Below are 57,671 nucleotides of genomic sequence, written 5' to 3' on the forward strand. Positions count from 1 at the left end.
GGCGGCTTCACGGCGACAGCGGAAGTGACCGTGAAGGCGGCAACGGTAGCGGTAACGGGCGTCACGCTGGACAAGTCGGAGTTCACGATGACGGTAGGCGATGCGCCGGTGGGCTTGACGGCAACGGTAGCGCCAACCGACGCGACGAACAAGGATGTAACTTGGAGCTCGGATAAAGCCCAAGTAGCGACAGTGGACGCAGCCGGCCAAGTTACGGCGGTCGCGCCGGGAACGGCGACGATTACCGTGACGACAGCGGACGGCGGCTTCACGGCGACAGCGGAAGTGACCGTGAAGGCGGCACCAAGCAGCGGCAGTGGCTACATTCCTCCGGTTACGCCTCCGGCTGCGGACAACTCGTACACGGTGACGGCCGATAAATTGGCCGACAACGGCAGCGGCGGCAAGTCCGCAACCGTACCGGCAGGCACGCAGGAAGTCAAGATTCCGGCGGATACCGCGAATGCGATCAAAGGCAGCAGCCTTGAGTTGACTTCCGGCGATCTCGCGCTGACCGTTCCGGGCGAAGTTCTTCAAGAGCTGCTCGGCAAATTGCCGGCGGACGATCAATCGAAGAGCACGATTTCGCTCCGCATGGTGCCGCTGACCAACGATGAAGCGGCCCAAGCGATCGCCAAGGGCGAAGCGGCCTCCGGCGCCGACTTGAAGCCGGTCGGAGACGTGTACGCGTTCCATCTGTCCGTTACGACGGCAGACGGCAAAACGACGGATCTCTCGACCTTCTCCGAGCCGATCACCATCAAGCTGAAGGTCGGCTCCGACGTCGACGTTAAGTTGGCCGGCGTGTATTACATTGCCGACGACGGAACGCTTGAATACATCGGCGGGCATTATGAAGGCGGCTATATGGTAGCTCAAATCTCCCATTTCAGCCAATACGCCGTCCTTGAGTTCTCCAAAGCGTTCGGCGACGTGCCCGCCAATTATTGGGCTGCCGACGTAATCAAGGAATTGACGGCGCAGCATATCGTAAGCGGCACGAGCGCAAACGCGTACGAACCGAAACGCAGCGTCACGCGCGCCGAGTTCGCATCGCTGCTGGTTCGGGCGCTGCACCTGACGGAGAAAGGCAGCGCCGCGTTCGCGGACGTGAAGTCCACGGACTGGTACGCCGACGACGTCTCGATCGCGGTGCAAGCCGGCATCGTTCAAGGCAAGAGCAGCACGCTGTTCGACGCGAACGCCCCGATCACGCGCGAGGAAATGGTCGTCATGCTGATGCGCGCTTATGCGCACATGAAGGGCGATGCGGCAATCGGCACCGAAGGGGCAACCTTCGGCGACGCCGCCAACATTTCCCCTTGGGCGGCCCAGTTCGTCAAATCGGCTGCGGCGCTCCATCTCGTGCAAGGACGCGGAGCGGGACTTTTCGATCCGAAAGGGATCACGACGCGCGCGGAAGCGGCTCAAATCGTCTACAACCTGATTCATTCATAGACATCCGGGAACAACCTGCAAACACAACAGGATGCCGCTTCATTGCGAAGCTGGCATCCCTGTTGTCTTTTAGAGGGAGGAGGCTCCAAAAAATGGTTCGCTATCAATCCGCAGCACGCTATACGGCTTGTTTTCTGGCCGCGTTGGTTCTGGCCATGCTTTCGTTCGCATGGCAAGCCGACGCGCATGCTTACAGCGCCGGGTACGCGACGCTTGATTTGACCAAGACCAGCACCGAACTGACCTACTCCTTGGATGAGCTGTCGGTCATCGAGCTGGTGGGCGGCGACGTCAACAAGAACGGCATGCTGGAACAGGAAGAGTTCGAAAAGGTGAAGGATCCGTTGATCGCATTGGTGCGGCAAAACATCGTCTTGAAGCTGGGGGGAACCGCGACGCCATGGACGAAGGTCGTCAGCAGCGTGCTCGACCGGCAGGGGGATGCGACGAAGGCGATTCTGAAAGTCTCGTATCCGCCCGTCGGAGCCAATCAAGCGGTCGCCATGACGGACCAATTGTATAAGCAGAGCAGCACATCGAACTACGTGGATTTGCTCACGATCAATTACGGCAATCAGAAGAGCACCGCGGCCTTGTCGGGCGACAACCGGTTGTGGGCGATGCAAATGACCGAGAGCGAATACGCCGCGCTGCCGCAGGATGCCAGCTCGCCGGCGTCCGGCAACGGCCAGGCGGAGAAGCCCGACGCGAACGGCCAAGCCAACGCCGCGACCCAATCAAGCACCGCGTCCCGGCCGCAATCGGGCGGCGACTCGCCGACCTCGGGCTGGATTTCGTTCCTCAAGCTCGGCATCAATCACATTCTTAGCGGCTATGACCATCTGCTGTTTCTGTTCTCGCTGCTCATCGCCAGACAAACCTTCAAGCAGTATGCCGCGATGATCACGGCGTTCACGGTCGCGCACAGCATCACGCTGACGTTGACCGTTCTCGGCATCATCGACGTGTCGCCGCGGATCGTCGAGCCGGCCATCGCGCTGAGCATCTGCTACGTCGCCATCGACAACATCGTGCGCGGGAAGGTCAGCTACCGCTGGGTGCTGACGTTCTTGTTCGGCCTCATTCACGGCATGGGCTTCGCCGATCTCCTGAAAGAAATGGACCTGCCGAAATCCGAATTGGCGGGCGATCTGATCAGCTTCAACCTCGGCATCGAAATCGTTCAAATTTCGCTCGTCGCCGTGCTTCTGCCGCTCTTGTACCTGCTGCATAAGTGGCAGTACGCAAGGCGCGCGGTCATGGCCGGCTCGGCGGCGGCGTTCGCGCTCGGCGGAATCTGGCTCGCGGAGCGCATCATGACTTAGCTGGCTGCGGCATTGCTTCGCAAAACGGAGCTTATGCTTTCGAAGCAGTTTGCTTCGCAAACTTTTAGGAGGATTCCTATGCAAAATACGGCTACGGCTTCCAGACCGCGGCGCGGGAGCGGCAATTGGATGGCCCTCTTCTCCATCGTGTTCATCATCGGCCTTTATCTGCTCTCGACGCATTCGCCCGGGACCATCCTTAGCAATCCGAAGCTGCAGATCGTCAAAATGATGTTCATCAGCGTGATCATCGAAGCGCTGCCGTTTATTCTGATCGGGGTCATCGTCTCCGCGCTGCTGGAAGTGTTCGTGTCCGAGCAGACGATCAAGCGGTTGATTCCGCGCAATCCCCTGCTCGGCATCGTGGCGGCCAGCTTCATCGGCATCATCTTCCCGATCTGCGAGTGCGGCATGGTGCCGGCGATCCGCCGTCTCATTCATAAAGGCGTGCCGCTGTACGCGGCAACGACGTTTCTCGTCGTGGGGCCGATCCTCAACCCGATCGTGTTCTGGTCCACGTTCACGGCCTTCCGCAACAAGCCGGAGATCGTCTGGTCCCGGATGGGACTCGCCTTCGCGGCGGCGATCGTCATCGGGCTCATCGTGCACCGCTTCGTCAAGACCGACCAATTGAAGTCCGCGGCAAGCCACGATCACGGACATGGACTCGGTCACGACCATGCTCATCACGACCATAACCATCTTCACGACGATCATAACCGTCATCACGGCCACGCTCATCATCACCCTAAACCTAACCGCGCCATGGGCAAGCTGGTGGACGTCATGAGCCATTCCATCGGCGAATTTTTCTCCATGGGCAAGTATTTGATGATCGGCGCGCTGCTGGTCGGCCTGCTTCAAGCGTTCGTCACTCGGGGCACCCTCGAGGCGCTCGGTCATGGCCCGGCGGGCTCGGGCGCGATCATGATGGGACTCGGCTTCCTGCTGTCGCTCTGCTCCACGTCGGATGCGTTCGTGGCGCAGTCGTTCACGACGACCTTCGCCCCGGGCGCGCTGGTCGCGTTCATGGTGCTCGGGCCGATGCTGAACCTGAAAGGGCTGCTGATGATGTCGGCGGTATTCAAAACGCGCTTCGTGCTGCTGTACGGCGCGCTCGTCGCCGTTATCGTGTATGCGGGCACGTGGGCGCTCGGGCAATTCATACTGTGAGGAAAGGGGGACGCATGATGACGACGAACCGGCTAGCGCCTTTGCTGCATCACGCCGTCCGTTTGACGATCTTGTTCGGACTGACGGCTTACATCGCGTATTTATCGCTCACCGGGCAGATTCTGCTCTTCATCGCGCCGCAGCTCGTGAAATACGTCGACCTGGCCGCGATATGCATGGCGCTGTTCATGATCGGCCAGCTGTATCTGCTCGTTCGGTCGTTCCGAGAGCCCGTCCCTTCCTGCGCCTGCGGCGCGGCGGACGGACATTCGCACGGCGACGATCACGGGCACAGCCATGAGCCGACGGGAGGTCCCGTCAAGAACGGGCTCGTATACGGGTTGTTCCTTCTCCCCGTTCTGCTGGGATTATTGATGCCGAACGAAGCGTTCGCGGGGTCGCTCGCGCATAACAAAGGCATGAATCTGGGCGTCTTCACGGGCGGCGGCATGCCGGCGGATCTGGCGCGGCTGGACGGCGGCGAGGATCCGGATCTGAAGACCCTATTCAGGTCGGACACGTACAACCGGGATTACGCCAAGCTCGGCATGCTGCTTTACAAACAGGACAAGATCGTCATGAGCGACGAGTGGTTCATCGAGAAGCTGCAGGCGATGAACACGTTCGTCGACAATTTTCAAGGCAAGACGCTGCAGATCACGGGCTTCGTTTACCGCGAGGACGGTTTGCCGGCCAATCAGCTGATCATCGGACGGATGGCGATGACGCACTGCATCGCGGATATCTCGCCTTACGGCATCATCGCGGAGGCGGACAACGCCGCAAGTTTCGCGAACGATACGTGGGTGACGATTACGGGGACGCTTTCGAAGACGACTTCTCATGAAATGCCCGTCATCAAGTTAATGATCCAAAGCACGGAACCGGCATCCGCGCCGAGCATCCCGTATATTTACCCGGACTGGGACTTCGCGAAGAAATTGAAATGACGGCTGGCCTGGCCGGAACGCCGGCGGCTGCGAACCACGATCGAATCAATGAAGGGCCAATCGAAGGGCCAATTAATACGCGCATCAGATCGCGCGCGAACGAACACGGAGGGTGGACGTCATGCTGTTCAATACGGGGAGTCTTCTGCTGGTAGGGGTAATCGAGCTCTATTTCATTTTCATCGGTTTTCAAAAAAGAAGCGTCTGGTCCAAGCGGACGGGCACGCGCATGGCTGCCGCGGTCGCGGTGCCGGGAAGCTTCGCCTTCGGCACGATTATGGCGCAGTCCTACGACCTGCCGCTGATTACGCTGCTGGCGTTCGCGGTGCTGTTCGGCGCGGCGGCCGGCGTCCTCGGCGGATCGCCCTACGGGCCGCGGGCAGCGACTAACGGCGGCTTGGCGGGGTCGATCGCCGGCATGCTCGGCACGGTGCTGGGCAGCCTCTTCTTCGGCTCCGGCCAGGTCGTGCTGGCTGCGGCGCTGACGTTCGTCGTCATCGCGTTTCTCGCCCTGCGGATCGCGGAGCGGGCGCCCGGCAGCGGCGCTTCGCCGCAAAAGGCCGCCAAGGGCAAGCCCAAGGCGGCGATAAAGGCTTCTTACCGAAGCGCGTACGTGCTCGCCGCGTGCGCCGTCGTCTGCTTCGCGGGCATCCTCTTGCTGCAGGACCGGCTGCACCTCGGCGCGATCGGCCTGCCGCAAACGCAAACGGCGGTCATGGACGACGAGAACGACCTGCAGGTCGCCACGATCGACGTGACCGGAGCCGGCTTTGCGCCCAAGGTGACCGAGTTTCAGGCGAATGCCATGATCAAAGTCATCTTCAACGTCAAGGCCAGCGCGGGAAACGGATTGAAGATCGTCTCCAAGGATCTGAACTTCAGCGCCGACGTCAAACCGGGCCAAAACATATTCCTGCTCAACAATCCCCAGCCCGGCGATTACGCGATCGAGGTCGGTTCCAAAGGCTATGCGGGCACCTTCACGGTCAAGCCGGCCGCCAAGCTATAAGGGAAGCGCGCCCCTTGCGGCCGTCCTTGCCGGCTGAACGCTCGGTGAACGTCATGGCAGGGGATACTCGTTCGGAATAGGCGCCAACGTGGCCGCATGAAAAAAGGAACAAGTCATGAAGTCGACGTGTTCCTTTTTGCATCGTTTGAAGTTGCTCGGTTAGTTTAAAGTTGCTCGGTTAGTTTAAAGTTGCTCGGTTACTTGAAGTTTCTCGGTTACGGGAGCCATTGCCGGCAGTCGTTCATACTTCGGAATGATTCTGGAGGATACGAAGGCAACGGCAGGCACGAGGAGCACGATTCCGATGCAGCCGCTCATGCCGAGGATAACTTCGATTCCGATCAGGTTCATGTTCAGCATTTGTGCAATGGAAGTGCGCAGCGCGTAGATGACGATGAGCGAGCTAAGCGCGCTGCCCGTGAACGCGAGTATCAACGTGGATGCCATCGTGCCCATCATATCCCGTCCCACGCTGAGACCGGCCAAGTACAATTCCTTCCTGCGTATGGTTGGTTTGGCGAGGTACACCTCATGAACGGCTGCGGCGACCGAGATGCTGACATCCATCATCGCGCCTAACGATGCAAGCAAAATACCCGCGAACAACAGATCTTTCAGCTGTAAACCCGTGTTATGCGAAATGGTCACGAGCGCTTCTCCGCTATCGATGTTGTACCCCGAGATATGCGCCATATTTCCGGCTACATAAGCGATAAGACCGGCTACCGTCACGCCGATCAGCGTACCGATGATCGCCGACCAGGTTTTAGAGCTCCACCCGTTCAGCAGAACAAGCGTGACGAAGGTTGCCAGAATGACGATCAACACGGCTGCCAAAATCGGTGAATACCCTCTATAAACCATCGGAATGAACAAATAAACGATGCAACCGAACGTGAAGATGATGCCGATCACGGACAGCAGCCCTTTTTTGCCTCCGACCGCCCATAACGCGGCAAAGAAGAGCAAGATTAGACCGAGGATGATAGGGGCCTTATGGTTGCTGTATACAAAAACCTCATATTCTTTCGTGGAAGCCGTATCCACGTTTACGACGGCCGTCGAGCCTGGTTTGAATATATTATGATTGAATAGGCTGACGTAGTTGACGATAGTGCGAACTTCGCCCTTATGCTCGCCGGTCAGGATCTTCACTTCTAATTGCTGCGTACCGGTTCGAAGATTGAGTTGATCGGGACTTTGTTCTAATTGCTCATCGACAATCTTCAATACTTTCGCCGTTTCGTATTTAGAATCCGCGACGCCCGATTGGAGGTATTTCACCTCAGGCGCCTTATGAAACATATAAATGGAAACGCAGATGGCTGCCAGTGCCAGGAGAGAGAGAGCCGTTCTTGTCGTTTTCGTTAATTTCATCGCTTACCTCCGAGTAGGTTCTGTATGCATGAACGGCCCAAATACCCCAAACACACTAATCAATCTATCTCATTGTCAAAAAATGCACAAGGAGGTTAATATATTGTTTTCGTAAGCGATTTGCCTCTAAATCGAAAGACTCAGAGCCCAAAAAAGGCGTTCTCGCACGGAGGGCATTGGTCGTAGGTCTTTGGTGATTGATGATAGATTAGACATAAATTTACAAAGGTAACACTAAATTCTGAAAGCGATTTAACAAATCAACCTTACACTTACAGGGTCGGGCTAATAGGCTCGCAAAATAGGTTAAGGGGAGTGTTGGTATCTCAATGTTTAGCAAAGGCAAGAAGAAGCAATTCACGAAGATAGGTTCGTTGATTCTATCTTCGGTGTTGGCAGTATCGATATTGCCAGCAAGCGCGCTTGGAGATGGAGGAGCCGTCGGCGAAGAAGCAGCAGTCGAAGTACAAGCCGCCTATACGTCCAAGGCCCTTTCGCTTTCTCCGGGGTCCGATGTGTCCCAATTGAACTTCGCTTGGTACTCTTCCGTTGATCCGGGTGCGGCCGTCGTTCAAATGGCGAAAACCGCAGATCTGGTTAACGGGACCGATTTCCCGGCTGCCGACAAGATTATGACCTTCACTGGAACGACTTCCGCGGCTGTCACCGGCTACAATTCCAACAAAGTAACGGCAACGGGTCTTGAGCCGAACACCCAATACGCGTACCGCTTCGGAGACGGCACGGACGGTAACTGGAGCGCGGCTTCCAATTACAAAACACCGAATCCGGACAGCTACACGTTCATGTACGTCGGCGATCCGCAAATCGGCGCGAGCGGCAACGCAACCACGGACGGCGCGGGCTGGAAAAGAACCATGCAACTTGCGAAACAAAACTTCCCGAACATCGACTTCGTCATGTCGGGCGGCGATCAGGTCGATACGGGAACATCCGAGGCGCAATACGATCTGTACCTGGCTCCCGATCAACTCAAGAATATTCCGGTCGCGACTACCGTCGGCAACCATGATACGAATATCAACTATCAGTACCACTATAACGTACCTAACCTGACGACCCTGGGCGGTCAAAAAGTCGGTACCGACATCGTGAACGGCGATTACTCGTATACGTATGGCGACGCGCTGTACATGGTGCTGAACTCCAACAGCTCCAGCACCGCGGATCACGCCGTATTCATGAGACAAGCCGTAGCCGATCACCCGGATACCAAATGGCGGTTCGTTACGCTGCATCATGACATCTACGGCGCCGGCTCGGCTCACTCGCAATCGGATTCGCTAGATAGAAGACTCTATCTGCAGCCGGTCATCGACGAGCTAGACATCGATCTGGTATTCACCGGTCATGACCACTCGTACGCGAGATCGTACCCGCTCTATAACAGCAATGTCCAAACGCAATTCAAGGACGGAGAAGGCAACGATATCAACCCGACCGGAACGTCCTACTTCACGGCGAACTCCGCGAGCGGCAGTAAATACTACGATCTGGCACCGGTAGCGGAATACTACTCCGAAGCTCGGATCCAGCACAGGAAGACGTCGTTCTCCACGGTTACCGTAACCCCGACGACCTTCACCTACGATACGTACGAGATTGAAACGGACGACAGCCTCACGAAGATCGACTCCTACAAAGTGCTGAAAAAACCGGAAGACGCGAAGGTTTACGCGAAAGCAGAAGATAAATCCAGCACGTACTACGCCATCAAGAACGCGAACGCCGTGAAAGACCTCGACGTAACGTTCAAGTTCGACAGCACGAAAGCGAAATTCAAAGCAGCGGCATTGGTAACGCCGGATACGGGCAGCTTCGTAGTCGACACCGCTACGGCCGGAGAAGTAAACATCAAGGCGACGCTGGCAACTCCGATCCACACCGTGGATTATGCGGATGTCATCAAGCTGACGTTCGAAGCGCCGACCGGCCAAAAATCCGCCGTAACCAACGTAGAGCTTACGAGATCCGATCTCACGACGTTGAACAAACACAAAGCAAAAGTTTCCACGATCGAAGCGAACAATGCTCCGATTACGGTTACGAATCAACCGAACGTCAAAGTGTACGCCAAAATGAGCACGATCATCGCGGAACTGTCCAAAAAAGCAGAATTCTATCTGGCGCTGAGCAACACGGACGACGTGAACGCGCTCGACGTGACGTTCAAGTACGACAGCACGAAATTTAAATTGCTGACGCCCGAGTTGATCGGCCAGGACGATAACATCCAAGCCTTCGAAGATAAGGATGGCACCGTACGATTCCTCGCGGGCTTTACGAAGCCGATAACGGCAGAGGGTTATACGGACGTCGTGAAGCTGACGCTCGAACCGAAGAACATATTCAACCGGTTCTTGCAAGCGGACATCGAACTCGAGAAGGTAACGACGGCTTCCAAGGGAATCAACACGGAAGTGCTGAACAACACGGAGGAAAAAGCGGCATCGATCCTGATTCGCACGTTTAAAGACGTCGTCGACGTGAACGAAGACACCAAAGCGGACGTTGGCGATATTTCCTTCGCTACCCAGTTCTACAGATTAACTTCTGCCGATTCGGGATGGGCAGGAGCGAAGCGCGCCGACGTTGTCGAAGACAACGTGATCGATACCGCGGACTTAACCTTGATCATGAACCACATTATAAATTAAGAAAAAGCAGGTAAAGGAGCGGGAGAAGACCTTGCGTCTTCTTCCGCTCCCAACTAACTTAGGGAGTTTAAACCAATGAAAATAAAATGGTTAGCCGCACTCATAGTCATCTGTTGCCTTAGCTTCCAGGTACCTGCTTATGCGTTAGCCGATCAACATATTCAATCCGTGGACTTCTCTCAATCCAGCATCAAGGTCGGCGGCAATGCCTTTTCCGTCGATATTCTCTTGGACAATAACGCCCCGTTCAGCAGCGCCGAATTCGGTCTTCGCTTAGACGGTGTAACGATTCAAACCGTCACCTTAAGCGGCACGACGTCCGGCAGCTCCAAAGTGGGTCCGAAAGAAAGCAATGGCGTGACGTACCTCGGCTTTTATGATCTTGCCAATAAATACAACGGGAAAATAAACGTCGCTACGATCACGTTCGCCTACACGGGCAGCGCCGCGGCGACGGTCACCCTTGCAGAAACGAAAGTAACGGCCATTACAACCGTCGGCTCTGTAAGCTCCGAAACGGCGCAGCCGAATAAAGTGCTGAACGTCACGCGCGATGAAAGCGGCGGCAACACGGGTCCGGGCAACACAACGGGAACCACGCCTCCTCCGGCTAACGACGGTTTGTACGTGCTGAGCAGCCAAGATGCGCTCGTCGCGGTGGAACAAGCCAAAACGGACAAGAACAATGTCAAGGTTATCACCCTCGATGCAACCGGAGTCAAGCCGGATGACAAAGGTGAAATCGCGATGCAATTCCCTTATTTCCTGCTCGCGACGTCCGAGAAGCGGTTGGTTACGGTGTTGACGCCGTACGGAACCTTCAATCTTCCGTCCAACGTGCTGCCGAAGGAACAAGCGGCCAATGCCAATACGTTGACGTTGGTCGTGAAGAAGCAGGACGTATCCCTCCTGTCCCCGGATGTTCAGGCGCAGCTCGGCAATCATCCGGTGTTCGATCTGCATTTCATGGTGGACGGGAAAGCGATTGCTTGGAACAATGACGAGGCTGCCGTAACGGTATCGATTCCTTACGCGCCGACCGCGGACGAAGCAAAGAACAGCGATAAATTGGTCGTGTTTTATATCGACGATCAAGGCAAGCTGCATGCGGTGGCCAACAGCGCGTATAACGCGCAAAGCGACAGCATTCAATTCGCAACCAACCATTTCAGCAATTACGGCATCGCTTTCGCCCAGAAGAGCTTTACTGACATTCAAACCTCGTGGGCGAAGAACGAGATCGAAGCGCTTGCCGTGCGCGACATCATTACCGGCATGACGGCAACGACGTTCGTTCCGGCGGCCAATATTACGAGAGCGGACTTCACCAAGCTGCTAGTCGGCGTGCTGGGTTTGAAAGCGCAGAAGCAAGGCGCGGATTTCAGCGACGTCAGTTCGACGGCGTATTACTATGAAGCCGTCATGACGGCGAAAGCGGCCGGCCTGGTCAACGGATCCAGCGACAACAAGTTCAACCCTAAATCGCAGATCACCAGACAGGAAATGATGGCCTTGATGGATCGCGCGTTCACGATTGCCGGCAAACCGCTTTCGGAGAAAGCCTCCCTCTCTGCTTTCGGCGACGCGAAGCAAGTGTCGGCATACGCAACGGACAGCACGGCGAAGCTCGTCGCCGCGGGCATCATCAGCGGCAGCAACGGCAAGATTAGACCGCTGGACAACTTGAAACGCGACGAAGCGGCCAAAGTCCTGTATGCCATCTTTACCCGCTTGAACCAGTAATCGGGGAACAATCGTTATGCTTGCGAGCTGGACAAGCTTTCGCTGAAATTAAAGAAAGGAACAAGTCACGGCATCGACTTGTTCCTTTTTTTGAGCTATTCGCCTTCACGCTGATTGATAGAAACGAAATGGAAGATGAACTTAATATTGGCATAATTAACGTATGGTATCGTGTGAACTGAAGCAGATTTCAGTTCATTAGGAGGCAGCGATGTTACGAAGATTGGGCAGGCTTATAGGCTGTACGGCAATTGTTTTCTGTTTTGCGATAGGTTTATTTCCCAAGGCTACGTCCGCTCATGACAATGTAAGCATAGCGTTTACGGATATTTCGATGGATGGCCATGCCATTAAAATGGTCTTGCAAATCAATATGTACGATATCCGGGTAGAGGCGACCCCGGAAGCGCCGGATGTAGGGGACCTGACACCGGAGGCTTACAATCGGTTTGTCACGGAGCTGCAGGATCCCGTAGAAAAATATTTGCTGGCGAATATACAGCTGTATGCGGACGATTTGCCGCTTAAAGGAAAAATGACGCGGCTGAGTCAGGTCGAGGTCAAGGATCAGAACCAGCCGTTCGCGGAAGCGGTGCTGGAGTTTCCGGTCGTGAATACGCCGCGGAAATTCGAAATGGCGTATAATCTGGTCTTTCAGCGCGATCCCTATCACGTCAATTACGTCAACGCGGCGCTCGGCGATTTAAAAGCGAACGCGGTGTTCGTCGCCGAACTGCATGAAATGAAAATCGGGGAAATGAGTTTGCCCTACACGTTGGGGCATTTTGCCTTGCTCGGTCTTAAGCAAATGTTGATTATGTTCGAAGCGATAATTTTAATCGCGCTGTTGATTATAGGTCGGACATCCTTCAAGCAGCTTGCGATCGCGCTATTCGTCTTCTTGGGCATGGTTGCCGTAACGTTGGCGTTGGCGAGCATGCGAGCAGTGGACCTGCCCAGCCAGTTCACTCATTTCATGGTTGCTTTAAGCGTTGTTGTCGTTTCATTGTATACCCTGCTCGGCAAGAAGAAAAATCTCTATCCCTGGATGGCGGGAGGGTTCGGTTTCTTCTACGGGGCCGGTTATGTGGAAGGTCTGGCCGGGTTGGAACCGGACGGAGGGAATAACGCATACCCCGTTCTGGCGTATATGACCGGAATCGGCGTCGCGTTGATTTTGGTAGCCGGCCTCTTATACCTCCTGCTTCAGTTCGCCTTGAAAGCGAAGAGCGCGATTCCGCGAATATCGAAAGTGATCGTGCCGGTTGCAATCCTTTGGCTGCTTGTAAAACTATTCTTCTAAGCTAAGGAGAGAAATCATGTTTCGTATCCAAGCTGCAATGCGAATTTCCGTCATGCTGTCCATTCTATCCCTGCTGTTCATTCCGCTCGGACAAGCGGACGCCCATGCCTACAGCGCCAGCTATACGACGTTGACGCTGACGAAAGCCAACGTCGGCATGACGTACACGCTTGACGAGCTTTCCGTCATCGAGCTGACGGAGGGCGACGCGAACAAGAACGGTACGCTGGAGCAGGAAGAGTTCGACGGGGTAAAAGACGAATTTTTGGCATTGTTAAAGAAAGATATTCAGTTGAAAATCGATAACGTGCCGCAGGAATGGTCCCAGATCGAAAGCTATGCGCTGAAACGCGAAGGAAACGCAACAAAACTGGTCCTCGCGATCGACTTCCCCCCCGTATTGGCTTCCCAATCGATCGAGTTAACGGATAATCTGTACTTAAGCGATAAAGTGACCGCGAATTACGTCGATTTAGTCAAAATCGATTACGGCAAACATAACAGTACATCCGCCTTGTCGGGAAAGTACCGCGTATGGTCGATGAAACTCGCCGATAAAGATTACGCGGCTCTCCGTCCGGACCTGCAATCGCAGGCGGATGCCGATAGCGCCGCATCCGGCGGTACGGAAAGTTCGGACGGAACGGAGCATGCTTCGGGCTGGTACTCTTTCTTTACGTTAGGCATGGGTCATATATTAGGCGGCTATGATCATCTATTATTTTTGTTCTCGCTGCTGATCGCGAGGCAAACGTTCGGGCAGTATGCCAAAATGATAACGGCGTTTACGATCGCGCACAGCATCACGCTGACGTTGACGGTGCTCGGCATGATCGATGTGCCTGCGTGGTTCGTGGAGCCCGCGATCGCGCTCAGCATCTGCTACGTGGCCGTTGAAAATATCGTACGGAAAAAAGTTAGCTACCGGTGGGTGCTAACCTTCTTGTTCGGATTGATCCATGGCATGGGCTTCGCCGATATTTTGAAAGAAATGGAGATTCCGAAGAGCGAGCTGGCAGTCGACTTGATCAGCTTCAATCTGGGCATCGAAACGATTCAAGTCGCGTTGGTTGCGCTGGTGCTGTTCCCGCTCTTCCTGCTGCATCGGTGGAAATTCTCCAGACGGGCGGTTATGGCCGGCTCCGCGATCGCCTTAATACTGGGAGCCTATTGGTTAATCGATCGCATCCTTGCAACGACGGTATAACGGGTGGCCGAAGCGAACGAAGAGACGCCGGAATGATCCTGGCGTCTTTTTCTATTTGCGAAGGGCTTCCGCATCATAGACACGGTCTATAGCGCCTGTGAAAACTATGTATTTCTTAACATAGGCGCTTTCGTATTATAGTGGAGCTAGCCAACGCGCGCGGGTACCGGCCGTTTCATTTTGGTTGTCATGATTCGTTCTAGTCCCGATTATTATAATAGTGATACGCTTTGGTCAGCAGATCGGCCAAGTGCCGGCTTTCTTCCAGGCCCAGATGATCGATCAATCCTCCGAGCGATTCCTTGAAAAGCGCATCGGCTTCCTTGGCGACCTCTTTTCCTTTGGACGTGAGCTCGATGCCGACGGAGCGCCTGTCGTCCGGATCGACGGAGCGCTCGATGAGCTTCTCTTCGATCAGCTTCTTGATCAATTGGGTGACCGTCGGCGTCGTGACTTGCAGCCTTCTGCTGATTTCCGATATTTTGGGCTTGGGATTGCCGCCGTTCTCGAAGTCCAAGATGCAGAAGAGGATGCGTATGTCGCTTCGCGTCAGTCCGCCGACCGGCTTTTGCCGCCATTCGGCTTTCAAGAAACGGAAGAAAGCATCCTGCAGCTGTTGGATCGTTTCGTGGTTGTCGTTCATACCTGCTCCTATCCATTCTGTTTTTTGCGAATCGCGGCCGAGCGCCGCAAGATCGGCTTCATCTTCTGCTTGAAATATACTACATGGATCATTATGATAAAAGTTAAGTTGGTAAACTAATTATTCTCATCTTGCTGGATATGAGGTGGAACGATGGTGAAGATTGGCATTATGGGAACGGGGTACGTCGGGCTTGTCCACGGCGCCGTTCTTGCCGGTAACGGCTTCCAGGTGACTTGCATGGACGTAGACGCCGATAAGATCAAGCGATTGACGGACGGAATTACTCCCCTCTACGAGCCGGGTCTGGATGAGCTGCTCGAACGCGGCATTCGGGAGGGGACGCTGTCGTTCACGACGAGCGCCAAAGAGGTCATTCAATCCAGCGACGTGATCTTCATCGCGGTAGGGACGCCTGCCAAGGACGACGGGAGCGCCAATCTTGCCTATGTCCACGAAGTCGCGCAGGCCATCGGCAAATACGCGAACGGCTATAAAGTGGTCGTCAGCAAATCCACGGTGCCGGTCGGCACCAACCGGACCATCGCGCGCTATCTGGACGGCGCGCTAAAATCGCGGCATGCGCCTTTCCGGCTCGACGTCGCGTCGAATCCCGAGTTTCTGCGGCAGGGCAAGGCGGTCGGCGATTCGCGTTCGCCGTCGCGGGTCGTCATCGGGACCGAGAGCGAACAGGCGAAGCGGATGCTTCAAGCGGTGTACGAGACGCATATCCGCGAGGACGTTCCCTTCCTCTATACGAATCTGGAGACGGCCGAGATGATCAAGTACGCATCCAATTCGTTCCTGGCCGTCAAGATATCATTCGTCAACGAGCTCGCGCTTCTGTCCGAGAAGGTCGGCGCGGACATCGGGGACATCGCGGCCGGCATGGGGCTCGACGAACGCATTTCCCCGCATTTCCTGCAGGCCGGTCCCGGCTACGGCGGGAGCTGTTTCCCCAAAGACACGCAGGCGCTGGTCGACATCGGCCGGCGGAACGGCGAAGAGCTGCATATCGTGCGCGCCGCCATGACCGCCAACGAGAAACAGAAGAGCCGCATGGTCGCCAAAATCGCCGAGCAGCTCTCGTTCGACGGCACGCTCAAGGGGAAAACGATCGCCGTCTGGGGGTTGTCTTTCAAACCCGAGACCGATGATATTCGCGATGCGCCCAGTTATGCTGTTATTAACGGCTTGTTAAGCCGCGGCGCCGCCGTGAAAGCCTACTGTCCGCAGGGCATGAAGCAGGCGCAGCGCCAATGGACCGAGTTGAACGGACTCGTGACCTACTGCGAGAGCGAGGCGGACTGCGCGCAGAACGCCGACGCCATCGTCTTGATGACGGAATGGGAACAGTTCAGGGAGATCAGCTGGGACATCCTGGCGAAAAGCATGCGCGGCAACGCCTTCTTCGATTTGCGCAACATGTTCGCGGAGCATCCGCGGGTGCGTCGGCTTTTCCGCTATTACCCGGTCGGCTCGAGCGAACTGGCGTATACCCTGGAGGAGGCAAAGTGAGTACTTATTGCGTAACCGGGGGAGCGGGTTTCATCGGCTCCCATCTGTGCGAACGTCTGCTGCGGCTGGGTCACCGCGTCGTCTGCGTCGACAACTTCAACGACGCGTACGACTACAAAATCAAGATTAAGAATATCCTGAATAGTAAAGGAATGGAATCGACTTTTCAATCTTTTAACAAAGAAACCGATCTGCTTCATCTGCAGCAGGCTGTCGACGGGGACGGCTACAGGCTCGTTGCTGCGGATATTCGGCATGCGGACGAGTTGGACGGCACGTTCGCGGGCGAGCGGATCGACGCGGTGATCCATCTGGCGGCAATGGCCGGCGTGCGGCCTTCCATCGCGGACCCGCTGCTCTACGAGGACGTCAACGTGCGCGGCACGCTCCACGTGCTGGAGGCGATGCGGAAGCACGGCGTGCGCAAATGGCTGTGCGCCTCGTCCTCGTCCGTGTACGGCAACAACGCGCAGGTTCCCTTCTCGGAGCGTGACATCGTCGACCGGAGCATATCGCCGTACGCGGCCACGAAGAAAGCCTGCGAGGTGCTGGGGCACACGTATTATCATTTGCATGCCATCGATACGATGATGCTGCGTTTCTTCACCGTTTACGGCGAGCGGCAGCGGCCGGACCTGGCGATCCATAAATTCGTGCGCATGCTTGACCGCGGCGAGGAACTGACGGTCTTCGGCGACGGTTCGTCGCGGCGCGACTACACCTATGTCGGGGACATTATCGACGGCATCGTCGGCGCGCTGCACTACGTCGAGGGGCATGAGAACGTCTATGAAATCGTGAATTTGGGCACGAACCGGACGATTTCGCTGCTTGAGCTGGTCCGCGGCGTAGAGCAGGCGCTCGGCAAGACGGCCCGGATCCGCCGGCTGCCGAATCAGCCCGGCGACGTGGCGCGGACGTACGCGGACATATCCAAGGCCAAGCGGCTGTTCGGCTATGACCCGCGGACCGATTTCGCCGATGGCTTGAATAAGTTCGTCACTTGGTATAGGGGGAATACAAATGGTCAAGCTCTCGATCGTCGCGCCGATCTATAACGAAGAAGAGAATATCCTGCTGCTGCACGAGGCGATTACGAACGCCGTCCAGAGCAAAGTGGACAGCTACGAGATCGTGCTGGTCAACGACGGCAGCAAGGACCGGAGCGCCGGCATCCTGAACGAGCTGGCGGCAGCGGATCCCGCGGTGAAGGTGATCCATTTCACGAAAAATTGCGGCCAAACCGCCGCGATTTTTGCCGGCATGAAGGAGTCCTCCGGCGAACTCGTCGCCTTGATCGACGCGGACCTGCAGACGGATCCGCGCGACATTTTCAAGCTGATGCCGTACATTCCGAACATGGATTTCGTGAACGGCAAGCGCGTCAGACGGAAGGATACGCTGGTGAAGAAGGTATCGTCCCGGATCGGCAACGGCGTCCGCAATTGGCTGACGGGGGACAAGATCTACGATACCGGCTGCCCGATGAAGCTCATGAAGCGCGAAGTGGCCGACAGTTATTATTTGTACGAAGGGATGCACCGCTTTCTGCCGACGCTCGCGAAGATCAACGGCTTCAAGGTCATCGAGATCGCGGTATCCCATCAAGAACGGCAGCATGGCGTGTCCAAATACGGCGTATTCAACCGCGCGTTCGTCGGTCTGATGGACGCGATCGTGATCGGTTGGCTGCGCAAACGGGTCATTCGCTACCAGATCCGGGGACAGTAAGATGTGGTGGCATTCGTTGATCGGCAACATCTCCGCCGGCAACATGGCGTGGATCGTGTTCGGGTTCATCGGTCAAATCATGTTCACGATGCGCTTCATCACGCAGTGGCTGGCCAGCGAGAAGGCGAAGCGTACCGTCGTGCCGCTTTCCTTCTGGGTGTACAGCATTCTCGGCAGCGTGGTGCTGTCGATCTACGCGATCTATCGCCGGGACCCGGTGTTCATCCTCGGCCAAGCGCCGAGCGTCTTCATCTACTTCCGGAACATCATGCTGGAGCGCAAAAACAATCTGGCGACCGCGGCGGGAGCGGGGGAGATCAAATCGATGGATTCCTAAGGCGATTGGTTTGCGTTCACTGTCGGAAGACAGGGAATGCAGCATTCGCCAGCTTCCTCGAATAGATTGGTTTGCGTTCACTGTCGGAAGACAGGGAATGCAGCATTCGCCAGCTTCATCGAGTAGATTGGTTTGCGTTCACTGTCGGAAGACAGGGAATGCAGCATTCGCCAGCTTCCTCGAGTAGATTGGTTTGCGTTTCCGTCGCGAGACGGGAATGCAGCATTCGCCAGCTTCCTCGAATAGGAAAGCGAAAGATGGTGAAAAGGGCGTGACCTGCGGTCGGGATGGGCCTGCAATCGCTGTTGTAGTCGGATATCTTGAATGGGAAGACAATTATAGGTTGATATCCGACTACAAAGGCGAACACTTCGTTTTTTCGGCTCCATCCCGACCTCCGGTCACTTCTTCACCCTATTCTTTGGGTGCATAATAAATCGCAAGAGATGCCTAATACGGCTCTTGTTTGTAGCACGAATGAAATGGCTTCGGATGAAATCAGCGGAGTTATTTTTTATTGCGTACAATCTATCCGTTATGAACCGCCTCCCCGGACGGCGCCTAGTTGGTTGGACACGCCCGACCAATCGAGGCGAAGTCCGGATGAAGGCGGTTTTCTCTATCCGGGCGGGAGGAATCGGAAGGGCGTCTAGCGAAATGGTAAACCAATGTGTTTATCATGCGGTACTTTGGAAGAGGAAGGGGATTGCTTACATGACGTTCGATTTGACGAATTATCCGTATCCTTCGCGCAGGACGGCGGCCGTTGCCCGGAAGGGCATGGTCGCGACTTCGCAGCCGCTCGCGTCGCAGGCGGGGCTTCGCGTGCTGCAGCAGGGGGGCAACGCGATCGACGCGGCGATCGCGGCCGCGGCGTGCTTGACCGTCGTGGAGCCGACGGCGAACGGGATCGGAGGCGATGCGTTCGCGATCGTCTGGCATGAAGGGCGCATGCACGGATTGAATGCCAGCGGCCGCTCTCCGATGGCGATGACGATGGAGGCCGTACGGGAGAGAGGCTTCGATTCCGCGATGCCGGCGAACGGCTGGCTTACCGTGACCGTGCCGGGCGCGCCGTCCGCCTGGTCGGCTCTGTCCGAGCGGTTCGGCCGGCTGCCGTTCGCGCGCTTGCTCGATTCGGCCGTGCAGTATGCGGACGAAGGCTACGCCGTGACGCCGGAGCTTGGGGCTACGTGGTCCAAGGCTTACCGGGCGTGGTCCGCCAAGGCGGAGGATCCGCTGCTCGCGGAGTGGTTCCGCGTGTTCGCGCCGGAGGGCCGGGCGCCGCGGCCCGGCGAGCTTTGGCGCTCGCCGGATCATGCGCGGACGCTGGCCGCGATCGCGCAATCGAAGGGCGAAGCGTTCTATCGCGGCGAGCTGGCGGAAGCGCTGGACCGCTTCGCGCGCGACACCGGCGGCTTGATCCGGAAGGAGGATCTGGCGGCGCACCGGCCCGAATGGGTGGATCCGATTTCCGTCCGCTACCGGGGGTACGACATCTGGGAGATGCCGCCGAACGGGCAAGGACTCGTCGCGCTCATGGCGCTGAACGTGCTGAACGAGATTCCCCTGACCCATAGGGAATCGATCGAGACCTGCCATGCCCAGATCGAAGCGCTGAAGCTGGCATTCGTCGACGGCCTGCAGTTCATTACGGATCCGGAGCGGATGCAGGCAAGCGTGAACGAGCTGCTCTCTCCCGCGTATGCCGCGCAGCGCAGGAAGCTGATCGGCGAACAGGCGCTGCTGCCCGTGCCGGGGCAGCTCCCGAGCGGCGGTACCGTGTACTTGGCGACGGCCGACGGGGAAGGCAACATGGTCTCGTTCATTCAAAGCAATTACAGCGGTTTCGGCTCCGGTCTGGTCGTCCCGGGCACGGGCATCGGCCTGCAGAACCGCGGCGCGTCGTTCTCCCTGGATCCGCGGCACGCGAACGCGGTCGAGCCGGGCAAACGGCCGTACCATACGATCATTCCCGGCTTCATCACGAAGAACGGCGAAGCGGTCGGCCCGTTCGGCGTCATGGGCGGCTTCATGCAGCCGCAAGGACATGTCCAGGCGATATCGAACCTGGTCGATTTCGGTCTGAACCCGCAGGCGGCGCTCGACGCGCCGAGATGGCAGTGGCTGGAGGGCAAGCAGCTTGCCGTGGAGACCGGGTTCCCCGACCACCTGGCCAGACAGCTGGAGCAGCGGGGGCATCAGCTTCAGCTGAGGCTGGACCGCAAATCGTTCGGCTGCGGGCAGATCATCTGGCGCGAGCCGAGCGGCGCGCTCATCGGCGGCACCGAGCCGCGAACCGACGGCTGCATCGCCGCCTGGTAAATCGGATCCGGATAGAAGAGCTCACGACCGGAACGTTCGTCGATCGACGAAGCCGCGTTCCGGACGGGGCTCTTTTTGCTTTCGTCCTAAACCGGCGCCGACCGGACCGCTGCAAGGAGCAGAGCTCCCTTCGCGGCAATCGCGGGCGCATCGACCGGCCCGCAGCGGCTGCGGGGAGCATATTTCCGAAGGATCGAACCGATTCTCCATCAACCGCGTTACGTGTAAAGAGGGGTTAAATTACGCAGCGAATGGGATGTGAGAGGGTAATGATCCACAAAAAGCTTGTCCGTACTTGTTTGGTCGCCGTTGCTCTGACCGGCGTATTGTCCGCGTGTTCCGGCAAAACGAATGACACCGAAGCGACATCGGGAAATGCCTCGGCGGGTGCGTCGAGCGCGCAAACGGTTAAAATCGACATGAACGAATTCAGCTTTTCGCTCGCCGAGGTCACGGTGAAGCATGGCGATACCGTGCATTTCGTGCTTTCGAACACGGGCACGGTACCGCATGATATGAACAGCGAGGAACTAAAGCTCGATCAAGACGTGGACCCCGGGAAAACCGCGGAATTCGACTGGACCGCCCCGGATAAGACCGGCACGTACAAAGTGATTTGCGATAAACCGAACCATATGGAGCAGGGCATGACCATGAATTTGATCGTGAACTAGTTCCTGCACGCATCGAGCATGCGGATCATGGGGGCATTCGGCTGCCGTGATGCGAAGCTTGCTAAGCGCGAAAACGGCCATTCAACGAAAAGAAGACATTCCCCCTTTCGCACCTTTGGGGTGAATGTCTTCTTTTTATTTTGGAGCTTCATAAGGGTTACATTCAAGTATGCGGCAAAGTCGTATGCGGGCCAGCGCCAAAGTCTGCCGCCCGCTGCCGCCGTCCCGCAACGATGATTGCCTGGCTGTTCCGCGCGTTCACGACGGGATCGTGCGAATCGTGCTTCCGAGGTAGAAGCCGCCCTTGAGCCGCACCTGCTCGAACGGCAGCAGCGGGTTGGCGATCCTGCGCAGCATCAGCTCCGCGGCCCGCTCGCCGACTTCGCGCACGAGCAGATACGGCCGCGACATCTCGGGAAAATACGGATTTTCCTCGTTCTCCATCCCGATCAGCGAGAAATGCTCCGGAATGTTCAGCTTCAGGAAGCCTGCCGCGATATAGATCCACTCCGCCATGTTCGGCACGGCGCTGATGACCGCGGTGAAGCGGCCCGAGCTCAGCTTGCCGCCGAGGTCCTCCAGCCATGCGGTTCTGTCCCCCGCCGGACCGGTGACATGCTCGCCGGGAGCGGTCAAGCCTTCCAATCCAAGCCGCTCCGCCGCATCCGTGAACGCCTTCCATCGGAGATGGAATCCCCGCAGCGGCGCGATGTCGACCGCGTACAGGATGCGCCGGTGGCCGTGGAGGTACAGCTCCTCCATCGAGCGCTGGACCGCATACTCCACGTCCCAGACGATGCTGTCCACCTCCGCCAGGTCCGGCGGATAATTGATCAGCACCTTGGGGACGGGCAGCCGCAGCAGGACGGCCTCCATCCATTCGGGAATCGCCGCGGTCAGGAACAAGCCGTCGGCGAAGAACAGGTCGTTCCTGTCCAGCCAGGCCTGGAATTCCGCGCCTTCGGACAAGCCGCCCGGAACGATCAGCGGGTACAGCGAATGGCCGAGCTCGTTCAAGCGAAGCCGGACGCCCTCCAGCTGCAGCCGGTGGAAATTCGTATCCCCGATAATGAGCATCGCGAACCGCCGGGATTTGCCGTACACCGCCGGAATCCGCTCTCCGAACAGGCCCGTCTCCTGCTCCTTCGTCCGGTAGCCCAGCGCGCGCGCCCGGTCGGCCACCGTCTTGCGGGTCGCCTCCGCCATGCCCGGCAGGCCGCGCAGCGCCTTGGACACCGTATGGATGGTCAAGCCGAGGTCGTCGGCGATCGTCTGCAGGGTCACCTGTTTTTTTCTGGGCATGTGCCGCATCCTCTCCGGTAAAAGCCGCGTTAAATTGAAATCAGGGCGATAAGTGAAACTAAAATGAAACTATATTTTAAGCGCTTTCTTTTCTAAAATGTAGTAGAAATTCAGGCTTGCGTCAACTTTCAAGCTGGAAGAATTACGGTCTACGACAAGACAGGGAGAGGATGATTTGATGAAACGGGTCAAGAAGCTCAAAACGGCGTTGGCGTTATTCTGCGCGGCGGTCCTGATGTTATCGGTCTTGCCGGGCGCATTCGCGTTCGCCGCGGAGGGAGATGCGGGCACGGAGACCGTTACGCCCCATTCCGGGACGTACATGCTGAGATCGGCGCTGAAGGGCGAGCAATCCTTATGGGCTTACGTGGAGCAAGAAGTGAGCGGCATCGCCGCGAACACGGACTATTCGTTCGGCATGTGGGTGAAGGGCCGCGGGATCGTCACGATGAAGGTGTCGTCGAACGGCTCCACGGTCACTTACAAGCGCCCCGTCGCGACGGATGATTGGACGTATGAAAGCGTCGATTTCAATTCGGGCGCGAAATCCGGCAAAATGGTGTTTTCCGTCGTGGACAGCGCGGCGACCGCGTTCCCGCAAAATCAAGTCGCGGGCACGATGTATATCGACGGCGCTTACTTTGGCGCGAAGGACTCCGGCGTCAACCTGCTGCAAAATTCGGGCTTCGAACAAAGCCTCGCCGGTTGGAACAGCAGCGTGAAGGACGTGTTCTCCGTCGTCGCGACCGACGAGACGACGCCCGGGGAGCCGACGGATCCGACCGATCCGCAGGACCCGAACGACGACGGCACGAATTACGATGCGACGGATCCGAGCAACGCGACGAACATTTACGCGGGCAACCGTTCCATGCAGGCGGTTACGAAGGGACTCAAGTCCGATTGGAAGTCCGCGACGCAGCAGATCGCCGGGATCACGGCCAACACGGATTACACGTTCGGCGCCTGGATCAAGGGCAGCGGGGCCGTCACGATCAAGGCAGCGAAGCTCAGCGGCGGCGAGAATCTGCATTTCATGCGTCCGAAGGCGGCGGATGTCTGGACGCACGTGACGACGAGCTTCAACTCGGGCTCGTACGCCGGCACGATCGTATTCTCGATCTTGGACAGCGCGGGCAACGTGCTCCCCCAATCGGAAGCGGCCGGGACGATGTACATCGACGAGGCGACCTTCGGTCCGACGGGCGGAGCCAACCTGCTGCGCAACGCCGGGTTCGAGGAGCAACTGAAATATTGGGGCGGCGATAAAGGAAACGTCTTCGTCCGGTATCCGGATCAATCGGACAATCCGCCGGCGCAGCAGTACGAAGGCATCGCCAATCTCGGCGCGTATTCCTGGGATCGCAACCCGGACGGCGTATCGGATTTCGGCGCGTGGACCGGCACGACCCCGTATCTGGCCGAGGACTTCCTCGAACAGAACACGTGGTCCGACCTGGAAGGCGGCAACCGGCTGGACGCTTGGAAAGACTCGCCATACGCGCAGAGCATGCTGTGGGCGACGTATCCGTTCCCCAAATCGGGCGGCAGCCTGGCGGCCGCGGCGCATGGGGATTACAACGCGCATTACCGGGAGCTCGGCGAGAATCTGATCGCGGCCGGCATGGACAACGCGATGATCCGGTTCGGCCATGAATTCAACGGCGGTTGGTACTACTGGACGGTCGGCAACGCCAACGAACCCGACCACGAGCAGAAATGCGCCGATTTCGCCGAAGCGTTCCGCCAATTCGTCACGACGCTCCGCAGCATCGACGGGGAGCACTTCAAGTTCGTCTGGAACCCGTCGACCGCGGTGTGGGGCGTCGATCTTCCGGCCGCGTTCCCGGGCCGGGACTACGTGGACTTCATCGGCATCGACCATTACGACCAGACGTGGGCGCAAAGCAACGGTCAGCCGTTGTACGGCCCGGAGTACCAGACGGCCGATCCGGCCGAGCGAGCCAGAAGACAGCAGCTGGCTTGGAACGCCGAGGTATCGGACGGCAACTGGGGCCTCGGCATGATCGCCGATTTCGCGGAGGATCAAGGCGTTCCGCTCGGCATCTGCGAATGGGGGCTCGCGACGAGATCCGACGGCATGGGCGGCGGCGACAACCCCGTCTTCATTCAAAACATGCATGACTGGATCGCGAACAACAACGTGGCCTGGCATGTGTACTTCAACGTATCGGCAAGCGACGGCGACCATGATTTGTACGATACCGTGACGTTCCCGCAGGCTTCCGCGAAGTTCAGCGAGCTGTGGAACCCGAGCGGCGCGCCTCAAACTTCCCCGGCAATCGAGCCGTCGGATATCGTCGCGAGCGGCGAGTCTTACGCGAAGCTCGAAGGCGAGGACGGCGTTCTTGCGGGCAGCGCCTTCCGGTATCACGGCGATCCGTGGGCGTCCGGCGGCGAATTCGCGGTCATGTACAGATCGCTCAACGCGCTGACGTTCGCGAACGCGCCGCAGGCGGACGACGGCATCGCGATCGTCTACCAAGGCTGGCAATCGGATCAGAGGGCTTCGTTGTACGTCAACGACGTCCTGGTCAAGAAGAATATTTTGTTCGCGCAGCACGGCCGTTCCTGGTCGAACAGCTACGGCTACGTCGTCTTGAGCGACGTTCGGATTCCGGCAGGAGCCACCGTGAAGCTGCAGATCAACAAGGACGACGAGCTGGACAATTTCGACAGCCTGAAGATCGACTACGTCCTGCTGCTGGGTACGTCCGGCGGGAGCGGCAATCCCCCCGCGAACCCGGGCGACGGCGGCTCGGCGGTTCCGAGCGTGAAGCTCTATGCGAAGAATGCGGTCGTAATCAAAGAGAACGGCGGCAGCCTGGAGTTTTATCTGGCGGTGAACGGCGCGGATAAGCTCAATGCCGTGAGCGCCGATTTCGGCTTCGACAGCACGAAATTCAGCTTGCGAAGCGTGGAAGCCGTAGGGGCGGCGGGCGCGGTCGTCGACAATCGGGTCAGCGGCGATACCGTTCGCGTTCTGGCCGGCTTTCCGGCTTCGATGACGACGACGGCTTATACGGACATGATCAAGCTGACCTTCGATCCGCTCGACCCGAGCGCGAAGAGCGTGCAGGCGGACCTGCGGCTGCTCGCGGCGACGATCGCGTCGAGCGGGGTGAACGCGGATATCGAGCCGACCAAGGACGGCGATTCGGCTTCGGTCGTGCTGCGGGCATACGCCGATCTCGGCGACGTGAACGGGGACGGCAGCTTGACCGCGGCGGACCTGTCGCTTGCGCTGGACCACTACCGCGCGACGCCGCAAGCCGCCGATTGGAGCAGCGCGTGGCGGGCGGACGTCAATGCCGACGGTATCGTCGACACGACCGATTTTACGATCATCGCGGCCGGCATTTTGGACGCGCGGTCATGACTCCGGTTGCAGGGGGCTGACGGACGTCACGTATCGTCAAGCCTCGCGCGAGCTATTGAAAAGCTGCAATCCTGCCTCGGGGACGGCGGGATGCCGCGCCGATGCGCGATCCGCCGTACGTTCAGCTTAATGATAAGCAGGGCCGGACGGGACACTCGGGCGAGCGTTCCGCCCGGCTTTTCTTCTTATGGGGAAGCTCGGTCCCGTCAGGATGCGGCGCGATGATGCCGAATCGTTTGACGTTCGCTGACAGGTTCTGTCGCGCGGCCTTGCTACAATAAAGACTAGAAACGAGGAGGAAAGGGTGGCATCGGAATGGCGGGGATAGCAGGCAGTCAAGCGGCAGGACACGAAACCGGCATGCTGTTCATTCACGGCGCGGGATTGCGCGGGAGCATCTGGGAGGAGGTGGCGTCGGGGCTGGGCGCGCCGGCGCTGCTGGCGGATTTTCCGTTCCGCGACGGCGGCGGGCAAGCGAGGCTGCGGCTCGGATTGGCCGATTATGCGGCGCATCTCCGCGAGCAAGCGGAGGCTTGGGAGGTTCGCAGGATCGTCGTCGTCGCGCATTCGCTCGGCGGCGTGCCGGCGCTGCAGCTCGCCGCTTCCTTGGCCGCGGAGCGGCGGCTTGCGGGATTCGTCGCGGTCGGCGCGGCGATTCCGCGCGACGGGGGATCTTTCCTGTCGGCGCTCCCGATGCCGAAGCGGCTACTTGTGGGCGCCGTCATGCGGCTGTTCGGCACGAAGCCTCCGGCGTCGGCCATTCGGAGCGGGCTCTGCCATGATTTATCGCCGGAGCGGGCTGCGGCCATCGTGGACGGCTTCGTGCCGGAAGCGATTCGGGTCTATGCGGACGCCTGCGGGTCGGCCGTTCCTCAAGTGCCTTCGCTTTACGTCAAATTGACCCGCGACCGGGAATTCGGCTCGGACGTGCAGGAGCGAATGATCGCGAACCTCGCTCCCTCCCGCGTGGAAAGCATGGCCGCCGGCCATCTGCCGATGCTGAGCGACCCGGACGGCTTGCGCGCGATTTTGCTTCATTTCCTGCGTGCGTGCGATCAAGAGAGTTGCATCGAGGCCGGTATCTCTTTATGATTTAATCACGAATCATAGAGGACGGTGAGCGCAATGAGAGAAAGGGAAATCATCGCGAATTCGGCCATGCCGGTAACGGCGGCCCGGATCGTTCGCGATCTGCGGGCGCTTGGCGCCGAAGAAGGCGATACGCTGCTCGTGCACGCGTCGTTATCGAGCTTGGGCTGGGTATGCGGCGGCCCGCAGGCTGTCGTGCAGGCGCTGCTGGAAACGGTCGGAGAAGCCGGGACGATCGTCATGCCCGCCCAAAGCGGCGACTGGAGCGATCCGGCCGAATGGTCCAACCCGCCCGTCCCCGCGGAGTGGCTCGAGGCGATCTACCGCGACATGCCGGCGTTCGATCCGTTGACCACGCCGACGCGGGGCATGGGACGGATCGCCGAGCTGTTCCGCACGTTTCCGGGCAGCGTGCGGTCGCAACACCCGCAGGCGTCCTTCTCCGCGAACGGAAATCATGCGGCGGCGATCGTCGCGGACCATCCGCTGACCCCGCAATTCGGCATGGCATCGCCGCTCGGCAAGCTGTACGGCTTGCGGAACGCCAAGGTGCTGCTGCTCGGAGCCGGTTACGGCGCCTGCACCGCCTTCCATCTCGCCGAATCGCTTCTGCCGGACATGCCCGCGAAGAAGATGGGCACGGCGATGACGGAGTCGGGCGCGAGAACATGGAAATGGTTCACGGATTTCGCATACGATTCCGCCGACTTCAGCCTGATCGGCGCCGTGCTGGACGAACGCGGCGAACTTCCGGCGAGCGGCAGGGTCGGCGGCGCGGACTGCCGGCTCTTCGGCTTGCGCGCGGGCGTGGACGCGGCGGGCGAATGGCTGCGGGCGAATCGAATTCAGGAGTGAAAATTGATGCAATAGCGCACCAATTTTCCGTCTTAAAACACATTCAGGCCGAGTTCCTGCAAAAATGCAGTATTTGTTCGAATTCGGGAGACAGATGCAAGAAAACGATTCGAATTGCTGCACATTTGCAGGAATGGCGTGCGTGTTAATCAATTTGGAGAAATAATGCTGCATAAATGCAGGAAACTACGCAAACTGTCAGGTTCCCGCAGGTAGGTATTGTCAGTCGTATCGGGCTTTGCCTGGCTATTCCGCTAACATATAGCTGCGGCGAACAGAAGCGGCATGCTCATGCTGCGTATGATCGGATTGCTGCGATCCTTTGGACATCCTCTGGAAGAAGCTGGGGCGAACGAGTAAGATGAAAGGGGATAATCCATGTGGTTATGCCCCTTTTTCTTTTTGCTGCGGGGCAGGCAGACACGCTATCATGTCGTTCATAGGGAGAGGATGCAGCATGAAAACGTATCGAATCGGTTTAATCGGCTTGGGCGGGATGGCCCAGGCGCATATCAGATGGCTCGAGGAGGCGGGCGAACGGTTCCGGCTCGTCGCCGTCAGCGACGTGAACCCGCTCGCGCTGTCGGCGACGGGCGACAAACACCGCATATCCGAAGCCAAGCGTTACGCGGACTTCGGACAGCTCGTCGCGGACCCGGACGTGGACGCCGTCGTGGCGGTGACGCCGAACAACGTGCACGCGGCGATCGTGCGGGCCTGCCTGGAGGCGGGCAAGCCCTTCATGGCGGAGAAGCCGTTCACCCGCGTCTTCGAGGAAGCGGTTCCGCTGCTTGCCCTGTACGAGCGGCAGCCGGTTCCGGCGCTGATCGGCTTTTCCTACCGCTATACCCCGGCGTTCCGCTATGCGCGCGAGCTGCTGCGGAACGGGCGAATCGGAGCGGTCCGGAGCTTCTCCGGCCAATATTTGCAGGGCTGGGGCGCGGCGCAATACGATTGCCCGTTCGTTTGGCGGTTCGACAAGGCGATTACGGGCACCGGCACCCTCGGCGACCTGGGGTCGCACATGATCGATCTCGCGCGATTCCTCATCGGGGAGTTCGAGGAGCTGTCGGCGCAGATGCAGACGATCGTTCCGGAGCGGCCGGACCCGCTGACGGGCGAGATGGTCCGCATCGAGGTCGACGATTTCGTCAGCTTCCAAGCGCGGATGGCCGGCGGCGCCATGGGCGTGTTCCAAGCATCGCGCAATGCCGTCGGCTCCGGCAACCAGCACGAGATCTCGATCTACGGCGATTGCGGCACGATCCATGCGTCCACGCTGGACCCGGATCATCTGGTGCTGATCCGGGAGGATGAAGAGGGGCAGCTGTCGCGGTCGACGCTGGCCGTGCCGAATCGCTGCAAGGTCACGCAGTACGCGGATTTCCTGGCGGCGCTGGACGGGCTGCCGACGGATGGGATGCCCGGCGCGCTCGACGGGTACCGGAATCAAGAGGTGCTGGAGGCGATCGTGCGAGCCAGCGAAACGCGGAGCGCGGTGTCGCTGCCTATCGGCGTGTAAGGAGTTCGTTCGCGAGGGCATCTTCGGCATCATCGAAGCGAACGGCAAGCGTTCTTGCGCGCGGCAAAATTAGAAGCGGGGACGGCTTTGGGGCGTGGGCGTAGCTCATCGACGTTGAGGAAGCGTAGGGCGGCGCGGAGTGCTGGCGGCAGTCCGGCGTCGGCAACTGGGAGGGATGGCTTCGGTGGCAGAACCGGGGCCGTCCTTCTTTTTGTCTGTTTTCGAAACGGCGGGAAAAATCGTTCCTCGCGAAAACAATTTTTTTTCTTGAAAATGGCAAATTTCCGTTTATGATTAGTAAATTGGGACTGTCGCCCGACCGACACTTTACCTGCACTTCTTCAGTGAGCGATATGGCGTCCATTACATCCATGAAAAGAGGGACAATAGTGCATCACGTGCATGGCTCCTACGATATGCTGCTGGTTTTATTTTCCTATGTGGTTGCCGTCGTGGCATCCTATACCGTACTTGATTTGGTCGGCCGCATCAGCACGGCCAAGGGCATTCACCGCTGGGGATGGCTCTGGTTCGGCGCGGTCGCGATGGGACTCGGCGTGTGGTCGATGCATTTCGTCGGCATGCTTGCTTTCTCGCTGAGCGTATCGGTTGCCTATAATCTGTTGACCGTCATCTTATCCGTCGTGGTCGTCATCGCGGCTTCGTTCGTCGCCCTGTACGTCGTCGGGCGCGGCCGCCTGTCCGTGGCGCAGCTGCTAAGCGGGGGACTGCTGCTCGCGGCGGGCATCTCGGCGATGCATTATATCGGCATGTCGGCCATGCAGATCGGGATTGCTTACGATCCGGTCTTGTTCGCCTGCTCGATCCTGATCGCGATCGTGGCTTCCGTCGCGGCCTTGTGGCTGGCCTTTTATTTGCGCCAAGGGAATGCGCACGGCGGGCTGTGGAAGAAGCTCGGCAGCAGCCTCATTATGGGCGCCGCGGTCGTGGGCATGCACTACACGGGCATGCGGGCCGCAAGGTTTCATATGGCGGAAGCGATGGATGGCGCGAACGGCATGATGCTGGATCAGAAGTTCCTGGCCTACATCATCGCGGGCGGCACGCTCCTGACGCTCGGGCTCTCGATATTCGGCATTTACATCTCCAACCGTTTCTCCCGTAAAGATTCGGAGATCCGGCAAAGCGAGAAATGGTACCGCTCCTTATTCGAGAACAACCAGGATGCCATCATCTCGATCGATTCGCAGTATCGGATCATCGGCTTCAATCCGGCCGCCATCAGGCTCACGGGCTTATCCGGCGACGCGTTCCGCAACCGGACGATCGAGGGCATACTGCCCTTCGTCGCGGCCGAGGAGCGCGAGCGCACGCGGGACATGTTCCTGAAGTCGCTGGGCGGGGAAATGCAAAATTACGAGACCGCGATCGTCCACCGCGAAGGGCGCCGGATCGACGTCAGCGTCGTCAACGTGCCGGTCGAGCAGGACGGGCAAGTCGTCGGCAGCTACATTATCGCCAAGGACGTGACGGAAGAGAAGGGATCGAAAGAGAAGATTCAATACCTGGCCTTCCACGACGAATTGACGGGCATGCCGAATCGGCGCATGTTCAATCAGGCGCTGGCCGAGCTCATCCGGAGCGACGCCGGTCGCTTCTCCGTCATGGTCATGGACATGGACCGGTTCAAATTGATCAACGATTCGCTCGGGCATACGTACGGCGATCTGTTCTTACAGGAAGTCAGCCAGCGGATTCTGCGCTGCATGAGCGACTATCGCGTGACGCTGGCCCGCATGGGCGGCGACGAGTTTACGCTGCTGTGCGACAGCTGCTACGGGAAGGAAGAGGTCGCGCGCCTCGCGGAGCGGATCATCGAAGCCGTCGCCGTGCCGTACCGGCTGAAGGAGAACGACTTTTACGTCACGGCCAGCATCGGGATCGCCGTCTATCCGCAGGACGGGGAGGACGCGGTCCAATTGCTCAAGAACGCCGACACGGCCATGTACGAGGTCAAGAAGAACGGCAAGAACGGCTATCAGTTCTATACCGGCGAATTGAACGCGCAGCTGCAGGAGAAGATCGAGCTGGAGGTCGAGCTGAGACAAGCGTTGATGCGCGACCAGCTGTTTCTCGATTATCAGCCGCAGATCCGGGCCGGCGACGGGCAGATGATCGGCGTCGAGGCGCTCGTCCGCTGGCGGCATCCGTCCAGAGGCACGGTCTCGCCGGGCGTATTCATTCCCATCGCGGAAGAAACCGGCATGATCTACGAGCTCGGGACATGGGTGCTGCGCGAAGCCTGCCGGCAGATGAAAACCTGGCATGACGCGGGCGGACCGCTGATCACGGTGTCGGTCAATCTCTCGTCGCAGCAGTTTCACCAACCGAATCTAACGACATATATCAAGGGCATCCTGGAGGATACGGGGCTCGAACCGCAGTATTTGGAGCTGGAGATCACGGAGAGCATGATGATGGACGCCGCGGTCTCGACCGGCATCCTGAACGAATTGACCGAATACGGCATCCGCATCAGCCTGGACGACTTCGGGACGGGCTACAGCTCCTTGAGCTATCTGAAGCTCCTGCCGATCCACAAGCTCAAGATCGACCGTTCCTTCATCCGCGACATCGTCGTGAACAAGAACGACAAGGCGATCGTGGCGACGATCATCTCGATGGCCCAGCATCTGAACATGGACGTCATCGCGGAAGGCATCGAGACGAAGGAACAGCTGGATATCCTGACGGACAACGATTGCGAGAAGATTCAGGGCTACTATTACAGCCGGCCGCTGCCCGCGGTGGAAGTGGAGCAGGAGTTCTTCGCTCCGATGCGAATCGCCGCTGCCGCGAAGTAAGGCAAGCCGCCGGAATGGATACACTAGAGTCGGTGCAGGGAATCTCGCGCCGTGCCGCTTGATAAGGAGGGACGCCCGTGGCATTCGGCGTGAAGCGCGAGGAATTGGAACAGTGGAAGGCGCGGGTGGCGCGCGGCGAAATCGCCTTCTTGACGCATTATTGGCTCGAGCCGCGGTTCAAGGGCGTCAAGACCGTGACCAAGGTCGGCTGCGGCGATCTCGGCAAGCTGACCGCCTGGTGCAGAAGCAACGGGCTGGATCCGAAGTACATCCACCGCCGGCAGCCGTTTCCGCATTTCGACCTGATCGGGGAGAAGCAGCTGGAGATCCTGAAGCGGGAAGGGCTGTGGGAGCAGGTGGAACGGTTTAAGCTGCAGGATTGAACGCGCGCTGCGGGTAGGAAAAAAAAACGGCTGCTTCCGGTCATGGACCGGGGGCAGCCGTTTTTTGCATGGGGCTTGGAGGAAGCCGGCTTGAATTAAAGAGGCCGGAAGCACCTCGTCCTCCCTGGCGCGACCTGGGGGGTAACCGTGCCTACCCCGCCGATACCGTCTCCCCGCCGCCTCCCCAACCGGATTTCGTCCCCATTCCCCTTTTCCGATAATCCGACGGATTCATCCCGTAAAACTGCAGGAATTTCCTCGCGAAGAACGCCGAGGAGTTGAAGCCGACGTCCATCGAGATCTCGATGACCGATTTCTTCGTGTTCAGCAGGAGCTTCGCGGCCTGCTTCAGCCGTTCCTTCTGAATGATGTCGACGATCGTATGGCCGACCTGTTCCTTGAACAGATGCGCGAGGCGCGAGGGGGACAGGTACACTTTGTTGGCGAGCTCCTTGATCTGGACGGGCTGCGCGTAGTGCTGCAAGAGGTAATCCATCACTTCCTTGATGCGCGGGTCCAGGCGGGCATCGTCTTCGTGGTGGTGCTTGGCGAGCAGCAGCAGGATTTCTTCCAGCGCATTGACGGACAGCTCTTCCGCGAACGCTTCCGGTTCGCCCTGGTTATAGCGAATTAACCGTTCGAACGCATGCTCGACCTGCTGCCGCATGCTGCTTTGGCCGAGCCGGAGATAGAGGAACCCATTGTGCTCCTTCGGCAGGGACAGCCACGAGAAGACGTGCGCCTTCGGCGTGAAATGGCACCACATCTTCTTCCATACGCTGTTCGCGGCGGTATAGAAATCATGGGGCGTGCCCGGAGGAATGAGGACGAGGTCGCCGCTCGTGCATTCGTAAGGCGCGTCGTCGTTCTCCACGATGCCTTTGCCGGACAGCGTGAACATCAGCAGCCAATCCTTGGTTCCTTTCGAACGGTGGCAGAAGTATCCGTAGGCTTTATCGTAGAGTTCGGTCGCCAGAACGCCGGGCGGACGTTTCTTCGGCGTTTCGTACCAGAGGGGGACAGGCGGCTTTTGATGCATGCGGGCACGCTCCTTTCTGCGTCTTATTTGTCCCCTCAGTGTAGTCGGAGAACGTTAAAACAGATCATGGCAATCGTGAAGAAAAGGTAAATTTCCCGCAGCAATGCGGCTCGCGGCCGCGCGCGGCGGCTGCCGATAGCAGGATTGTAGTGTTATTCAGCCGTTTCGAGCGCTCTTTGCGGCGGGGGGCGGTTTTATAATGAACACAGGATCGATCCGAAGCCAACCAACCCCAACGAGGAGTGACATTTGTGACCAAACGCTTTCGCTTTACGCTTACGATGTGCATCATGATCGGCCTGCTCGCCATGCTGTCGGCCTGCGGCTCCGCCGCCAACGATTCGCAGGGCGCCGGCAACGTCGCGGATAAAGGCGGCAACGCCGCGCAAAATGCCGCCAATGCCCCGGAAGACGCGCCCCCGGCCGAAGAGCCGGCGAAGGAAGTCGACCTGACCTGGGTAGGCTGGTCCGGATCGGACAAGCCATGGATCCCCATTATTCAACATATGATGGACACCTGGAATACGGCGAATCCGAAGGAGCAGGTAAGCTGGCTCGGTTGGCCGTGGGATCAGACGCTGCAGCAAATCCTCGTGCGTAATCAGTCCAAGCAGGCGATGGACATCGGCCAGACCGATCTCGGCTGGCTGAAGACGCTGGCGGATTCCGGCGCGCTTGCGGATCTGGGCCAGCTGTTCGACAAGCAGTGGCTGGCAGACAATTTCGAGCCGTCCGCGCTGGATGCCGGCCGCATCGACGGCGTGCTGTACGCGCTGCCGTGGACGATGTCCGCGACTTCGATGGTCAATAATCCAACGCTGCTGAAGAAGGCGGGCATTACCTCTTCGCCGGCCACGATCGCGGAATTCGAAGCGGACCTCGGCAAACTGAAGGCGCTCGGTCCCGACATCGTGCCGTACGGCATGCTGACCAAGTCGGCCTCGGCAAGCAACGACATTCAAGTCTGGCTGAAGGTGTTCGGCGGCGACGTATTCGACGACGCGGGCAATATCATCCTCAACAACGCCGCGGGCGTGAAGACGCTGGATTGGTACAAGAGCCTTTTGGCCAAAGGCTACGTCAAGATGGACATGGCCCGCGCCGATGCACGCAACCTGTATATGCAGGATAAAGTCGGTTTCTACGAGGATTCCATCCTGGCCAAGGGGCTGGAGCTGACGAACGGCGTCGCGGAAGCGGACGTGACGAAGCATCTGGTGCCGATTCCGCGTCCGGTGGTGAACCAAGGCGACAAGACGCTGGATAAGATGTGGGGCCATCACCTCGTCGTGTTCAACAATTCGCCGAACAAGCAGCAGGCGGCCGACTTCATCAAGCAAATCGTCGGCAAAGACAATTCGCTCTACTATTTCCAAAACGGCGGCCTGCTGCCGACCATGAAGTCGGCTATCGCGGATCCGATCGTGCAGAATGACCCGACATCGAGCAAGTTCCTGGAAATCACCAAGAACAGCACCTCCGTCGATACCGATGCTTACAATCAGAAGGCGGCGCTCGACAACATCATCGTGGAAGAATTCCAAGCGGCGATGCTGGACAAGAAGTCGAGCCAGCAAGCACTGGACGATGCGGCTTCGCGCATTGCGGCCGAGTTGAAGAAATAAGGAGAAGTTCCCTATGAACAAATCCAATCGCGGGTTGCGATTGACAGAAAGCCAATTTGGCTTTCTGTTGCTTTTTCCGGCGCTGATCGTCTATGCCGCCGTGCTGCTGTATCCGCTGTTGAATTCGACGTACATGAGCTTCACGGACCAGACGCTGCTGAAGGCCGATCGGCATTTCGTCGGGCTCGCGAATTTTCGCGCGCTCTGGCACGATCCCAATTTCCTGGACATGTTCCTGCATACCGTCGCGTTCGTGGTCGGGGCGACAATCGCGCCGTTCATCCTCGGGTTCATCTGGTCCATCGTGCTGCAGCAGGGGTTCAAAGGGTCCAAATGGCTCCGCAGCCTGACGCTGGTGAACTGGGTGCTGCCCGGCACGGCGATCAGCTTCCTGTGGATGTGGATGTTCCAAAGCAATTACGGCGTGATCAACGGCCTGCTGATGAAGCTGGGCTTGATCTCGGAGAATATCAACTGGCTCGGCTCCACGAATTACGCGATGGCCGTCGTCATCCTGGCATCGACGTGGAAAGGCGTGCCGTGGTTCATGGTCTTCTTGTTCGGCGGGCTGCAGGCGGTGCCGCGCGAGCAGCTGGAGGCCGCGCGGATGGACGGCGCGGGCAACGTGACCGCATTTCTGAAAATCATTTATCCGAGCATGAGGCCTATCATCGCCGTGTCGCTGATTCTCGGCGCGATCGGCAACCTGCAGCAATTCGATCTGCAGTGGGTCATGACCGAAGGCGGTCCCGCACGGGCGACGACGACGTTATCCATCGAGGTGTACCGAAGCGCTTTCCGCGAATGGGACCTGGGCAAGGCTTCTGCGATTGGCCTGGTCTGGGTGCTGATCATGGGGATATTCGCCGCATTTTATCTGCGCCATATGCGCGAGCAATTGAAATCGTAACCGACACGAAGGAGGCAAGCCCCATGTTCGAGCACACTTCAGGCTTCCGGGTGTTCTTCTGGATTTCGCTCGTTTGCCTAACGGCGTTTCTGTTCTTCCCGCTGTACTGGATGCTGAACTCCGCGCTGAAGCCGGCGTCCGACATTTTCGAGCTGTCCTTCATTCCTCATCGCCCCACATGGGATCATTTCGCTGAGGTCTTCCGGGACCGGGAGATCCGTCGTTATTTCGTTAACAGCCTGACGCTGTCGATCGCGAGCTGCGTCTTCACCACGATCATCTCCGCCTATGCCGGCTATAGCTTCTCCAAGTACCGGTACCGCGGACGTATGTCTTTCATGCTGCTTTTCTTACTGGCTAAAATGTTCCCCTACGCCGTACTGCTGCTCAGCATGTACGCGCTCATGCTGAAGCTGCAGCTGCTCGACAATTATCTCTCGCTCGTGCTGGCGTACGTAACCTTCACGCTGCCGGTCGGCTGCTGGACGCTGAAGACGTACTTCGACGGCATCCCGGACGAACTGATCGAATCGGCCAAGATCGACGGTGCGGGCAATGCGCGCATCCTGCATCGCGTCATCCTGCCGCTTGCCCTTCCCGGCCTCGTGTCGGTCGCGATATACGGCTTCGTCTGGAGCTGGAACGATCTGCTGTATTCGCTCACGCTCGTTACGTCGCCGGAGAAGCGCACGCTCGCCCCGGGGCTCATCCTCAGCTATCTCGGCGAAGCGCAGCAGGACTGGGGCGGCATGATGGCAGCTTCGATCGCGGTGTCGCTGCCCGTCACCTTGCTGTTCCTGCTGCTGCAGCGGTATTTCATACAGGGGCTGGTCGCGGGCGCGGTGAAGGGATAACAGGGGCAGCCGGTCGGATATTAATCGTAGTGTAACGAGCAAACAGTACTGGACGAACCATAGCAACGGCGGGAGCCTTGGACGATAGATCACGTCCGAGGCTCCCGCCGTTAAAAGGGCCAGAGTCGCGCTGTCCGTCCCGAAAACGAAAGAGCAGACCACTATTGGATCTGCTCGGGTTCATACAGCCAGCCATTAGTATGAATGTCGGAGAAGCGGCTGGATGAATTCTTCATGAGGCAATGCATAAGGGAAATTTTTTGCCTCGTCTTTTGCCAAACGTTTGATTCGTTCCATGATCTTAAGGACACTTGGCGGTCCGATGCCGATGACCGCGCTGAAAGCATGCGTTTCATCGCGAATGGACCAGCTCAACGTATCCGTATAGCCGTCGCATACCATCTCGGGCCCGAATCCGGAAGCATCCTCTTGTTCCCGTAGCCGAGCCGTTAAAGCCTTGGCCAGGTTTCGGTACACCTGCTTGGAGGCCTGCCAACGATGGCCGTCCGGCATATTGATCGGTATATCAGTCCCTTTGCAGGCATATGCCATCGATCCGTCCGGACGGTAAAGGATGTTGGTGTACCCCATCGGGTGGCTGCCGAAGAACTCCAATCGGATCCAATCTACGACAGTCATATTGTCTCCTTCTTTTCCAAGGCCGCGCAAAGCCTCGTTACGGAAAAACGTTAATTGTCGAATAACCCTCTGCCTACGAAATTCGCGGTAACCGGCTGCCTGCCTAGTTCACGCGACCAGATCGATAACTGACCGGCGTGATGAATCTCGTGGGCGATCAGGTGCCGCATCACTTCGCCGTACGCATGGGCTTCCCGTTCCCCCTCATCCGTGATATCGATCATGATACGGTCTTCAAGACTGTCATTCCAATCATAGACAAACGGAGCGAGTTCCGCGTGGCAACGCTCGGAAAGCTCTCGTACTTGTCGCAAGCTCGCCACTTCCCCGAACGACGGAATCTCTATCGCTTTCTCTTGAATGCCGCCGCATATCCAGCCATACTCGACCGCCACGATATGATACAGCGTGGGAAGGATGTATCCTATGCCGCCGGTGCGCTTCTTCAGCAGCTCTTCCTCGCTCACGTTCTCGCACCAGTCAAACCACTCGTTACGAACTTGCCAGTTATACCGGAAAAGCCTCAACATGTCGCAGCCTCCTTGAATCAACTTGTATGTCTTACCATTCGCGAAAAAGGTGCGCTTTCCTGCCGATGCGGGTTATCTAAAGCGGATAAAAGCAAGCAGGGGCCCTTCGTCGGCGAGTTGCCATTGAATCTCCTATCAGCACCGATAAGACCCCGTCCCCGCTGGGAGCAGCGACAACAGGGTCTTCTTGGCATTGAATGGCCGCCGATTCGCGGATCGGCGACTGCTTGGGCTGCGCGTTAGCTTGCAGCATGCGCGGCAAGCCTTTTCCGCGCGCTCCTCCCGATGCGCCTCGTTGCGCAGAGAGCGTCATGCGTCAAGACGCAGCAAGATGGCGAAGGTCGTATTGCCGCGGATTAACTGAAGTTGGCGATAATGCCCTGCCGGCTTACGGGAAGTCCCGCCTCGTACAGGTGGGAGACGTCTCCCGCGCCGAGGCAGCGCGGGACCGCCCATTCCTCGGAACGGGCGTCCAGCAAAATCGTCGTGACCGAGCTTGGCGGGAGCCAAAAGCCCGACCAGACGAGAGGAAGCGGGATCTCGAGCAAATGCGCTAGCCATGCGAGGCCGAAGCCCATGTGGCAGAAGACCGCCAGCTTGTCGTCGTTCTCCCGGAGAATCCGGTATTTTCCGCCTTCCCTGCGGTAGCCGGACGCCTCCATGAAAGCATCGGACTGCCGCTTGAGCTCGGCAAAGCCCTGCTCGAATACTTCGCCGCTGAACGGCTCCATCCGCGTCCACGTATCTCGCGTCGGGTATGGTTTGGCGCCGCGGATGATCTCGCCGTCCACGTTCCAGGGGGCGATCGTGCCGCCCCGGTTGTCCGGCACGTCCCAGCCTCGTATCTCCGAGAGCCAAGGCTGCGTTTCGCACGGCAGTCCGGTCAGCGTCCGGGTGTACGCCATCGTATGCTGCGCCCGCTGAAGCGGCGAGCAATAGAGGCGGGCGGCGCGCTCGGCCGCGATTCGCCTGGCCAGCGCTTCGGCTTCGAGGTGGCCGGCGGCGGTGATGGTGTCGCGCTCGTAATCGGGATCGGCGTGACGAATGATGTAAATGCGCAAACGATACACTCCTTTAGGTCATTGCGGAACCTGTCCTGTCGAGACGGTTCCGGGCGTAGGCGTCTGATGGAGCGATGCCGGCGAGCGCCGCTCCATCTCCCGTTTTACGGGATCGAAGGTCGCCGGGTAGAAATAGGCGATGCTTTGGTTTTGCGCGGCGTCGCAGCCCGTGGCCGGCACGCAGGCGTTATCGCCGATGCCGGGATTGTACCGGACGAAGGAATAGCGGTCCGTGTCCTTGTCGCCGAACGGTCCGGCGATCGCCAGGAACCGCTCCCTCGTCGCGTCCCAATCGGCTCCGGTGACGTAGACGAATTGGTTGGCGGCCAGACTCGTGCCGTAGGCGGCATTAAAATCGGCAGCGGTTTTCGACGGATCGGAGAGCAGCCAGACGATCTTGGTTCCATGCGCCGGAATCGTCATGCCTCCCCCGCGTCCGGCATCGTGCAGCGTGTATCGCAGCAGCTCGTAATTCCACGGGTCGGCGAACTCGTACCGCCAGTAATAATTGAGCTGATGCCCGCTCAGGTCGATCGCGGAGCTGCTGTTGTTGTAAAGTTCGACATAGCGGTAAGCGTTATTGCTTGAGGACGAAAGCACCGTCTCCGTAATAAGGAGCGCGCCCGGCATCGTTGCGATCGGCTTCGGAGCGCCGGTAACGGCGCTCAGCGGCGTACCCATCAGGCGGTCGATGGGATAGATGCTGGCGTAGCCCGTCATGTATTTCGGAGCGGCGTTCTCGAACGAGACGTACAGCGTGCCGTTCGCGCTGAACAGTCCTTCCGACTGCGGCGGCATCATGATCGTATTCACGAGGTTGACATGGTCCATATACCAGACAGGAACGCTGGGCGAGCCGAAGCGGCTGGTCGTCGCGTTCGGCGTTCCGTTCAGATTGATCTGGTAGACGAGCAGCTCGCTGTCCCACTCCGGGCCGTACGACTTGCTGACGATGAATTTATCGCCGGACACCTCGACGCCCTGCACTTCGTCCGGCACGGAGATGATGTAATTCGGCACGACGGCGCTCGTGCCGGGCCGCAAGCGAGTCCGGTCGACCGTGTCGGCGGCGTTCAGGCGGAAACCGGCCATCCATGCTTTGTTGACGCGTCCGTCGCGGTTCGTCATGGCATGCGCGGGATCGGTCTCGTAGTTATAGCGGCCGTATTCGCTGACCCATACGATGCCGTTATCGATGCCGACGGCGCCGGCTTTGTTCTCCAGCTCGATGGCGTCGTCGAAAATCAGCTTGTCGCCGTTGACCGCGGCGACGAAATCGGCCAGCTTGAACTGATACAAATATTTCCACGAGGTGATCCAACCGTTGGTCGTACTGAGCGCGACGCCCGCGGCATGCTCCGTATAAGCCGTGGCGGGGTCCTTGTACAGCCGGACGTACTTCACGAGCTGACCCGTTGCTTTATCGACCGCGGCCAGGATGCTTGGCGCCCCTTTGTCGCTGTAGTACGACAGCAGGATCCAGTCCTTGGCGGCGTAATAATCGGCGCCCTGCACGATGTAATCCTGATTGAGGCCCGGAATGATGGGGCCGGGCGTGCTCATCCCCAGATACTTGTCGTAGTTGACCGTATTCTTCGTAATGGCGATCGGCATGGCTTCCTGGGTGACGGGCTTCGGGGGTACCTGGCCGGTCTTGACCGCGCCGGGCGACGGGGCTTGATGGAGCGATTCCGGATTGACGCGTTTCATCTCCCTGGAAGCCGTATCGAACGAATCGGGATAAAAGTAGTCCACGCTCTGGCCTTTGTTGAAGTCGCAGTTCGTCGTGCAGGCGTTCAGCCCGGCGTCCGCATTGTAGCGGATGAAGGAATGCCGGTCGTTGACGGTGTACGGGGCGGCGGCGATCGCCATGTACCGCTGGTACGTGTAAGCCCAACCGCTATTCTGGGTATAAACGAAGGCGCTCGCGGGCAGATTCGTGCCGTAAGCGGCGTTGAAATCGGCCACGGTCTTGGTCGGGTCGGAGAGCAGCCAGATGATTTTGGTCGAGTAGGGCTGAATGTTCATATCCGTCGCCCGCCCGGCGGAAATGATATCCTCGGCCGAGGAAGCGCTGTTATTCCAAGGCTCGGAGGAGACGGCCTGATAGTAGTAGAGCAGCTTCTGTTCCGCCAGATTGATGGCTTGGCCGCTGTTATTGTACACCTCGATGTACCGATAGGGCTCGTTCGTGCCTGGCGACTGAATCATCGCTTCCGTGATGAGCAGCTTGCCCGGCGGGGCAGGTACCTGACCGGCGGATACGGCCCCCGGCGTCGGCGCCTTGTGCAGCGATTTGGACGGAATGCGTTCCATCTCGCGGCTCGTCGCATTGAAGACCGAAGGGTAGAAATAATCCACGCTTTCGCCCTTGGCGAAATCGCAGTTGACGCCTTGCGTGCATGGCGTCGTGCCGGCATCGGAATTATAGCGGATGAACGTAATGCGGTCCGCGTCCTGGCCGTAGGGCGCCTTGACGATCGCCAGATAGCGCTGGGACGCGTAAGCCCATCCGCTGCCCTGCGTATAGACGAACTGGCTGGCGTCGAGACTCGTGCCGTAAGCGGCGTTGAAGTCGGCGACGGTCTTCGTCGCGTCGGACAGCAGCCAAACGATCTTGGTGCTGTACGGATGGATGTACATATCGGTGGCCCGGCCGGCGGAGATGATGTCGGACGGGCCGGCGGCGCTGTTCGACCACGGGTTGGACGCGACGGGCTGATAATAGTACATGAGTTTGTAGTCGGCGAGGTCGATGGTGCGGTCCGTGTTATTGTAAATCTCCAAATAGCGGTACGGCTCGTTGGTGCCCGGCGATTGGATCATCGCCTCCGTGAGGAGCAGCGTCGGCGGGTTCTCGGCCGATGCGAAGGCCGAACGGGACCCGGCGATCCAGCAGGCGCCGAATACGATCAGCAAGCCGAACGCGAGGGTCCAGCGGCGAAATGCGGTTGTTGTCATGGAAGCACGCTCCTCTCAATGGGTGATTCAGGGTAAGGATAGCCGACTTCTAGATAGCGGAGCCGCACGGCGCCGTCCGCTTCCAGGGTAATCGCGTTCACGTACGATTGCCTCTCCGCGACCATCGCGACGCCGTTGACGAACGTCAGGTTCGGCGTCATGCGGCGAATTTCCGCCGCCGGATGCACATGATGATGGCCGGCAAAATAATACACGTCCTTCGCCGGACCGCTCTCCGGGCCGCCGGTCCCGACGTTCTCGGCCAGACGAACGAATTGCCGAACATGCTCCTGGTCGAAATACGCCTCCGGTCCGCCGATGCCGTTATGCGCGAACACGAAAATCACAGGCTCGGGGCAGCCGCTCATCTCCTGCTCGAGCCATGCGAACGCTTCGCGCTCGATGGTGCCAAGGCAGGATCCGGCACGGTGTTCGCCGTCTTCCCCGACGTACGTGTCGAGCAGCAGCACGCGCGCGGAGACCCCATGCCCGGCCGTCAGCGCGAAGGACCGGTTGAAACGGCTGCCCGCGACGACCGGCGCGGCCGGGCCGCGAAGCTGGTCCGCGAGCAAGTCGTACCCGTTGTCCAGATCATGATTTCCGATCATGATCGCCTTCGGGCTCCGAACGCGTTCCCAGAGGGGAAGGAAGGAAGCGAGGCTCTGTTTGCCGTCCACGATATCCCCCGTGCAGACGAACAAATCCGGCATCTCCCGATTGGCGATGTCGACCGCCTGCCGCCATTTGTCCAACGATCCGTAGTAATGTCGTTCGGCGAATACGGCTTCCGGATGTCCCGGTAGGCCGGTCACTTGGTCCCTGATATGCAAATCCGTCGTCCAATGAATCGTCAATTTCCCGCTGCCGGACATAAATGCCTCCTTCGGTTTCAAGCTGCAGATGGCCATCTGAGAGCAAGGATACCGAAGTCGAGCCGCGGATAAAACGCCGATTCGGCTAAGTCGGCGCATGATTCTGCTATTCTGGGCTTGGCGTCCGTTCGGGTGCGCGAAGCCGCCCCGCGCGCCGCTGCTTCCGACTCGTGCGGATACGGTTAATAGAGAGGCAGAGGCCTTAGCTCAGTGCTGGAGGCCGACTTCAGGGTACGGGGTGAGGACGAATGAAAATCAAAGTCGCGATTATCGGCTGCGGCTCGATCTCGGAGTTCCGCCATGCGCCGGAGTACGCGGCGAACGCGCACGCGGAGATCGCCGCTTTCTTCGATCATAATCCGGAGCGGGCGGAGCGGCTTGCCGACATGTTCGGCGGCAAGGTCGCGCCGAGCATCGACGCGATCATCGAGGATCCGGCGATCGATGCCGTCAGCGTCTGCACGTCGAACGAGACGCACGAGGAAGTGACCGTCAAGGCGCTCCGGGCCGGCAAGCACGTGCTGTGCGAGAAGCCGATCGCCATCTCGGTGGCGGGGGCGAGGGCCATGATGAAGGCCGAGGAAGAGTCGGACTGCGTGCTCATGATCGGGCACAACCAGCGTTTCTCCAAGGCGCATATCGTGGCGAGGCGCCTCGTGGCCTCCGGCGAGATCGGCAAGGTGCTGACGTTCCAGACGACCTTCGGCCACAGCGGGCCGGAGCATTGGGCGTTCGAGAAAAGCAAGGATTCGTGGTTCTTCAGCAAGGACCGGTCCGTTCTCGGAGCGGCGGGCGACCTCGGCATCCACAAGCTGGATCTGATCCGATACCTGCTGGAGGACGAGATCGCGGACATCGCGGCATTCGGCGGGGCGCTGCACAAGACCGACTCGGACGGCGAGCCGATCGCCGTCAACGACAACATGGTCTGCATCGTGAAGACGGAGGGCGGCGTGCTCGGCACCGTCTCGCTCAGCTGGACGTACTACGGCGAGGAGGACAACAGCACGACCCTGTACGGGGAGAAGGGGATCGTGAAAATATTCGCCAACGAAACCTACCCCGTGCAGGTAAAACGCAGCGACGGCACCTCCCGGCAGTACGAGATCGACGGCATCCAGACGAACGACAGCCAGACCGACAGCGGCGTCATCGACGCGTTCATCGACTGCATCCTGAAGGGCAAGAAGCCGCCGGTCAGCGCGCGCGACGGCCTCGTCTCGCTGAAGCTGATCCAGGCGGCGATGAAGGCGGCCGAGGAGCGGCGTTCCGTGCGGGTGAAGTGAGCGCGCGAGGCGGGCGAAATAGCTGTTGCCGGTTCGGAGAGGTTGTCACAAAATGTCGCAAAAAGAAGGAGCAAGCACTCGGAATACGAGCGCTTGCTCCTTCTGGCTTATTATGGACTTCATGACCCGATAGCTCGGGTCTCCGTCATTTACAAAGCTGCTTGATGCAGCAAATTGACGAGCATTTTGGCAGCTTCCGCGCGCGTCGCCAAGCCTTTCGGCTTGAATAACCCGGCATCGTCGCCATTGATCAGTCCGTTCGCGAAAGCGGCGTTCACGGCTTCCGCCGCCCATTTGCTGATATCCTTGGCGTCTTTGAAAGTCGTCGCCTGCGGAGCGGACGAAGCCGCGCCTAGCTGCTTCAAGGCATTGGCCAAAATGACCGCCATTTCTTCCCGCGAGATGGACTTATTCGGCGCGAACGCCTCGGCGCTGATCCCCTGGATGAGCTTATGCTCGTAAGCGGCCGCAACGTCCGAAGCGTACCAGGCGCCCGCAGGAACGTCCTTGAAGCCGGACGAGCCGGTCGCGGACAAGCCGAGCGCATGCACGAGCATCGCCGTGAATTCGGCGCGGGTCACCGATTTGTTCGGCGCGAACGTCGTCGTCGTGACGCCCGTTACGATTTGCTTGGCAGCGAGCTCCGCGATCGCATCATGCGCCCAATGCGAAGCGCTGACGTCCGCGAAAGTTTTGCTTACTTCTAGCACGCCGTATTTGCTGAAATGGGATACTTTCGCGACCAGCGCGCCGTTCACCCGTTCAGCCGGCACATAAGTCAAACTGCCGTCGGCCGCAATATAGTACACGTTCGCCAAGTGCTCGTCGGCATTCGCGTTCACGTTGAACGTGACCGTAATCGGCGCGTTGAACGCTGAAAGCTGTACCGGTGCGCCGCCCTTCGGCGTGATCGTCAGCTTTAAGTCATAGACCGTGCCGGCTGCCTGGACATCCGTGCCAGCTGACGGTTTGACGATGCCACTCACGTCTTTCGCGCCGACAGGCTTCAGGGTCAGGGAGAACTGCGCATCGGCCAATTGATCGTTGCTAACCAGTCCTGCTAGCTGCTTGAGCACGGCCGCCGGGATGGATACCTTGCCGTTCGAGCCTGCGAGCTCAAGCGCGTAAGATGCGGAAGCACCGCTCAGCATGCTTCCGGGAAGGACTGCCGCTTCGCTGCCTTGAATCGGCAGCGTGACGACGCCGTTCACCGGAGCGGGGATATCCTCCGGTTTGAAGGTCACGGTATTGGGCGATGCCGGCTGCTCCGTATCGGAGCCGTCGCCTCCGATTGGAATTCCCGCGCCGGGACCGCCGCCAGGTCCGCCGCCGCCGCCGGGATTGTCGCCCGGATTACTGCCGCCGGGATTGCCGTTGCCGGCGCCGACCGTGAAGGAATTCGACACGATGACTTCGTCATTCGGGCCGACCGGCATACGGTAACTGATCGTATACGTGCCGAGTTCGAATGCTTTGGTGATTTCGAAGCCGCCCGTCCATTCATATGCGACCGCTTCGAATATTTTATTTTGATGGCTGTCTTTAATCGTGACGATACCGGGGACGTCGGAATAAAAGTATCCCTTATTTAACGATATGCTGGACAATTGAAGATCGCCGCTCATCAGTTCCGGTTCGACCGCAAGTATGACCTGCCCGTCTTCCGTACGTTGCGCCACTTTCAATGAAGAGCTTGCAGCATCCACATGTCCGGTGAATGGTACGACGGTATTTTGATCCATCGGATACGAATGGCGCGATATCCAGTATAATCGCCAAGGTTCTTCTTCTGGACTATTTGTTTCGGTTACAAAGGCGAATTGCTGTTTACCCGGGCTGACGAAGGCCCTATTTCGTAGTATGGTATCGTCGCCATAGTAGAAGTAATAATTGAGACTGGACCCAGGAATCCTCGAATTAAAGGTAATGAACGGTCGACTTACATCGAGCTTCATGTTGTACATGCCGGGATCTTGAATGGTCCATTTGCCCGTGGACGCATCGACATGCACGATTCGCCTTAAATTATAGGCAGTCGAGCTGTCGTCCTGTCCATTGAAGACAATTTGATAGTCTTGTGGCTTTGCGATCACCTTTTCGACTTTGAAATGACCAGCATACCCGCTCATCGAGAAAACGGAAGCTCGGAAACCATTATCTTCGGAACCCGGAACCGAAAATTCGAACTCGGGAGAAGCCGGGCTATAATCGGTCGGCAAGTCTTTGACTTCCGGTGCCGTCGTTACGGCATCGTCGGGATAATCGATTTGCTTGAGTTCTCGGAGCTGACTGCCGGTCAATACGACCTGATTGTAATACAGAATGCTTTCCCCATTTGCGGCTTTCAAATGAAGCGCCACGTGCAGTACGTATTTCTGGGCGGCATCTAAGGTATTAGGGTCGGATATATTTAAAATGCCTTTGTATATCCATGCACTTCCTGCCGATTTCGGATCGCCCAGCTTCTGAATATCGGACTCTGTGGATTGCACATCCTCAGTTGTGTAACCTGGCGGCAACACGATTTTAATCTGTTTGTTAAAATTGTAGCCGTCATCGACAACCGATATATTAGCTTGACCGGCTAGTTTGATGACGTCATCCGGGAAGTTTTGCGCATTCAGCTTCAGCGCATAATCGCCAACCTGCAGCGGAAGATTCGCGTTTAGTTCCGTCGGCGAGAAGGCATGCAGCGGATTGCCTACGGTATGGCCCGACGAATCATACGTCTGATAGTTCAACACCGTCATCGGCTGGGCGGGTTGCTGCAAGCCTACAAGTGTACCGGCTTTTCCGTAGACGAGCCCGCCTTCCTGATCGCTCCGAACCGTCATAAGCTGCTGCTTCGCTCCGTCGACCACCGTGAACGTATCCTCCTCGGAGGTCACGCTGTCCGTTAATTTCGCGATCTCCGTAATCGTTACGTCGACCAACTTGTTTTCTTGCTCGTCCATATAATCGGTATACACCCGGCGGTTCAGTTCGCCTGCGGCGAAATATTGATTATCCGTGCGCGTATTCATGAAATTACGGCCGATATCGATCGTTGTTTCTTGATTGATCGGATTCCATTGCTTATTGAAGGTATAGCGATAACCACTGGATTCCACGTAATAAGAAGCTGAAATTTGCGATCCCTTGGTAATGAAATAGTGCTTCGCATAGTTTTCGTCTTGGCTCATGTATCCGTTGACGTCGATCTTGGCATGCTCGAGGCCGGCTGCCATTCGAAGCTCCACCGTGTCGCCGTTCAAATCGACTGCCGATACGTCGGAGTTCGAATCAATCGTTCCGCTCAACAAGTAGCCGCTGTCGCTGTTCGCGTCATACAGCTTCGTTTGCAGGGCAAGCTTGGTTCCGGATTGCACGTATAGCTCGGCTTGTCCATTGTCGCCAAACGGCGTCGGCACGGGCCAGCCCGATAACCGGTCTTGATCGTCCAAGCCGGAGACAATCAGCGAATCGCCGGGCTTCGCCAGATCGGCGGTTACCGTAACATGCTTCAAGCCGGAACCGTTCAGCCGGATTTCTTTGTCTTCGCGAGAAACGGCTTGGCGGTACACGACTTCATGCAAGCCGTTGGCCGAGGTGCCCAATACTTCGAGCTCATAGCTGCGTCCTTTGAGCAATTCGTTATAAGGGATGACAAACGAACCGTCGTTCGATTTATCCGACTCGTACGTGAGGTCGGTGTAATACTCCGTCCCGATGACTCCGTATCCTACCGAATACGGCTGTTTAACGAATAGAAGCGCTTGGCCGCCCGTCAGCGGTTGACCTGCTTCGTTTTGGGCGTGCACGACTAGACCCTTATCCTCATAATCCGGCTGTTCATTCAAGATAAACTGTTTGATCGAACCGACTTCCTGCCCAAGGCCGGAGAAAGAGAACCCCAGTGTGTACGATCCGGGTTCGAGCGGTTCTGAGGCGAAACGATAATCGACCCGCCAATCGGCTTGATCCCATTCCGCGACGGTTTGTCCCTGTTGGCTGGTGAGCTTGAGATGTAGGTTGGTCAAATCCTTATAATTGGAGTCCAAAATACGTTCCAACTGAAATTCGCCTTTGCGTACGACGATTTGCACGGCTAATTCGCTTGGGGAAACGTACAAACCCGACGATGCGATCTGTACGCCATCGAACTTCAGTTTTCTGCTTTCGGTCGCGTCGAAATTGTCGATCGTCCAATAAAAACGGCGCAGACCGCCTTCGAAATCAATATTTTGATTGGCAGTAAGGCTGTATTCCCCCTTGGTTGCAATCAATTGATCGATTCCATTTAATGAGGCTGTTGAGTCATAGATACTCAATCCAATACCGCTCAAGCCCTCTGGCAACGAAGTGACCGAGGCGGCGGCTATGTCCTGGTCGGTAAATTCCAATGCGGTTCCGGAAGAAACACTGAATTTCTTATCCAATACATAACCGATGCGATTTTTCACGCCGGAAAATATCAACTCAAGCTGGCCCGGCTTCGTCAGAAGAGACAAATCGGACGGATTCTCAATGTCGGCATTCACGGCATAATCGCCGTTAACGACCTTAAGCGCCGCAGTTGACGAATCTGAAAGCGTGGTTAGATGAATCGGCACTTCTACGGCATTCGCGTCAATCGTCCACGAGCTTAGACCGGTTAGCTGTTCGATGGTCATGGTTTTCGTATCGATGTAGACCAGCGACTTTCCAGTCGACGCCTGATTATAGGATGCCGCTAATGTAATCGTAACAGGCGAAGATGGGAGGTTCCCATATAAGTCGGCTTGTATCTGCCCGTTAATAATTAAAACGGGCAAGTGAGTCGTGTATCCATTTGCGCTTTTATAATTGATATCGCCATAATTAAGAAATGCGATCTGATATCCATCGATCGGAGCCAATGGAATTTGCTTAGATAGCGCAACAGTTCCTGCATTTGCTCCCGTATCAACCTGCTCCGGATCACCGGGCAATGGAAGCCCCTCGCCGCCGGGCAATGGAAGCTCCTGCCCGCCAGTATCGTTCGCGGCCTGCTCCTGTCCGGCTGCCGCAGGCTGCCCGTCCCCGGCCTCCGCGTACGAATGCGCCGGCACGAAAAGCGCAAATAGTAGTGCAAAACTAATAAAGCCCGCCAACCAACGTCTTAACATTAAGCTTTTCCTCCGTTGTATGTATAGAATAGGTAAAAAGAAGCACGTTGAATTATAGCATCACGACTATGCTAAGTTTGTCGGTTGATGTCGATTAATGAATTCTTTACAATTCTTTTACAGACAGACGCAATTCAGCAGATTTCGGCGGCCGGTTTGCGGTTATGCTGGAGAGAGGAAAATCCGCCGCATGGCGGCATGAAGCTCACTGTCGTTCCATACGATGAAATAACCGTGAAACTAGCCTATTAGAAGGAGGGACGAGACATGATCGTCGCCCAAGACGTTCTGGACTTGCACCGAATGACCCATGAAGCGTTTGCGGCATGGATGAAGGAAAAGGCCGCCAGCTCCGTCATCGGCCTCATGGGTATCGAATTCGCGGAGCTGGCCATGGACCGCGTCGTGCTCGAGATGCCCGTGGGCCCGAACGTACATCAGCCGGCCGGCATCCTGCACGGCGGCGTGTCCGTGCTCTTGGCCGAGACCGCGGCGTCCATCGCGTCGGAGCTCAATATCGATTCGTCGAAGTACGCGGCGGTGGGGCTGGAGATCAACGCCAACCATTTGCGTCCAAAGACAACCGGCCGTCTCGCCGCCGTGGCGACCGCGCTGCACCGGGGGCGGAAGACGATGGTGTGGGACATTCGGATCTCCGACGAAGCCGGCAAGCTCGTTTGCATCTCCCGCTGCACGGTGGCGATCGTCGAAAAACAGTGATCGAACGACTAAACACGAAAAACGCAAGAAAGCCCGAGCAAGGGACGCGCAGCCATCCCCGTTCGGGCTTTCTTGCGTATGGATAGTCCCGTTCGCCGCCCGCTTGCCCGGCTTGGAGCCGCGGCGCGTGCGGCGAATCGGTCGTTAGTTGCTTATGGATAGGCATTAGACCTTGTCGTAGGCGATTCCGGCCGAAGCGGGCGTCTCCCGATCGTACATCGACTGCGGCAGCCGGTCCGGCTTGACGACGAAGCGCGGATGCGCCGTGACGCGTTCGCCCGGGGCGATGACGGTGACCTCGCCGTTCAGGCTGCCGATGACCGCGCCGTCCTCGACGATCGCGCCTTCGCCGATAATGGCACGGGAGAGCTGCACGTCCCGGCCGATGCGAACGCCCGGCATGAGGATGCTTTCGCGAATGTCCGCGCCTTCGTCGACTGCGACGTCGCCGAATACGATGCTGCGGTCCAAGTCGCCTTTGATCGAGCTGCCGTGGTGCACGTACGAGCTCTGAACGTCCGCGTTCGGACAGAGATAGGTGCGCATGGCGCTGCTTTGGCTGCGGGAGAGAATCGGCCAAGGTTTGGCCTTCGTCTCGGCCTCCGCGTCCAGCTCGCCGTCGATGAGATCCATATGCGCTTCCCACAGGCTCTCCACGGTGCCGACGTCGCGCCAGTAGCCGTCAAACGAATGCGCCAGCAGGGGCGTGCCATCCTTCAGCATGCGCGGAATGATGTCCTTGCCGAAATCATGGCTCGAGGCCGGATTCCGGCGGTCCGCCAGGAGCGCATCCCGCAGGACCGCCCATTTGAAAATATAAATGCCCATGGAAGCCAGGTTGCTTTTCGGCTTCGCGGGTTTTTCCGCGAAATCCCGGATCATCCGCCGCTCATCCGTCATCATGATGCCGAAGCGGCTGGCCTCGCGCCACGGCACGCGCTTGACCGCGATCGTGGCCGCCGCGCCGCCGGCGATATGATCCTGCAGCATGGTGCGGTAATCCATCCGGTAGATATGGTCGCCCGACAGGATAAGCACGTGCTCGGGCGATTGCTCGTCGATGAAGCCGATATTTTGGTAAATCGCATCGGCCGTTCCCAGATAGCCGGTCTCGCCGTCGCTGCCCGAAGGCAGCAGCGTGATGTTCGCCGATTGTCCGTTCGCCCGCCAAGAGGAACCGTCCCCGATATGCGCATGAAGCGAATCCGCCATGTACTGCGTCAACACCCCGACCGTGCCGATGCCGGAATTGATGCAGTTGCTGAGCGTGTAGTCGATGATGCGGCAGTTGCCGCCGAAAGGCACGGCCGGCTTTGCCATGGACGCCGTCAGCGGCGCCAGCCTCCGCCCCTCTCCACCGGCTAACAGCATTGCGACACAAGCATTCGAATTCATTTCGTTTCCTCCCCGAAGTCCGTTGTACTAGTTAATACACGCGGCAAAATAGGATGAAACGCCCAAAAAAATTTCCTCCGGCGCGGGAAAAAGCGGCGCTTCAAGCGGCAAAAGGACGGGTATATACCCGCGATTTTTTGCGGCCGACGCATGTCCGGGACTGTCGGTGGGAGAGGGGGGCGCCCAACGCGAAAATGAACGTACCGCTTCCGCGCGGTTCAAGGGTACGTTCGGTTTGGCGAGAGGCATCCTGGGCACCTCGTACCCGCACGATGCATGCGGACAAACGCTGCGATTACGCTTGGAGTACTGCGCCCAGTAAAGTATATGAGCCGACCTGTGCGTAAATTAACCGGAATGCGTCCATCACGCGGAAAAATCTGTTTTACCCGCTTTTGAACGCCGAATTCGCCTATTAACTGGGATTTTTTATAAACTTGCTTGTCCTGGCGCAATGTCGCGACCCCGTCAGGATGGTCCGGCGACAACCCAAAACAAGCGCTCGTCCCCGCGTGCCTTCGCTCGGTAACCTGGAAGGGCAGCCGGCGCGCTGCCCCTTTCCTTTGCCGTTCCGGTGCGCAAACGCTTGCTCCGCGTCCATTCACGCGACTCGTCCGGAAATTCCCGGCCGGGTTCACAGCTCCCGCCGCAAGATCCGGTATCCGTACGGGTCGAGCTCCACCTGCTGCACGCCGTCCTTCGCCGGCGCATGGTCGCCGGTCAGGGCGTCATGCCAATCGTTCGTGTCCATGGCATGCTCCAGCACGGTCCGTTCGCCCGTCGGATTCATCCAGACGGTGAAATGCTCGCCCTCCCCCAGCCGTTCGTAGATGATCCGCGCGTCGCCGCCGTCCGCCTTCAGGAAGCGGAACCGGCCGCTCAGCAGCGCGGGATGCGACTTGCGCAGGCCGATGAGCAGCTTGTAGAAATCGTACAGCTCGCGGTCCTGCTTTCCTTCGTCCCATTCCATGCAGGGGCGGCAGTCGGGATCGTTGCCGCCTTGCAGCCCGATCTCGTCGCCGTAGAAGACGCAGGGCGTGCCGATGTAGGTCATCAGGAAGACGACCGCCAGCTTCAGCTTCAGCTTGTTGCCGCCCGCGCGCGTCAGCACCCGCGGGGTATCGTGGCTCGACAGCAGGTTGAAGATGACCTCGTTCGTCCCCTGCGGATAGCGCATGAGCAGATGGTTCATGCCCTCCGCGAACGTCCGGCCGTCGAGGCCCTCGCCCGTGAAGAAGCCGAGCACCTTGTCCGCGAACGGGTAGTTCATGACGGAGTCGAATTGGTCGCCGAGCAGCCAGGCGCGCGAATCGTTCCATACTTCGCCGATGATGTACGCATCCGGCTTCGCGTCCTTGACGGCTTGGCGGAAGGCGCGCCAGAAATGGTGATCGACCTCGTTCGCCACGTCGAGCCGCCAGCCGTCGATGTCCGTCTCGCGGATCCAGTAGGTCGCGACGTCGAGCAGGTACTGCTTCGCCTCGGGGTTCGCCGTGTTCAGCTTCGGCATCTGGCCGTAGAAGCCGAACGTATCGTAGGTCGCGATGCCGTCCTTCACCTCCGCGGGAAACGTCCGCACGTGAAACCAGTCCGCGTATTTCGATTGCTCGCCGTGCTTCAGCACGTCCTGGAAAGGCGGGAAATGTTCGCTCGTATGGTTGAACACGGCGTCGAGCACGACCTTGATCCCGCGGTCGTGGCAATCGCGGACGAGCTTCTTGAGCATCGCCTTGTCGCCGAAATGCGCATCGATCTTCATGTAATCGACGGTGTCGTATTTGTGATAGGAGGGCGATTGGAAGATTGGGGTCAGATAGACCGCCGTCACGCCGAGGTCGGTCAAATGGTCGAGATGGTCCGCGATGCCCTTCAGATCGCCGCCGAAGCTGCTTTCCCAGGTCGACTGTCCGCCCCATTCCGCCTTGTTCTCCGGGTCCCGGGAAGGATCGCCGTCGGCGAAGCGATCGGGCATGATCTGATAGAATACCGCCGATTTGGCCCATTCCGGCGCGGCGAACAGATCGATTTCGTGTATGTACGGAAATTCGTAATAACCGGCGACGGGCTGCGGCTGATCCGAGCAGATGCCGTCCTCCGTCAGATAAACGGTCTCCTCGCCTTGGCGCAAGCGGAAAATATACGAGAAGCGCTTGTATTTCGGCTTCACCGCGGCTTCCCAATAATCGAAGAACCGGTCGGTCGCGATTTTGAGCATCGGCAGTTCTTCGTTGATGCTGTCCCAATCGTACTTGTCTCCCGCGATGGCCGTGACTTCTTCCACGTCGTCGCGTTTGGTCTGCACGCGCAGATGAATGGTATCCATATCGTAGGCGTACGCCCAGTTGCTGCGGGGCGAGTGGTGAAAACATTCCTGAAACATAAGCTTCATCTCCTTCGGGGTGATCGGGCAGGACGCGGGCGTCGCCGCCCGGCAGTCTATCCTCATATACACGAAGAGACGAAACCGTGAATCCGCTTCGTTCCGGGCGCAGCCCGCATAGGTCCGCATAGGTCCGCATAGGCCGAAAGCCTCCCGCATCCGCGTTCTTTCCGGACGCGGTTTGTTTCATTCCGCCCGGCCCGGGGTAAATTCAGACTAGCCTCACCTGGCAAATCCATTTGGAAAGCGGAGGGATTGACTATGCAACAGATGAAACCGAGCGTTCAAATTGTACCGACGGCGATGGATGCGCTGCATACCGTTCAAGAGCTGAACCGGCGTGGATACAGGCAGGAAAACATTTTCGTCCTGGCGCACGACAGCAGCCAGACCAAATCGTTGTCCGAGGCGGCGGACGCCAACGAAATCGGCTTGAAAGAAGAAGGCATGTTCACCGCAATGGCGAATGTATTCAAATCGCGGGGCGACGAGATTCGCTCCAAGCTGACTTCCATCGGATTGTCCGACGTGGAAGCGGAACGTTACGAAGAGGAGCTTGATCGCGGCCGTGTACTCGTTATTACCAACGTCCATTAACCAACGCAGCACGGACTCATCGATTTTCGACAACGATCGATAGCGAGAAGGTCGCCGTCCCCCGGGACGCGCGGCCTGTTCGCATGTTGACATACAGGGGCTCCGCTTGGGCGGGGCGCCGGGCAAAGGGGAAATAAATGTGGGTTGTGTCTCATGAAAACGAAAACCAAACTAACGATCAGCTTCGTCGTGCTGATGGTCGTCCTGATCTTCATCTCAGTCGTCAGCCTGAACAACAGCTCGGTACTGGGCGGCAAATTGAACGAGGTGTACGGCAACCGCTATCAGAAGCTGATGGCCGCCTACGATATGCGCAGCTCCGTCAACAACATCGCGAAAGGGCTCGCAAACGTGCTCACCGTGCCGACCGCGGAGAATCTGGCCAAGAACGACGCGCTGCTTACCGACGAGCCGAAGAAGACGCGGGAGGATTTCGAAGAGCTGAAGCGTTTGTCCGCCGACGAAGCGGAATCCGCGACGCTGAACGAGCTGAGCCGCAGCATCGCCCGGTACGTCCGGTATTCGGATGACGTGAAGCGCCTGATCGCGGAAGGGCACGGCGCCGAAGCGGTCGCTTTGCGGGAGAAGGAAGGCTTGAGCGCGCAGGAGGACACGATCAACCTGATCGACGATCTGACCGCGTTCCATCGCAGCGCGACGGACGCAGCGGTCAAATCTGCGGAAGAGGCCAACCGCAGTACCCGGATGCTCATGGTCGCGACGATGGCCGCGGGCATGCTGATCGGCATCGGCACGATGCTGTGGAACATTGCCGGCCTGACGCGCAGTCTGAACCGGTTGACCGACATGATCGGCGCTTATGCGCGCGGGATCAGCGATCCCGCCCTGCGCCGGCGCGCGGAGACCGGCGACGAATTCGGCAGCGTGGCCAAAGCGTTCTTCTCCCTCGCAGACGACCTGGAGCGGAAGACGGAAGCGGAGCAGCGCTATAATCGGAAGGTCGAGGACGAAGCATGGGTAAAATCCAACTTTGCCTCCATCGCGGTCACGATACAGGACGCCGCGGAGCTCGGCCAGCTCGGGGCCGCGTTCATGGAGCGGGTCGTGCCGCTCGTCGGCGCGGCATACGGCGGGCTGTACGTTCGGGAAGGGTTCGGCGAGGACAACCGGCTGGGCTTGTACGGCGCCTATGCGCCGACGGACGACGCGGCATTCGACCGGCAGTTCCGCTTGGGCGAGGGGCTAGTCGGGCAATGCGCCGGCAGCGGGCAGCCGATCGAGCTGACGGAGCTGCCGCCCGCGTACGTCCGGATTCGTTCCGGGCTCGGCGAGACGGAGCCGCGATCGCTGCTCCTCCTCCCGGTCGCTTACCAGAACAGACAGCTGGCCGTCATCGAGCTGGCCTCGCTATCGCCGGTCGGCGGCCGGGAACGGGAGCTGCTGCAAGAGCTCGCCGAAGGGCTTGGCGTCCTGCTGAACAACCTGTTCGGCCGGCTTCGGATCGAGGAGCTGCTGCGGGAATCCCAGGCGCTCGGCGAAGAGCTGCAGGCGCAGTCGGAGGAGCTCGTCTCGCAGCAGGAAGAACTGCGCCGCTCCAACGGCCAATTGGAGGAGCAGACCCGATCGCTCAAGAAGTCCGAGGAACTGCTGCAGAGCCAGCAGGAAGAGCTCGAGCAGACGAACGAGGAGCTGCTGCAGAAGACGCATTTGCTGGAGAAGCAGATGCGCGAGACGGAGCGGAAGAACGAACAGATCGAACGGACGAAGTCGGCGCTGGAGCAGCAGACCGTGCAGCTGGCGATGTCGTCCAAATACAAATCCGAATTTCTCGCCAACATGTCGCACGAGCTGCGCACGCCGCTCAACAGCCTGCTGATCCTGTCCCAGATGCTGATGGACAACAAGGACGGCAACTTGACCGGCAAGCAGATCGAATTCGCGACGACGATTCATTCGTCCGGCGGGGACCTGCTGAAGCTGATCGACGAAATTTTGGATTTATCCAAGATCGGCGCGGGCAAAATGAGTTTGGTCACCGAGCATGTGAAGCTCTCCGAGCTGATGCTGACGCTGCGCCGCAGCTTTGGGCCGATGAGCCAGCAGAAGGGGCTGGCCTTCGAATTAACGATCGAGCAGGATGTCCCCGAGGGCCTGTATTCCGACAGCCATCGGGTCAAGCAGGTCCTGAAGAACCTGCTGTCGAATGCCTTCAAATTCACGCATCGGGGGACGGTCGGCCTGACGGTCCGGAACGCGCGGCCGGACGAAACGCAGGCCGCGCCGGAGAGCGGCCGCATGCTCGCCTTCGAAGTGCGGGACACCGGCATCGGCATTCCGGCGGAGAAGCAGCAGCTCGTCTTCGAAGCGTTCCAGCAGGTGGACGGCACGACGAGCCGCATCTACGGCGGCACGGGGCTCGGCCTTGCCATCAGCCGCGAGCTGGCCGGCCTGCTCGGCGGGACGATCGCGCTGGCAAGCCGCGAAGGCGAGGGCAGCACGTTCACGCTGTACCTGCCCGAGTATTACGTGGCGCCTGCGGCCGGCAGCAGCGCCGCCCATGCGGCGGAGGACGCCAAGCTCGGCGAGCAGGCTGTGCAGGCCGCCATGCTTGTCGCGCCGGCGCGGCATGACGCGAGCTCGGCCGTCCTGGAAGCCGCGCCTGGAGCGGCGGCGCCGAAGAAGCCGGGGAGCGACGCTGCCCGCATGCCGATCCAAGCGGCGATCGAGGACGATCGGGACGCGATCGGCCCGGAGGATCGCGTCGTGCTCATCATCGAGGACGACGGGCCGTTCGCCCGCGTTCTGCTGGAGATGGCGCGCTCGCGCGGCTTCAAGGGCATCGTGGCGATGCAGGGCGACGCGGGCCTCAGCGACGCGCGGACCTTCAA

40 protein-coding genes (1 of these 40 running past the window's edge) are annotated in these 57,671 nt (G+C 58.6%); 28 read left to right on the forward strand and 12 right to left on the reverse strand.

The features are described 5' to 3' along the window. The 5 genes from GT019_RS17580 to GT019_RS17600 all read left to right on the forward strand — a co-directional run. A partial coding sequence (locus tag GT019_RS17580) for an S-layer homology domain-containing protein (protein WP_201755434.1) occupies positions 1-1,458 on the forward strand: 1,458 nt, incomplete at its 5' end. 92 nt (positions 1,459-1,550) lie between these two features. Continuing rightward, positions 1,551-2,783, forward strand: a complete 1,233-nt coding sequence (locus GT019_RS17585; protein ID WP_161744500.1) for a HupE/UreJ family protein — start codon at positions 1,551-1,553, stop codon at positions 2,781-2,783. A 78-nt stretch (positions 2,784-2,861) separates the two neighbouring features. Next, positions 2,862-3,956: a permease gene (locus GT019_RS17590; protein WP_235948485.1), complete on the forward strand. Its 1,095-nt coding sequence runs from the start codon at positions 2,862-2,864 to the stop codon at positions 3,954-3,956. Between the two features lie 17 nt (positions 3,957-3,973). Next, on the forward strand, positions 3,974-4,906 hold the full coding sequence (locus GT019_RS17595) for a TIGR03943 family putative permease subunit (RefSeq protein ID WP_161744501.1): 933 nt from the start codon (positions 3,974-3,976) through the stop codon (positions 4,904-4,906). A gap of 121 nt (positions 4,907-5,027) precedes the next feature. After that, entirely contained in the window at positions 5,028-5,915 is an 888-nt protein-coding gene (locus GT019_RS17600; protein WP_161744502.1) for a cupredoxin domain-containing protein, read from the forward strand. A 183-nt stretch (positions 5,916-6,098) separates the two neighbouring features. On the opposite strand, the gene GT019_RS17605 is transcribed toward GT019_RS17600, so the two are convergent. Beyond that, on the reverse strand, positions 6,099-7,292 hold the full coding sequence (locus GT019_RS17605) for a YibE/F family protein (protein ID WP_161744503.1): 1,194 nt from the start codon (positions 7,290-7,292) through the stop codon (positions 6,099-6,101). 329 nt (positions 7,293-7,621) lie between these two features. On the opposite strand from GT019_RS17605, the gene GT019_RS17610 reads away from it, so the two are divergent. The 4 genes from GT019_RS17610 to GT019_RS17625 all read left to right on the forward strand — a co-directional run bounded on the left by GT019_RS17610 (position 7,622) and on the right by GT019_RS17625 (position 14,223). After that, entirely contained in the window at positions 7,622-9,970 is a 2,349-nt protein-coding gene (locus GT019_RS17610) for a metallophosphoesterase (protein ID WP_161744504.1), read from the forward strand. Positions 9,971-10,045: 75 nt separating this feature from the next. Next, positions 10,046-11,713: an S-layer homology domain-containing protein gene (locus tag GT019_RS17615; protein ID WP_161744505.1), complete on the forward strand. Its 1,668-nt coding sequence runs from the start codon at positions 10,046-10,048 to the stop codon at positions 11,711-11,713. Between the two features lie 223 nt (positions 11,714-11,936). After that, positions 11,937-13,016: a HupE/UreJ family protein gene (locus GT019_RS17620; protein WP_161744506.1), complete on the forward strand. Its 1,080-nt coding sequence runs from the start codon at positions 11,937-11,939 to the stop codon at positions 13,014-13,016. A gap of 16 nt (positions 13,017-13,032) precedes the next feature. Then, a complete protein-coding gene (locus tag GT019_RS17625) occupies positions 13,033-14,223 on the forward strand; it encodes a HupE/UreJ family protein (RefSeq protein WP_161744507.1) in 1,191 nt (396 codons plus the stop codon). Positions 14,224-14,422: 199 nt separating this feature from the next. On the opposite strand, the gene GT019_RS17630 is transcribed toward GT019_RS17625, so the two are convergent. Beyond that, on the reverse strand, positions 14,423-14,866 hold the full coding sequence (locus tag GT019_RS17630; RefSeq protein ID WP_161744508.1) for a MarR family winged helix-turn-helix transcriptional regulator: 444 nt from the start codon (positions 14,864-14,866) through the stop codon (positions 14,423-14,425). A gap of 153 nt (positions 14,867-15,019) precedes the next feature. Between GT019_RS17630 and GT019_RS17635 the strand changes: the two genes are divergently transcribed. The 6 genes from GT019_RS17635 to GT019_RS17660 all read left to right on the forward strand — a co-directional run bounded on the left by GT019_RS17635 (position 15,020) and on the right by GT019_RS17660 (position 21,451). Continuing rightward, a complete protein-coding gene (locus GT019_RS17635) occupies positions 15,020-16,384 on the forward strand; it encodes a UDP-glucose dehydrogenase family protein (RefSeq protein ID WP_201755435.1) in 1,365 nt (454 codons plus the stop codon). Next, positions 16,381-17,442 (forward strand): GDP-mannose 4,6-dehydratase, encoded by a 1,062-nt coding sequence (locus tag GT019_RS17640; RefSeq protein WP_161744510.1) that lies wholly within the window; start codon positions 16,381-16,383, stop codon positions 17,440-17,442. Before GT019_RS17635 ends, GT019_RS17640 begins: the two co-directional genes overlap by 4 nt. Next, complete coding sequence (locus GT019_RS17645; protein ID WP_161744511.1) at positions 17,408-18,115, forward strand: glycosyltransferase family 2 protein; 708 nt, start codon at positions 17,408-17,410, stop codon at positions 18,113-18,115. The genes GT019_RS17640 and GT019_RS17645 overlap by 35 nt, the downstream gene beginning before the upstream one ends. A 1-nt stretch (position 18,116) precedes the next feature. Then, a complete protein-coding gene (locus GT019_RS17650) occupies positions 18,117-18,452 on the forward strand; it encodes a lipid-A-disaccharide synthase N-terminal domain-containing protein (RefSeq protein WP_161744512.1) in 336 nt (111 codons plus the stop codon). A gap of 714 nt (positions 18,453-19,166) precedes the next feature. Then, complete coding sequence (locus tag GT019_RS17655) at positions 19,167-20,777, forward strand: gamma-glutamyltransferase family protein (protein ID WP_161744513.1); 1,611 nt, start codon at positions 19,167-19,169, stop codon at positions 20,775-20,777. 269 nt (positions 20,778-21,046) lie between these two features. After that, positions 21,047-21,451, forward strand: a complete 405-nt coding sequence (locus tag GT019_RS17660) for a cupredoxin domain-containing protein (RefSeq protein ID WP_161744514.1) — start codon at positions 21,047-21,049, stop codon at positions 21,449-21,451. Between the two features lie 258 nt (positions 21,452-21,709). Here the strand turns inward: GT019_RS17660 and GT019_RS17665 are convergent, their stop codons facing one another. After that, a complete protein-coding gene (locus GT019_RS17665; protein ID WP_161744515.1) occupies positions 21,710-22,753 on the reverse strand; it encodes a LacI family DNA-binding transcriptional regulator in 1,044 nt (347 codons plus the stop codon). A gap of 178 nt (positions 22,754-22,931) precedes the next feature. On the opposite strand from GT019_RS17665, the gene GT019_RS17670 reads away from it, so the two are divergent. From GT019_RS17670 to GT019_RS17695, 6 genes are all read left to right on the forward strand, one after another. Beyond that, on the forward strand, positions 22,932-26,153 hold the full coding sequence (locus GT019_RS17670; RefSeq protein ID WP_161744516.1) for a glycosyl hydrolase: 3,222 nt from the start codon (positions 22,932-22,934) through the stop codon (positions 26,151-26,153). Positions 26,154-26,468: 315 nt separating this feature from the next. Next, on the forward strand, positions 26,469-27,245 hold the full coding sequence (locus tag GT019_RS17675; protein ID WP_161744517.1) for an alpha/beta fold hydrolase: 777 nt from the start codon (positions 26,469-26,471) through the stop codon (positions 27,243-27,245). Between the two features lie 33 nt (positions 27,246-27,278). Beyond that, a complete protein-coding gene (locus GT019_RS17680) occupies positions 27,279-28,097 on the forward strand; it encodes an aminoglycoside N(3)-acetyltransferase (RefSeq protein ID WP_161744518.1) in 819 nt (272 codons plus the stop codon). A gap of 457 nt (positions 28,098-28,554) precedes the next feature. Beyond that, complete coding sequence (locus tag GT019_RS17685) at positions 28,555-29,619, forward strand: Gfo/Idh/MocA family protein (protein ID WP_161744519.1); 1,065 nt, start codon at positions 28,555-28,557, stop codon at positions 29,617-29,619. A 389-nt stretch (positions 29,620-30,008) separates the two neighbouring features. Beyond that, on the forward strand, positions 30,009-32,444 hold the full coding sequence (locus GT019_RS17690) for an EAL domain-containing protein (RefSeq protein ID WP_328803983.1): 2,436 nt from the start codon (positions 30,009-30,011) through the stop codon (positions 32,442-32,444). Between the two features lie 77 nt (positions 32,445-32,521). Next, positions 32,522-32,827: a hypothetical protein gene (locus GT019_RS17695; RefSeq protein ID WP_161744520.1), complete on the forward strand. Its 306-nt coding sequence runs from the start codon at positions 32,522-32,524 to the stop codon at positions 32,825-32,827. Positions 32,828-32,978: 151 nt separating this feature from the next. Here the strand turns inward: GT019_RS17695 and GT019_RS17700 are convergent, their stop codons facing one another. Next, positions 32,979-33,866 carry a helix-turn-helix domain-containing protein gene (locus GT019_RS17700; protein WP_161744521.1) on the reverse strand — a complete coding sequence of 296 codons (888 nt, stop codon included), beginning with the start codon at positions 33,864-33,866 and terminating at the stop codon, positions 32,979-32,981. Positions 33,867-34,117: 251 nt separating this feature from the next. Between GT019_RS17700 and GT019_RS17705 the strand changes: the two genes are divergently transcribed. From GT019_RS17705 to GT019_RS17715, 3 genes are read left to right on the forward strand one after another with little or no spacing between them, the layout of a single operon-like run. Further along, positions 34,118-35,491: an extracellular solute-binding protein gene (locus tag GT019_RS17705; protein ID WP_161744522.1), complete on the forward strand. Its 1,374-nt coding sequence runs from the start codon at positions 34,118-34,120 to the stop codon at positions 35,489-35,491. Between the two features lie 13 nt (positions 35,492-35,504). Further along, positions 35,505-36,401, forward strand: coding sequence for a carbohydrate ABC transporter permease (locus GT019_RS17710; RefSeq protein WP_161744523.1), 897 nt, complete (start codon positions 35,505-35,507; stop codon positions 36,399-36,401). 23 nt (positions 36,402-36,424) lie between these two features. After that, positions 36,425-37,255: a carbohydrate ABC transporter permease gene (locus tag GT019_RS17715; protein ID WP_161744524.1), complete on the forward strand. Its 831-nt coding sequence runs from the start codon at positions 36,425-36,427 to the stop codon at positions 37,253-37,255. Positions 37,256-37,450: 195 nt separating this feature from the next. Here GT019_RS17715 and GT019_RS17720 read toward each other — a convergent pair whose 3' ends face one another. The 5 genes from GT019_RS17720 to GT019_RS17740 form a co-directional block, all read right to left on the reverse strand. After that, entirely contained in the window at positions 37,451-37,846 is a 396-nt protein-coding gene (locus GT019_RS17720; protein ID WP_161744525.1) for a hypothetical protein, read from the reverse strand. Between the two features lie 98 nt (positions 37,847-37,944). Then, complete coding sequence (locus tag GT019_RS17725) at positions 37,945-38,424, reverse strand: DinB family protein (RefSeq protein ID WP_161744526.1); 480 nt, start codon at positions 38,422-38,424, stop codon at positions 37,945-37,947. Between the two features lie 356 nt (positions 38,425-38,780). After that, on the reverse strand, positions 38,781-39,485 hold the full coding sequence (locus GT019_RS17730; protein ID WP_161744527.1) for a histidine phosphatase family protein: 705 nt from the start codon (positions 39,483-39,485) through the stop codon (positions 38,781-38,783). 18 nt (positions 39,486-39,503) lie between these two features. Continuing rightward, entirely contained in the window at positions 39,504-42,446 is a 2,943-nt protein-coding gene (locus GT019_RS17735; RefSeq protein ID WP_161744528.1) for a lamin tail domain-containing protein, read from the reverse strand. Continuing rightward, positions 42,443-43,318, reverse strand: coding sequence for a metallophosphoesterase family protein (locus GT019_RS17740; RefSeq protein ID WP_161744529.1), 876 nt, complete (start codon positions 43,316-43,318; stop codon positions 42,443-42,445). Before GT019_RS17740 ends, GT019_RS17735 begins: the two co-directional genes overlap by 4 nt. A 248-nt stretch (positions 43,319-43,566) precedes the next feature. Here GT019_RS17740 and GT019_RS17745 point away from each other — a divergent pair, with 248 nt between their 5' ends. Continuing rightward, a complete protein-coding gene (locus GT019_RS17745) occupies positions 43,567-44,604 on the forward strand; it encodes a Gfo/Idh/MocA family protein (protein ID WP_161744530.1) in 1,038 nt (345 codons plus the stop codon). Positions 44,605-44,753: 149 nt separating this feature from the next. Here GT019_RS17745 and GT019_RS17750 read toward each other — a convergent pair whose 3' ends face one another. Further along, positions 44,754-48,869, reverse strand: a complete 4,116-nt coding sequence (locus tag GT019_RS17750) for an S-layer homology domain-containing protein (protein WP_161744531.1) — start codon at positions 48,867-48,869, stop codon at positions 44,754-44,756. A 1,128-nt stretch (positions 48,870-49,997) separates the two neighbouring features. On the opposite strand from GT019_RS17750, the gene GT019_RS17755 reads away from it, so the two are divergent. Further along, positions 49,998-50,450 (forward strand): hotdog fold thioesterase, encoded by a 453-nt coding sequence (locus tag GT019_RS17755; RefSeq protein ID WP_328803984.1) that lies wholly within the window; start codon positions 49,998-50,000, stop codon positions 50,448-50,450. A 165-nt stretch (positions 50,451-50,615) separates the two neighbouring features. On the opposite strand, the gene GT019_RS17760 is transcribed toward GT019_RS17755, so the two are convergent. Next, positions 50,616-51,845 carry a glucose-1-phosphate adenylyltransferase gene (locus tag GT019_RS17760; RefSeq protein ID WP_161744532.1) on the reverse strand — a complete coding sequence of 410 codons (1,230 nt, stop codon included), beginning with the start codon at positions 51,843-51,845 and terminating at the stop codon, positions 50,616-50,618. 634 nt (positions 51,846-52,479) lie between these two features. After that, positions 52,480-54,225, reverse strand: coding sequence for an alpha-glycosidase (locus tag GT019_RS17765; protein ID WP_161744533.1), 1,746 nt, complete (start codon positions 54,223-54,225; stop codon positions 52,480-52,482). A 261-nt stretch (positions 54,226-54,486) separates the two neighbouring features. Here GT019_RS17765 and GT019_RS17770 point away from each other — a divergent pair, with 261 nt between their 5' ends. After that, on the forward strand, positions 54,487-54,822 hold the full coding sequence (locus GT019_RS17770; RefSeq protein ID WP_328803985.1) for a general stress protein: 336 nt from the start codon (positions 54,487-54,489) through the stop codon (positions 54,820-54,822). Between the two features lie 153 nt (positions 54,823-54,975). Continuing rightward, positions 54,976-57,671, forward strand: the 5' portion of a protein-coding gene (locus GT019_RS17775; protein ID WP_161744534.1) for a response regulator. The gene runs 1,039 nt beyond the window's last position; only the first 2,696 of its 3,735 coding nucleotides appear in the window; it begins with the start codon at positions 54,976-54,978; its stop codon lies beyond the right edge, outside the window.

It is taken from the genome of Paenibacillus glycinis, assembly GCF_009909185.1.
Classification (GTDB): Bacteria; Bacillota; Bacilli; order Paenibacillales; family Paenibacillaceae; genus Paenibacillus_Z; species Paenibacillus_Z glycinis.

Coding starts and splice junctions, on each gene's coding strand:
- GT019_RS17605 (WP_161744503.1), bottom strand. CDS start 7,292: ATGAAATTAACGAAAACGACAAGAACGGCTCTCTCTCTCCTGGCACTG.
- GT019_RS17760 (WP_161744532.1), bottom strand. CDS start 51,845: ATGAATTCGAATGCTTGTGTCGCAATGCTGTTAGCCGGTGGAGAGGGG.
- GT019_RS17745 (WP_161744530.1), top strand. CDS start 43,567: ATGAAAATCAAAGTCGCGATTATCGGCTGCGGCTCGATCTCGGAGTTC.
- GT019_RS17585 (WP_161744500.1), top strand. CDS start 1,551: ATGGTTCGCTATCAATCCGCAGCACGCTATACGGCTTGTTTTCTGGCC.
- GT019_RS17715 (WP_161744524.1), top strand. CDS start 36,425: ATGTTCGAGCACACTTCAGGCTTCCGGGTGTTCTTCTGGATTTCGCTC.
- GT019_RS17645 (WP_161744511.1), top strand. CDS start 17,408: ATGGTCAAGCTCTCGATCGTCGCGCCGATCTATAACGAAGAAGAGAAT.
- GT019_RS17700 (WP_161744521.1), bottom strand. CDS start 33,866: ATGCATCAAAAGCCGCCTGTCCCCCTCTGGTACGAAACGCCGAAGAAA.
- GT019_RS17680 (WP_161744518.1), top strand. CDS start 27,279: ATGAGAGAAAGGGAAATCATCGCGAATTCGGCCATGCCGGTAACGGCG.
- GT019_RS17610 (WP_161744504.1), top strand. CDS start 7,622: ATGTTTAGCAAAGGCAAGAAGAAGCAATTCACGAAGATAGGTTCGTTG.
- GT019_RS17665 (WP_161744515.1), bottom strand. CDS start 22,753: ATGCCCAGAAAAAAACAGGTGACCCTGCAGACGATCGCCGACGACCTC.
- GT019_RS17755 (WP_328803984.1), top strand. CDS start 49,998: ATGATCGTCGCCCAAGACGTTCTGGACTTGCACCGAATGACCCATGAA.
- GT019_RS17660 (WP_161744514.1), top strand. CDS start 21,047: ATGATCCACAAAAAGCTTGTCCGTACTTGTTTGGTCGCCGTTGCTCTG.
- GT019_RS17710 (WP_161744523.1), top strand. CDS start 35,505: ATGAACAAATCCAATCGCGGGTTGCGATTGACAGAAAGCCAATTTGGC.
- GT019_RS17735 (WP_161744528.1), bottom strand. CDS start 42,446: ATGACAACAACCGCATTTCGCCGCTGGACCCTCGCGTTCGGCTTGCTG.
- GT019_RS17600 (WP_161744502.1), top strand. CDS start 5,028: ATGCTGTTCAATACGGGGAGTCTTCTGCTGGTAGGGGTAATCGAGCTC.
- GT019_RS17635 (WP_201755435.1), top strand. CDS start 15,020: ATGGTGAAGATTGGCATTATGGGAACGGGGTACGTCGGGCTTGTCCAC.
- GT019_RS17650 (WP_161744512.1), top strand. CDS start 18,117: ATGTGGTGGCATTCGTTGATCGGCAACATCTCCGCCGGCAACATGGCG.
- GT019_RS17630 (WP_161744508.1), bottom strand. CDS start 14,866: ATGAACGACAACCACGAAACGATCCAACAGCTGCAGGATGCTTTCTTC.
- GT019_RS17740 (WP_161744529.1), bottom strand. CDS start 43,318: ATGTCCGGCAGCGGGAAATTGACGATTCATTGGACGACGGATTTGCAT.
- GT019_RS17725 (WP_161744526.1), bottom strand. CDS start 38,424: ATGTTGAGGCTTTTCCGGTATAACTGGCAAGTTCGTAACGAGTGGTTT.
- GT019_RS17595 (WP_161744501.1), top strand. CDS start 3,974: ATGACGACGAACCGGCTAGCGCCTTTGCTGCATCACGCCGTCCGTTTG.
- GT019_RS17590 (WP_235948485.1), top strand. CDS start 2,862: ATGCAAAATACGGCTACGGCTTCCAGACCGCGGCGCGGGAGCGGCAAT.
- GT019_RS17625 (WP_161744507.1), top strand. CDS start 13,033: ATGTTTCGTATCCAAGCTGCAATGCGAATTTCCGTCATGCTGTCCATT.
- GT019_RS17615 (WP_161744505.1), top strand. CDS start 10,046: ATGAAAATAAAATGGTTAGCCGCACTCATAGTCATCTGTTGCCTTAGC.
- GT019_RS17655 (WP_161744513.1), top strand. CDS start 19,167: ATGACGTTCGATTTGACGAATTATCCGTATCCTTCGCGCAGGACGGCG.
- GT019_RS17720 (WP_161744525.1), bottom strand. CDS start 37,846: ATGGGGTACACCAACATCCTTTACCGTCCGGACGGATCGATGGCATAT.
- GT019_RS17770 (WP_328803985.1), top strand. CDS start 54,487: ATGCAACAGATGAAACCGAGCGTTCAAATTGTACCGACGGCGATGGAT.
- GT019_RS17765 (WP_161744533.1), bottom strand. CDS start 54,225: ATGTTTCAGGAATGTTTTCACCACTCGCCCCGCAGCAACTGGGCGTAC.
- GT019_RS17675 (WP_161744517.1), top strand. CDS start 26,469: ATGGCGGGGATAGCAGGCAGTCAAGCGGCAGGACACGAAACCGGCATG.
- GT019_RS17685 (WP_161744519.1), top strand. CDS start 28,555: ATGAAAACGTATCGAATCGGTTTAATCGGCTTGGGCGGGATGGCCCAG.
- GT019_RS17670 (WP_161744516.1), top strand. CDS start 22,932: ATGAAACGGGTCAAGAAGCTCAAAACGGCGTTGGCGTTATTCTGCGCG.